Annotated in this window: 53 protein-coding genes (1 of these 53 running past the window's edge); 17 read left to right on the forward strand and 36 right to left on the reverse strand. The window is 73.6% G+C overall.

Annotated features, from left to right (window positions below; genetic code table 11):
- The 11 genes from ACIRG9_RS06675 to ACIRG9_RS06725 form a co-directional block, all read right to left on the reverse strand.
- Positions 1-129 carry the 5' end (the start) of a cupin domain-containing protein gene (locus ACIRG9_RS06675; protein ID WP_402851194.1) on the reverse strand. It extends 1,212 nt beyond the left edge of the window, so 129 of the gene's 1,341 nt are visible here — the first part of the coding sequence; the start codon lies at positions 127-129; its stop codon lies off the left edge, out of view.
- Between the two features lie 9 nt (positions 130-138).
- The gene (locus ACIRG9_RS06680; protein WP_402851196.1) at positions 139-426 is read right to left on the reverse strand and encodes a hypothetical protein; all 288 of its coding nucleotides are present in this window, start codon (positions 424-426) and stop codon (positions 139-141) included.
- Between the two features lie 225 nt (positions 427-651).
- Positions 652-1,080 (reverse strand): DUF2267 domain-containing protein, encoded by a 429-nt coding sequence (locus ACIRG9_RS06685; RefSeq protein ID WP_402851199.1) that lies wholly within the window; start codon positions 1,078-1,080, stop codon positions 652-654.
- Positions 1,081-1,373: 293 nt separating this feature from the next.
- Positions 1,374-2,246: a DUF72 domain-containing protein gene (locus ACIRG9_RS06690; protein ID WP_402851202.1), complete on the reverse strand. Its 873-nt coding sequence runs from the start codon at positions 2,244-2,246 to the stop codon at positions 1,374-1,376.
- A 46-nt stretch (positions 2,247-2,292) separates the two neighbouring features.
- On the reverse strand, positions 2,293-2,691 hold the full coding sequence (locus ACIRG9_RS06695) for a TraR/DksA family transcriptional regulator (RefSeq protein ID WP_402851204.1): 399 nt from the start codon (positions 2,689-2,691) through the stop codon (positions 2,293-2,295).
- Between the two features lie 255 nt (positions 2,692-2,946).
- The gene (locus ACIRG9_RS06700) at positions 2,947-3,576 is read right to left on the reverse strand and encodes a uridine kinase (RefSeq protein ID WP_402851207.1); all 630 of its coding nucleotides are present in this window, start codon (positions 3,574-3,576) and stop codon (positions 2,947-2,949) included.
- A gap of 119 nt (positions 3,577-3,695) precedes the next feature.
- The gene (locus ACIRG9_RS06705; protein WP_402851209.1) at positions 3,696-4,298 is read right to left on the reverse strand and encodes a winged helix-turn-helix domain-containing protein; all 603 of its coding nucleotides are present in this window, start codon (positions 4,296-4,298) and stop codon (positions 3,696-3,698) included.
- 292 nt (positions 4,299-4,590) lie between these two features.
- Entirely contained in the window at positions 4,591-5,148 is a 558-nt protein-coding gene (locus ACIRG9_RS06710; RefSeq protein ID WP_402851892.1) for a winged helix-turn-helix domain-containing protein, read from the reverse strand.
- A 67-nt stretch (positions 5,149-5,215) separates the two neighbouring features.
- Positions 5,216-5,707 (reverse strand): rhodanese-like domain-containing protein, encoded by a 492-nt coding sequence (locus ACIRG9_RS06715; protein ID WP_402851211.1) that lies wholly within the window; start codon positions 5,705-5,707, stop codon positions 5,216-5,218.
- A 50-nt stretch (positions 5,708-5,757) separates the two neighbouring features.
- Positions 5,758-6,210 (reverse strand): cysteine dioxygenase, encoded by a 453-nt coding sequence (locus ACIRG9_RS06720; protein WP_402851213.1) that lies wholly within the window; start codon positions 6,208-6,210, stop codon positions 5,758-5,760.
- 170 nt (positions 6,211-6,380) lie between these two features.
- Positions 6,381-6,758: a signal peptidase I gene (locus ACIRG9_RS06725; RefSeq protein WP_402851216.1), complete on the reverse strand. Its 378-nt coding sequence runs from the start codon at positions 6,756-6,758 to the stop codon at positions 6,381-6,383.
- 107 nt (positions 6,759-6,865) lie between these two features.
- Between ACIRG9_RS06725 and ACIRG9_RS06730 the strand changes: the two genes are divergently transcribed.
- Positions 6,866-7,789 (forward strand): DUF3500 domain-containing protein, encoded by a 924-nt coding sequence (locus ACIRG9_RS06730; protein WP_402851895.1) that lies wholly within the window; start codon positions 6,866-6,868, stop codon positions 7,787-7,789.
- 76 nt (positions 7,790-7,865) lie between these two features.
- Here the strand turns inward: ACIRG9_RS06730 and ACIRG9_RS06735 are convergent, their stop codons facing one another.
- From ACIRG9_RS06735 to ACIRG9_RS06755, 5 genes are all read right to left on the reverse strand, one after another.
- Positions 7,866-8,408, reverse strand: a complete 543-nt coding sequence (locus tag ACIRG9_RS06735) for a DUF2231 domain-containing protein (RefSeq protein ID WP_402851219.1) — start codon at positions 8,406-8,408, stop codon at positions 7,866-7,868.
- Between the two features lie 76 nt (positions 8,409-8,484).
- Positions 8,485-9,225 (reverse strand): GAF and ANTAR domain-containing protein, encoded by a 741-nt coding sequence (locus ACIRG9_RS06740; RefSeq protein WP_402851222.1) that lies wholly within the window; start codon positions 9,223-9,225, stop codon positions 8,485-8,487.
- Between the two features lie 200 nt (positions 9,226-9,425).
- Positions 9,426-11,720, reverse strand: coding sequence for an accessory Sec system translocase SecA2 (gene secA2 / locus ACIRG9_RS06745; protein ID WP_402851225.1), 2,295 nt, complete (start codon positions 11,718-11,720; stop codon positions 9,426-9,428).
- A gap of 139 nt (positions 11,721-11,859) precedes the next feature.
- Entirely contained in the window at positions 11,860-12,948 is a 1,089-nt protein-coding gene (locus ACIRG9_RS06750; RefSeq protein ID WP_402851228.1) for a zinc-binding alcohol dehydrogenase, read from the reverse strand.
- Entirely contained in the window at positions 12,941-13,987 is a 1,047-nt protein-coding gene (locus ACIRG9_RS06755) for a Gfo/Idh/MocA family protein (RefSeq protein ID WP_402851231.1), read from the reverse strand. Before ACIRG9_RS06755 ends, ACIRG9_RS06750 begins: the two co-directional genes overlap by 8 nt.
- Before the next feature lie 228 nt (positions 13,988-14,215).
- Here ACIRG9_RS06755 and ACIRG9_RS06760 point away from each other — a divergent pair, with 228 nt between their 5' ends.
- The 4 genes from ACIRG9_RS06760 to ctaD all read left to right on the forward strand — a co-directional run bounded on the left by ACIRG9_RS06760 (position 14,216) and on the right by ctaD (position 19,248).
- Positions 14,216-15,196 (forward strand): glucosyl-3-phosphoglycerate synthase, encoded by a 981-nt coding sequence (locus tag ACIRG9_RS06760; RefSeq protein WP_402851898.1) that lies wholly within the window; start codon positions 14,216-14,218, stop codon positions 15,194-15,196.
- Between the two features lie 109 nt (positions 15,197-15,305).
- Complete coding sequence (locus ACIRG9_RS06765; protein ID WP_402851234.1) at positions 15,306-16,460, forward strand: glycosyltransferase; 1,155 nt, start codon at positions 15,306-15,308, stop codon at positions 16,458-16,460.
- A gap of 185 nt (positions 16,461-16,645) precedes the next feature.
- On the forward strand, positions 16,646-17,110 hold the full coding sequence (locus ACIRG9_RS06770) for a DUF4383 domain-containing protein (RefSeq protein WP_402851236.1): 465 nt from the start codon (positions 16,646-16,648) through the stop codon (positions 17,108-17,110).
- A 131-nt stretch (positions 17,111-17,241) separates the two neighbouring features.
- Positions 17,242-19,248: a cytochrome c oxidase subunit I gene (ctaD, locus tag ACIRG9_RS06775; protein WP_402851238.1), complete on the forward strand. Its 2,007-nt coding sequence runs from the start codon at positions 17,242-17,244 to the stop codon at positions 19,246-19,248.
- Positions 19,249-19,335: 87 nt separating this feature from the next.
- On the opposite strand, the gene ACIRG9_RS06780 is transcribed toward ctaD, so the two are convergent.
- The 4 genes from ACIRG9_RS06780 to ACIRG9_RS06795 all read right to left on the reverse strand — a co-directional run bounded on the left by ACIRG9_RS06780 (position 19,336) and on the right by ACIRG9_RS06795 (position 25,470).
- Positions 19,336-20,469, reverse strand: a complete 1,134-nt coding sequence (locus tag ACIRG9_RS06780) for a SigB/SigF/SigG family RNA polymerase sigma factor (RefSeq protein WP_402851240.1) — start codon at positions 20,467-20,469, stop codon at positions 19,336-19,338.
- A 278-nt stretch (positions 20,470-20,747) separates the two neighbouring features.
- On the reverse strand, positions 20,748-22,160 hold the full coding sequence (locus tag ACIRG9_RS06785) for a hypothetical protein (protein WP_402851243.1): 1,413 nt from the start codon (positions 22,158-22,160) through the stop codon (positions 20,748-20,750).
- Between the two features lie 426 nt (positions 22,161-22,586).
- The gene (locus ACIRG9_RS06790; RefSeq protein ID WP_402851246.1) at positions 22,587-24,353 is read right to left on the reverse strand and encodes a thiamine pyrophosphate-binding protein; all 1,767 of its coding nucleotides are present in this window, start codon (positions 24,351-24,353) and stop codon (positions 22,587-22,589) included.
- Entirely contained in the window at positions 24,346-25,470 is a 1,125-nt protein-coding gene (locus ACIRG9_RS06795; protein ID WP_402851249.1) for a Vms1/Ankzf1 family peptidyl-tRNA hydrolase, read from the reverse strand. The genes ACIRG9_RS06790 and ACIRG9_RS06795 overlap by 8 nt, the downstream gene beginning before the upstream one ends.
- A 141-nt stretch (positions 25,471-25,611) precedes the next feature.
- Here ACIRG9_RS06795 and ACIRG9_RS06800 point away from each other — a divergent pair, with 141 nt between their 5' ends.
- Complete coding sequence (locus ACIRG9_RS06800) at positions 25,612-26,148, forward strand: hypothetical protein (protein ID WP_402851250.1); 537 nt, start codon at positions 25,612-25,614, stop codon at positions 26,146-26,148.
- Positions 26,149-26,595: 447 nt separating this feature from the next.
- Positions 26,596-28,074: a glutamate--cysteine ligase gene (locus ACIRG9_RS06805; protein WP_402851252.1), complete on the forward strand. Its 1,479-nt coding sequence runs from the start codon at positions 26,596-26,598 to the stop codon at positions 28,072-28,074.
- Positions 28,075-28,116: 42 nt separating this feature from the next.
- On the opposite strand, the gene ACIRG9_RS06810 is transcribed toward ACIRG9_RS06805, so the two are convergent.
- Positions 28,117-29,121 carry a DUF3459 domain-containing protein gene (locus ACIRG9_RS06810; protein ID WP_402851255.1) on the reverse strand — a complete coding sequence of 335 codons (1,005 nt, stop codon included), beginning with the start codon at positions 29,119-29,121 and terminating at the stop codon, positions 28,117-28,119.
- A 298-nt stretch (positions 29,122-29,419) separates the two neighbouring features.
- Between ACIRG9_RS06810 and ACIRG9_RS06815 the strand changes: the two genes are divergently transcribed.
- The 3 genes from ACIRG9_RS06815 to ACIRG9_RS06825 all read left to right on the forward strand — a co-directional run bounded on the left by ACIRG9_RS06815 (position 29,420) and on the right by ACIRG9_RS06825 (position 33,088).
- Positions 29,420-30,076 carry a response regulator transcription factor gene (locus tag ACIRG9_RS06815; protein WP_402851258.1) on the forward strand — a complete coding sequence of 219 codons (657 nt, stop codon included), beginning with the start codon at positions 29,420-29,422 and terminating at the stop codon, positions 30,074-30,076.
- 123 nt (positions 30,077-30,199) lie between these two features.
- Complete coding sequence (locus tag ACIRG9_RS06820; RefSeq protein ID WP_402851261.1) at positions 30,200-32,317, forward strand: M14 family zinc carboxypeptidase; 2,118 nt, start codon at positions 30,200-30,202, stop codon at positions 32,315-32,317.
- Between the two features lie 66 nt (positions 32,318-32,383).
- Positions 32,384-33,088 (forward strand): fasciclin domain-containing protein, encoded by a 705-nt coding sequence (locus tag ACIRG9_RS06825; protein WP_402851264.1) that lies wholly within the window; start codon positions 32,384-32,386, stop codon positions 33,086-33,088.
- Between the two features lie 72 nt (positions 33,089-33,160).
- On the opposite strand, the gene ACIRG9_RS06830 is transcribed toward ACIRG9_RS06825, so the two are convergent.
- The 4 genes from ACIRG9_RS06830 to ACIRG9_RS06845 form a co-directional block, all read right to left on the reverse strand.
- Positions 33,161-34,444 (reverse strand): citrate synthase, encoded by a 1,284-nt coding sequence (locus ACIRG9_RS06830; protein WP_402851266.1) that lies wholly within the window; start codon positions 34,442-34,444, stop codon positions 33,161-33,163.
- Positions 34,445-34,652: 208 nt separating this feature from the next.
- Positions 34,653-36,698 carry a sulfatase-like hydrolase/transferase gene (locus ACIRG9_RS06835; RefSeq protein WP_402851269.1) on the reverse strand — a complete coding sequence of 682 codons (2,046 nt, stop codon included), beginning with the start codon at positions 36,696-36,698 and terminating at the stop codon, positions 34,653-34,655.
- Complete coding sequence (locus ACIRG9_RS06840) at positions 36,691-38,106, reverse strand: class I SAM-dependent methyltransferase (protein WP_402851272.1); 1,416 nt, start codon at positions 38,104-38,106, stop codon at positions 36,691-36,693. Before ACIRG9_RS06840 ends, ACIRG9_RS06835 begins: the two co-directional genes overlap by 8 nt.
- Before the next feature lie 5 nt (positions 38,107-38,111).
- Entirely contained in the window at positions 38,112-38,261 is a 150-nt protein-coding gene (locus ACIRG9_RS06845; protein WP_167666652.1) for a hypothetical protein, read from the reverse strand.
- Positions 38,262-38,441: 180 nt separating this feature from the next.
- Between ACIRG9_RS06845 and ACIRG9_RS06850 the strand changes: the two genes are divergently transcribed.
- A complete protein-coding gene (locus tag ACIRG9_RS06850; RefSeq protein WP_402851276.1) occupies positions 38,442-38,840 on the forward strand; it encodes a VOC family protein in 399 nt (132 codons plus the stop codon).
- Between the two features lie 50 nt (positions 38,841-38,890).
- Here the strand turns inward: ACIRG9_RS06850 and ACIRG9_RS06855 are convergent, their stop codons facing one another.
- From ACIRG9_RS06855 to ACIRG9_RS06880, 6 genes are all read right to left on the reverse strand, one after another.
- Positions 38,891-39,676, reverse strand: coding sequence for a helix-turn-helix domain-containing protein (locus ACIRG9_RS06855; RefSeq protein ID WP_402851279.1), 786 nt, complete (start codon positions 39,674-39,676; stop codon positions 38,891-38,893).
- A 179-nt stretch (positions 39,677-39,855) separates the two neighbouring features.
- On the reverse strand, positions 39,856-41,082 hold the full coding sequence (locus tag ACIRG9_RS06860) for a glycosyltransferase (protein WP_402851282.1): 1,227 nt from the start codon (positions 41,080-41,082) through the stop codon (positions 39,856-39,858).
- A 2-nt stretch (positions 41,083-41,084) separates the two neighbouring features.
- Complete coding sequence (locus ACIRG9_RS06865; protein ID WP_402851285.1) at positions 41,085-43,394, reverse strand: ArnT family glycosyltransferase; 2,310 nt, start codon at positions 43,392-43,394, stop codon at positions 41,085-41,087.
- 45 nt (positions 43,395-43,439) lie between these two features.
- Positions 43,440-44,930, reverse strand: a complete 1,491-nt coding sequence (locus ACIRG9_RS06870) for a sensor histidine kinase (RefSeq protein WP_402851287.1) — start codon at positions 44,928-44,930, stop codon at positions 43,440-43,442.
- Entirely contained in the window at positions 44,908-45,648 is a 741-nt protein-coding gene (locus ACIRG9_RS06875) for a response regulator transcription factor (protein WP_402851900.1), read from the reverse strand. Before ACIRG9_RS06875 ends, ACIRG9_RS06870 begins: the two co-directional genes overlap by 23 nt.
- Before the next feature lie 96 nt (positions 45,649-45,744).
- Entirely contained in the window at positions 45,745-45,966 is a 222-nt protein-coding gene (locus ACIRG9_RS06880; RefSeq protein ID WP_402851290.1) for a hypothetical protein, read from the reverse strand.
- A gap of 188 nt (positions 45,967-46,154) precedes the next feature.
- Here ACIRG9_RS06880 and ACIRG9_RS06885 point away from each other — a divergent pair, with 188 nt between their 5' ends.
- Positions 46,155-47,102, forward strand: coding sequence for a serine/threonine-protein kinase (locus ACIRG9_RS06885; protein ID WP_402851293.1), 948 nt, complete (start codon positions 46,155-46,157; stop codon positions 47,100-47,102).
- A gap of 71 nt (positions 47,103-47,173) precedes the next feature.
- Positions 47,174-47,602 (forward strand): OsmC family protein, encoded by a 429-nt coding sequence (locus ACIRG9_RS06890; protein WP_402851296.1) that lies wholly within the window; start codon positions 47,174-47,176, stop codon positions 47,600-47,602.
- Between the two features lie 3 nt (positions 47,603-47,605).
- Here ACIRG9_RS06890 and ACIRG9_RS06895 read toward each other — a convergent pair whose 3' ends face one another.
- Positions 47,606-48,556 carry an endonuclease/exonuclease/phosphatase family protein gene (locus ACIRG9_RS06895; RefSeq protein ID WP_402851299.1) on the reverse strand — a complete coding sequence of 317 codons (951 nt, stop codon included), beginning with the start codon at positions 48,554-48,556 and terminating at the stop codon, positions 47,606-47,608.
- Positions 48,557-48,889: 333 nt separating this feature from the next.
- Here ACIRG9_RS06895 and ACIRG9_RS06900 point away from each other — a divergent pair, with 333 nt between their 5' ends.
- Positions 48,890-49,747 (forward strand): hypothetical protein, encoded by an 858-nt coding sequence (locus ACIRG9_RS06900; RefSeq protein ID WP_402851302.1) that lies wholly within the window; start codon positions 48,890-48,892, stop codon positions 49,745-49,747.
- Between the two features lie 8 nt (positions 49,748-49,755).
- On the opposite strand, the gene ACIRG9_RS06905 is transcribed toward ACIRG9_RS06900, so the two are convergent.
- The 3 genes from ACIRG9_RS06905 to ACIRG9_RS06915 form a co-directional block, all read right to left on the reverse strand.
- Positions 49,756-50,286, reverse strand: coding sequence for an ATPase (locus ACIRG9_RS06905; RefSeq protein WP_402851305.1), 531 nt, complete (start codon positions 50,284-50,286; stop codon positions 49,756-49,758).
- Between the two features lie 122 nt (positions 50,287-50,408).
- The gene (locus ACIRG9_RS06910; RefSeq protein ID WP_402851308.1) at positions 50,409-50,855 is read right to left on the reverse strand and encodes a response regulator; all 447 of its coding nucleotides are present in this window, start codon (positions 50,853-50,855) and stop codon (positions 50,409-50,411) included.
- Positions 50,856-51,131: 276 nt separating this feature from the next.
- Complete coding sequence (locus ACIRG9_RS06915; RefSeq protein WP_402851311.1) at positions 51,132-51,446, reverse strand: hypothetical protein; 315 nt, start codon at positions 51,444-51,446, stop codon at positions 51,132-51,134.
- Between the two features lie 187 nt (positions 51,447-51,633).
- Here ACIRG9_RS06915 and ACIRG9_RS06920 point away from each other — a divergent pair, with 187 nt between their 5' ends.
- From ACIRG9_RS06920 to ACIRG9_RS06930, 3 genes are all read left to right on the forward strand, one after another.
- Positions 51,634-52,608 carry a DUF2267 domain-containing protein gene (locus tag ACIRG9_RS06920; protein ID WP_402851314.1) on the forward strand — a complete coding sequence of 325 codons (975 nt, stop codon included), beginning with the start codon at positions 51,634-51,636 and terminating at the stop codon, positions 52,606-52,608.
- A 59-nt stretch (positions 52,609-52,667) separates the two neighbouring features.
- Positions 52,668-53,456: a spermidine synthase gene (locus ACIRG9_RS06925; protein ID WP_402851317.1), complete on the forward strand. Its 789-nt coding sequence runs from the start codon at positions 52,668-52,670 to the stop codon at positions 53,454-53,456.
- A 98-nt stretch (positions 53,457-53,554) separates the two neighbouring features.
- On the forward strand, positions 53,555-54,652 hold the full coding sequence (locus ACIRG9_RS06930) for an AI-2E family transporter (RefSeq protein ID WP_402851319.1): 1,098 nt from the start codon (positions 53,555-53,557) through the stop codon (positions 54,650-54,652).
- Here the strand turns inward: ACIRG9_RS06930 and ACIRG9_RS06935 are convergent.
- A complete protein-coding gene (locus ACIRG9_RS06935) occupies positions 54,649-55,953 on the reverse strand; it encodes an NAD(P)/FAD-dependent oxidoreductase (protein WP_402851322.1) in 1,305 nt (434 codons plus the stop codon). The genes ACIRG9_RS06930 and ACIRG9_RS06935 overlap by 4 nt on opposite strands.
- Between the last annotated feature and the right edge of the window lie 111 nt (positions 55,954-56,064).

A 56,064-nucleotide genomic window follows, 5' to 3' on the forward strand; every position in this document is an offset into this window, starting at 1 on the left:
CGTGGGCGCGGCCGGGGTCGTGTTCACGCCCGCGACCGCGGGCGTCGCCATGGTCACGGTCGTGGTCGCGGTTGTGGAAGACGGAACCGCCGGGCGGCCGTCGCCGCCCGGCGGGTCGATGTGTGCCATGGCGGCCGGTCAGCGGGCGCTGCCGTCGGCGCCGCCGTCGTGCTGGCCGGGGGTGGCGCCACCGTCGGCCGGGCCCTCGGCGCCGCCGTCCGCGCCACCGTCCTGCTTGCCCGGGGTGGCGCCACCGTCGGCCGGGCCCTCGGCGCCCCGGTCGGCGCCCCGATCGGCCCCGCGCTCCGCGCCACGGTCGGCGCCGCCGTCCGCGCCACCGTCCCGCTGGCCGGGAGTAGCCCCACCGTCGGCCGGGCCCTCGGGGCCGCCGGCGCTGGTCTGCATGTCGTCGTCGTTGAGTGCCATGGATGCTCCCTCGGGTGTGCCCGCCCCGTCGTCCGCCGGGGTTTCTCGTGCGGCGGGTGGTACCCCACGCGCGATCATCTCTAACCACACGGTAGACGGCAGGGTCGGGCGAAACGGATGATTCGCCGGGCATCGCGGCCGGTCACCCCCGTGGAGCGCGTCGCCGCTCCGGTACGCCGACGGCCCGCCCCACCGGTACGGCGAAGCGGGCCGGGACGGTGCCGGTCACGGAATCATCTGGCCGAGGTCCTGTGGCATGTTCGACTTCACGTCCTGCCACTCGCCCTGGGTGACGTGCCGGCGCAGGGTGTCGAGCACGACCTGCACCACCCGCTGCGGGCCGCCCTCTACGTCGTACGGGAAGCCCTGGCGGACCTCATACAGGAAGTCGTCGCGGTTCAACTTGATCGGCACGTTCTCCGGTTGCCAGCCCTCGAAGTAGATGCCGCGCAGCAGCACCGGCAACTGCTGGGCGAACTCGGTGCTCTCCGGCACCGGCATCCGGTCCCGCAGCAGGTGTAGCACCGTACGCAGCGCCGCGTAGGACTGGTTGCGCTGGTCCTTCTGCCAGCCGTACGCCTGCTCGATCTCCTTGAGGATCACGTTCGTCTTGTCCAGCGAGGACTCGAACGCGGAAATCAGCTGCTCAGCCATCTGCCCACCCCCGTGCGTCGGTTTCCCAGCGTCGGTCGTCGGTGCGTCGCGGCGGCCCGCTGGGCCCCCGCCACAGCCGGGTCGGGCTGAACCGACCGGGCCGTGTGCCTCGCCGGGGCGGCTCGGATCTTCCGACCACGTGCAGCACCCCGCCGCGGCGTCGATCCGCTACGACTCGCACCGTCATGGCCCACCTCCTGTCGGCCGCGCGGTCCTCGACGGACCGCACACACCGTCCAGGCTGGCCGGGAAGCGGGTGAGCCGGCCTCACCCCGGCGGGGTGAATCCGCCCGTCAGTCGGCGCCGAGCAGCGCCTGCAAGCGCTGGCCGTTGCGCTGGGCGTAGTCCCGGTAACAGTTGTTCATGAGCACGTGGGTCTGCCCGGCCGCGCCGGCCAGCTCGCGCAGTTTCGGCGCCCAGTCCCGCAGCTCCCGGTCGGCGTAGTCGTAGCCGAACTTCTCGTGGATGTCCTTGCTGGTCCACCTGTCGCTGTGGCCGTGGAAGCGGACCACGGCCAGCTCGGCGGTGGCCGCCAGCACAGGCGGCACGGACGAGCGGTGCCCCTGCGGCATGTCGACGCAGACGTAGGTCAGCTCGTGCTCGCGCAGGAATCCCAGCGTCTCGTCGGCGTTGTCGCCGGCGAACCAGGAGGCGTGCCGGAACTCGAAGGCCGGGCGCAGCGGGGCACACCGTCGCGCCACCTCGAGCAGGTACTGCTTGTTGTCCCGCCTGAGGGTGAACCAGGGCGGGAACTGGAACAGCAGCGCCCCGAGCCGGCCCGCCTCGACCAGCGGGTCGAGGGCGGACAGGAACCGGGCCCAGACCTCCTCGTACGCCTGCGGCGGCAGGTCGTCCGGGTAGAGGTTCTTCTTCTCCGTCGCCGGGCGCAGGTCCTGGTAGAGCGCGCCGACCCGGGTCGGGTGGCCGGTGAGCAGACTGAACGCCTTGACGTTGAAGGTGAAGCCGGGCGGGGTGCGCGCCACCCACAGCCGGGCCGTCCGCTCGGCGGGCGGCGAGTAGTAGGTGGCGTCCACCTCGACCAGCGGGAACTGCCGGGCGTAGTAGTCCAGCCGTCGCTCCGGATTGTCGGCGGTCGCCGGGTACCAGCCGGAGTCGAGCAGGGTCCGGTCGGTCCACGACGCGGTGCCCACCTTGATCTCACCCATCAGGCGAGCCCACCGGGTACGGGACCGACCGGCGACCGGGAAGCGCTCAGGCCGCCCGCCGCTCCCGGTTCTGCTTACAGGTCACACAGGACGTGGCGGAGGGGAAGATCTCCAACCGCTCCACCGGGATCGGCGCGGAGCAGCCCTCGCAGAAGCCGTAGGTGCCCTCGTCGAGGCGGGTGAGCGCGTGCTCGAACTGGGCGCGCCGATCCAGGATGCTGCGCAGCAGGGACTGGGCGGTGTCCCGCTCGGCGGTCTTGGTGCCGCTGTCGGCCTGGTCGTCGCCGGCGGTGTCACCTATCTCGACCAGCCGGAGCACCTGGCTCTGCAGCACGGCCTGTTCGTACTCCGCGGTCAGCTCGTCGTATCGCGACTGGAGGGACTGCCGGATCTGGTCGACCTCCGCCTGGGAGCGGCCCGTGGCTGTCGTGTCGTGGACGAGCATCGCTGCCTGCCTTTCCTGGCGACTCACGCCGATCCGGGGCGGCGAGCGCCCCGGATGTGCTCCGATTGACGCACGGGCGTTCACCCGTGCGCTGTGAGCCGGGCGAATACCCACCTCCGCCGCGGATCAAACCGGGGACTTCTGGGTTCTTCGCCGGGGTTCGTGTCCGCTTGCGCCGGCCGGAGCGTCCCGGATGTGCCGGCGTCGGGCCGGTCGCCCGTACCCGACCCGGCACGGCGAGTTGTCCGGGTCGGATCAGGCGGCCTCGACCACGGCCGGGTGCCGCGGGTCGTCGGCCCGGACCACCACGTCGGCGAAGGAGGCGGGGACCACCTCGTCGGCGTACCGGGCGAAGGCGGGCAGGGTCCAGCGCAGCCCGGGGTCGGTCCGCCGGTCCAGCGCCGCCGGGCTCAGCTCCACGTGCACGGTGCGGTCGAAGGGCAGCCCGCCGCCGAGCAGCAGCGACCCGCTGACCAGCACCACCCCGCCGGGCGGCAGTTCGACGTGCGCGGCCCGGCTGGCCCGGTCTGCGCCGGCGTCCCAGAGCGAGGGCAGCAACCGCCCCGAACCGTCGGGGCCGGCCGGGTCGAGCACCTCCCGGCGCAGCCCGGCCTCGTCGAGCCACCCCTCGTAGTATGCGTCGGGATTGGTCCGGCCGTGTTCGAGGCGGACCGAGGCGGGCCGGAGGAAGTCGGCGGCCCGTACGTGCAGCACCGGACGCCCCGCGGCGCGCAGCGGATCGACCAGGGCGGCGGCGAGGGCGTCCGGATCGGCGGCCGGCGGACCGTCGACCGCCACCCGCAGCCGGCCGGGTACGGCGGTGTCGGCGAGCCGGTCGGCCAGCTCGCTGACGAGTCGCTCGGGGGAGATCGGACGGACGCGCATCCGACCATGGTGCCCGGCGGCCGCGGTGCTGACCACGCCGATCGGCCGGACGGTCGGACTCCTCCCGGACGGATGTGTCGGGGCGCTCAGACGGATGTGTCGGGGGCGTTCGGACCGGGTCAGCCGGCGCGGTCGATGGTGACGCGGGCGTCGTCGGCGAGCCGGTAGCCGACGCCGTAGACGGTGGTGACCAGGGGCACGTCCACCCCGACCTTGCCGCGCAGCCGGCGCACGTGCACGTCGACGGTGCGCACACCGGCGTGCTCGTAGCCCCAGACGGCGTTGAGCAACTGCAACCGGGTGAACACCCGACGGGGGTGGGCGACCAGGTGCAGCAGCAGGTCGAACTCCAGCCGGGTCAGCGGCAGCGGCTCGCCGTCGCGCAGCACGGACCGGGACGCGGCCAGGATGTGCAGGGCCGGGATGGTCGGGGTGTGGGACCGGGCCGGGGACCGGCCGGCCGGCACCGGATCGGGCCGACGCTCCGCCGGGCCGCCGGTGATCACGGCGTCGCCTCGTTCCAGCAGCTCGCGGGCGGCCTCCAGCAGCTGTTGGGCGGCCGGGGTCAGCGACTCCTCAGCGGACAGCGGGATGTTGAGGGTGACGGTGAGCACCGGCGTCGTGGTGTTGGCCGGGCGACGCTGGCCGCCGGGGGGACGACCGGGAACCGAGGGTTGGGACGTATGCCATCCGGCGCGCGACGAGGCGGGGCTGACCGACATGGTCCTCCTTGGCTGGTCCAGGTTTGTCCCCACGGCCCGGGACGCCGCTTCATCGATGCTTCCCGGCGTCCTCATGAGGGTCAAGGGGCGGCTACGTTGCGTGATTGTGACAATTGACGAACACATCGGAGCCGGATGCTCGCTCTGCGTACGAGGCCTGATGATTACAGCAGAGCGACGAGATGACCCGTTAAGGGGGGTCCCTGCCCGATTCAGTATGGCTGGTGGGGCACCGCAAACGTGAGCGCGGCGCGCCCGTCGGCCGGGCACGCCGCGCGCGGGATTCGTGCGCTCACGGCTCGCGGTCGACCAGGATCCGCGCCTCGTCGGCGAGCCGGTAGCCGACCCCGTAGACGGTGGTCACCAGCGGCGCGTCGGTGCCGAGCTTGGCCCGCAACCGGCGAACGTGGACGTCCACGGTGCGCGCCACCGCGTGTTCGTATCCCCAGACGTTGGTGAGCAGCTGCAACCTGGTGAACACCCGTCGGGGGTGTTCGGCGAGGAAGAGCAGCAGGTCGTACTCGATGCGGGTCAGCGGGATCCGCCGGCCGTCCTGGCGGACCACCCGGGTGCCGGCCAGGATGCGTACCGTGTCGGGCTCCTCCGCCTCGGCCGGCGCGGGCTGCGGCAGGGCCGGCGGGGCCGAGCGCCGCAGTTCGATCACGGCACGGCCGGCGTCGTGCTCCGCCGGCTGCGGTGCCCCCTCCCCGGTCGCGGCGAGTTCGTCGAGCACGGCGACCAGGCGGGCCAGCGCGGGCGTCGACGCGGCGGCGGCCAGGTCGACGGTGATGGTCAGGGTCGGCGCGGTACGGGGGCGGGGCGACCCGGTCCGGTACGGGCGGGCGGACATGGCGACGACGGACATTGATCCTCCTGGGCTTGCGGTCGCGCCCGCCCCGCCGAGTGTGGCGAGGCGGTCAGCGGGGCGCCCGGCCGGCGGTGACCGGGGGCGCGACGGACGAGGGTCGGAGCGACGGGGTGGGACCGAGGGTGGGCAGTCCGGCGATGCACCAGGCGGCGAACCCGCCGACCACGTCGGTGGCCCGGCGCAGGCCGAGGTCCAGCAGCGCGGCGGCGGCCAGCGAGGACGTGTAGCCCTCCTGGCAGAGAATCACCACCGGTACGTCGTAGTCGACGGCCTGGGGCAGCCGGGCCGGACAGCGCGGATCGAAGCGCCACTCCAGGACGTTGCGCTCCACAGCGAGGGCACCCGGGACGGTGCCGTACGCGGCTCGCTGGCCGGCCGGGCGGATGTCGACCAGCAGCGCCCCGCGCCGGTACGCGACGTGCGCCTGCTCGGGGTCGAGGCGGCGCAGCCGGGCGCGGGCGGCGGCGAGGATCTCGTCGATCCCCCGCGAGCCGGGCGGCGGGACCGGACAGCGCTCGGTCGGGGTCGGGGTCTGCGGCATGCTCGGGTCCTTCCGTGCGACGGGGATCAGGGATGCGGATGCGGGGCGGCTCACCAGGCGACGCCGGCCCTGGCCACGTCGGCCACCACGAGCTGCCCGGCGACGAGCCGGTAGCGGGTCATGTGGCGCAGCGCGGGCCGGTAGACGTGCACGCTGACCGCGGGCCGGTCCCCGCGATTGGTGACGACGTGCACGTGGCGGGCCCCGAAGCGCCGGCCGGCACCGGCGTCGAGCCGGTGGGGACGCAGCCGGCCGTCGCGGACCGTCTCCTCGGTGAGGGTGCCGACGACGACCCGGAAGGCGCCCGAGGATCCGCCGTGGTCGTGCAGATCGGTGCCCTGCCCGGGCAGCCAGCTCAGCGCCCACACCTCGGGCCCGTCTCCGGCGGCCAGGCGCGCGTACCACCGCTCGGTCGGGTCGAAGCGGAGCCGGACCGGCCAGCCGGCCGGGTCGGCCCAGCGGGCGGCCACGGCGAGCAGGTCGGAAGGGTCGGTGCGGGTCATCAGATTCCTTCCGTGGATACCCCGGCCTTCAGGCCGGGGAGGAAACGGAACTCCTGCGGAGCAGGGCAGGCGGAAAAACGGAGCGGACGTGCCCCCACTATAGGAGGTAAACCCTATAGGGTTAGTAGGTAATACCGGATGCTGGGACGGCCGTGCGCGTCGTGCCCCGCTCAGCGCCGGACCGGCGGCTCCACCCGGTAGCCGGGCACCGACGGCCAGCGCACGGTGAGCACCACCGAATCCCGCTCGGCGTACCAGGAGTGGTCCACGCCCCGGCCCCACACCACGTAGTCACCCGGGTCGCGCAGCACCACCGTGCGGTCCGGCAGCTCGATCCGGAACGCGCCGCCGACCAGCACCAGCAGGGCGGTACGCCGCTCACCCGTCGCCCATGCCGAACGGGCCTCCCCAGCGGGGTGCACACCCCACTTCACCTCGACCTCCGTGCTGCGCCGGACGTCGCCGGGCGGCTTGAAGTGGCCCAGCAGCCAGCCCGCGTCGGTCACACCGTCCACGGCCGCGTTGCCGACGTACACCCGATCGTCCATCCCCGACCATCCCTTCCGCACCGGCTCGGCAAGCTATCAGGGGCAAACCCGCGGAACGCGCCGGCCTGGCGTATACAGGGGCGGTGGAAGATCCCGTACCCGAGCAGATGCGCACCGCGGCCGGCGCGCTGCTGACGGCGCTCGACGAGCCGGCCCGGCAGCGGGCCCGGCACGACTTCGACGACGATGCGGCCCGCCGGTGGCTGGAGTACCGGCCCCGACCCCGGCCCGGAGTGAGCCTCGCCGACCTGGACGTCACCGCCCGTAAGGCCGCCCACCGGCTGCTCGCGACCGCGCTCAGCCCGGCCGCGTACGCCCAGGCGATGGCGGTCGTCGCGCTGGAGGAGGTGCTCGACCGGGCCGAGGGCTGGCGGCGCGGCCGGCACAGCGGCGACTACTGGGTGGCCGTCTTCGGCGACCCGGCCCGCGACGACCGGTGGGGATGGCGGATCGAGGGGCACCATCTGTCGGTGAACATGACCGTGGTCGACGACCAGGTCTCCCCCGCCCCGCTCTTCCTCGGCGCCAACCCGGCCACCGTCCGGCACGCCGGCCGGCCGGTCTCCCGGCCGCTCGGCCCCGAGGAGGACCTGGCCCGGGAGCTGCTCGACGTGCTCGGCCCGGCCGGTCGGGCCGCCGCGATCATCGCCGAGGAGGCGCCGGACGACATCATCAGCGCCACCCGGCCCGCCGCCCCCGGCCGGCTCGACCCGCTCGGCGTACCCCGGGACCGGCTCACCCCGAGCGGGCGGGCGCTGCTCGACCAGCTCGTCGCGCTCTACCTGGACCGGCTCCCGCCCGAGCTGGCGGCGCACGAGGCTGGCCGGCTGGCCGGCGGGGAGCTGCACTTCGCCTGGGCCGGACCGCCCCACCCCGGGCAGCGGCACTACTACCGGATCCAGGGCGACGACCTGCTGATCGAGTACGACAACACCACCGACGACGGCAACCACGCGCACACCGTGCTGCGCCGCCCCTCCAGCGACTTCGGCACCGACCTCCTGGCCGCCCACCACACCACCCACCACTAACCCACCCACACCCCCGCCCTGGTTGATCAAGGAGTTTGCGTCTGGCTGGAGATCGACTCCGACGCAAACTCCTTGATCAACGCCTACCGGCCCGGGGTGAGGGGGGCAGCGGCGGCGGGCTGGTCACCTCGGCCAGCACCACAGTGGAGACGGGAGGTTCGCCGAGCGTCTCCAGGCCGCTCGACTCGGCGGGCCGGCCGCGATCGAACTGGTGCATCAGCCGGGCGCCGAGCCACACGCCGACCGACCCGGCGGCCAGCGCGAACAGTTCGGCGGCCAACGCGACGCCGGTCGCGCCACGCTGCGGCGCCTGCGCCCGGATCAGGCAGGTGAGCAGGAACAGCGCCGCCATCGCGGCGTTGGCCAGGTGGCAGGCGACCGCGGTACGCAGGGCCCGGTCGGCCCGCGCGTCCCACAGGTCGACCATCCCGGCGACGGTGGCAAGCGCGGCGGCGACCAGGGCGGCGACGGCCGTCCAGTAGCCCACCTCGCCGAGGAACGCGGGGCCGCCGGTGACGTCGGCCAGGTCGAAGACGGCGGCGCTGACGAAGAGTCCGAACGGGAACGTCACCAGCATCGGTTGGATGGGGTGCCCCTGCACCCGCAGTCGGCTCTCCATCGGTCCCTCCCCGGGTCGGTGCTGTCCACCAGTCCAGGGTGCTACCCGAGGACCACCGGGGCGAAACGAGTGTCGCTCAGTTGTCCCGGGGCCGGGAGACGGTGCGGACCAGCCGCTCGGCCACCTCGCGCAGCGGAATGTCCAACGAGGAGGCGGCGGTGCGGAGCACGGCCAGGGCCTCGGGCGCCGGACAGCCGCGCTGCGTCATGATCACACCGACGGCCTGCCCGACGACGCCCTCCTCCAGCAGCGCCGAGTCGAGCTGATCGGCCCGGGCGGCCTGCCGCTCCCGGTCCCGGACGGCGGCGAGGAGCAGCCCGGCGTGCTCGGCGAACAGCATCGCGACGAGCTGGTGCCCAGTGGTGAGCGCACCGGCCGACTCGGCGTACAGGTTGATCGCGCCGATCACCTGCTCGTCCACGTCGACCGGCGCGGAGATCACCCCGCGTACGCCGAGGCCGCGGGCCCGACCGGTCCAGGCCGCCCAGCGTGCCTCCCGGCCGAGATCGGGCGCGATGATCATCTCGCGACGGCGGATCGCGGTCATCGCCGGCGTCTCCGGGCCGTGCCGGAGGTCGTTCAGCTCAGCCCGGCCGGCGTCCGAGGCGGCCACCCCGGCGGGCTCGCCCGCCCGCAGAGTGGTGAACCCGCAGCAGTCGATCCCGGGTACGGCGTCCCGGGCGATGCGGACCAGCCGGGCCAGCGCGTCGTCGAAGTCGGCGACCGCGATGAGGCCGGCGGTCAGCTCGCGCAGCAGCGCGGCGGTCTCCAGCGCCCCGAGTGTGTCGAACATGGGCTCCCGCGTGTCCAGGTTCACCGAGCCGCCCCCGCCACCCCCGCCCGCGCGACGTCCCGGTCCGGCGCCGTTGCCTGTGCCATCCGCTGTCTCTCCCTGACTCGAAGGCCCCGGCCTGCCCCGAAAGCCCCGGCCTACTACCCTCGCAGACGGGGTTCGAAACAGCACAAAGGGGTCCCGCCCGGCGGTGACACCCGCCGGACGGGACCCCTTCGCCGAGGTCAGCGCGACCCGGAGATCAGCCGCCGGCCCACCGAGGCGATCAGCCGGTCCAGCTCCGAACCGAACGGGTTGTCGTGCACCAGGTACGTCCAGGTGGCGCTCGGCCGGACCAGCTTCGCGGCGTCCGGCTCCCAGCCGTCGTCGAACTCCGTCTCCTCGAAGGTGGCGATGGTCCGCGTCTCGATCTCCGGAACGAGCGCGTTGAACGCCGGTACGGCGCTGCGGTGGAACTCGTCCAGCGGGTCGAGCCGGCCCAGCGCCCGCAGGTGCACGCCCTCGCGCACCTCGGAGAGCTCGGCCAGGTGCTCGGCCCAGAGCCGGTCCAGGTGGTAGAGGGCGATCTTGCGGGCCACGTCGGCCAACAGGTCCTCGTCCATCTCGCCGGCCTTCTCCGGCACCCGCTCCAGCAGCATCAGCGCGGCGATGTCGCTGGTCAGCAGCCGCTCCCGGCGCTCGGCGAGGGCCTTGCGCTGCTGCTCGATCACCACGCTGTACCGCCAGGTGTTGCGGTGGATCTCGTGGTTGACGCCCTCGGCGACCCGCTGGGCGTGCTCCACCGCGTAGTCGACCTGCGGGTCGGTGACCAGGCCGTCGGCGTTCATCCTCGGCGACGCCGGGACGGTGTCGCCGGCGTGCCGGACGACCAGGTCGTCCTCCAGGCTGACGAAGAAGACCGACCCGCCCGGGTCGCCCTGCCGGCCGGCCCGGCCGCGGAGCTGGTCGTCGACCCGGCGGCTGTCGTGCCGGCCGCTGCCGATCACGTAGAGGCCATCGAGGTCGGCCACCCGGTCCCGGTCGGACTGGTCGCTGCCGCCGAGGCGGATGTCGACACCCCGGCCAGCCATCTGGGTGGAGACGGTCACCGCGCCGTACGCGCCGGCCTCGGCGATGATCGCCGCCTCCTCGTCGTCGTTCTTGGCGTTGAGGACCACGCACTCCACGCCGGCCGCGCGCAGCCCGACGGCGAGCCCTTCCGACTCCTTCACGTCCAGGGTGCCGACCAGCACCGGACGACCCGCCTCGTGGCAGCGCCTGATCTCGTCGATCAGCGCCTCCTCCTTCTCGGCGCGGGTGGCGTAGATCCGGTCCGGCTCGTCCTCGCGCACGCACGGCGTGTTCGGCGGGATCACCGCCACCTCGAGGCCGAAGAACTCACGGAGCTGGTCGCCGACGAGCACCGCGGTCGCGGTCATCCCGCAGACCTTCGGGTAGAGCGCGACGAACGCCTGCACGGCGACGGTGCCCAGCACCTCGCCCTCGGCGCTGGCGTCCAGGCCCTCCTTCGCCTCGACCGCCGCCTGCAGCCCGTCCGGCCAGCGGCGGCGCTGGGCCACCCGGCCACGCATCTCGTCGATCAGCTCGACCGACTTGTCCCGGACGATGTAGTCGACGTCCCGGTGCAGCAGGGCGTGCGCGTGCAGCGCCACGTTGACCGCGGAGAGCTGCCCGACGTGCTCCTCGTCGTACAGGTCGATGTCGCCGAGCTTGGCCTCGACGGTGGCCAGGCCGGCCGAGGTGAAGGCGACGCTGCGGCCGTCCTCGGCGATCGTGTAGTGCTTGCCCTTGCGCAGGCCACGGACCAGCGCCGCGGCCGCGTGCACCGGGTCCTGCTCGCCCGGGACCGCGCCGGCGAGCACCATCGGCACCCGGGCCTCGTCGATGAGGATCGAGTCGGCCTCGTCGACGATGGCGGTGGCCAGCGCCGGCTGGACCCGGTCGGCGAGGTCGGTGGCGAGCTGGTCGCGGAGGAAGTCGAAGCCGGCCTCGCTGACCGAGACGTAGGTGACGTCGCAGGTGTACGCGGCACGCCGCTCCTCCGGGGTGGAGGCCTCGTTGACCCAGCCGACGGTGAGCCCGAGCAGGGTGTAGACCGGCCCCATCCACTCGGCGTCGCGGCGGGCCAGGTAGTCGTTGACGGTGAGCACGTGGACCGGGCCGTTACCCAGCCGCACGTGCCCGTACGCGGCGATGGTCGCGGTGAGTGTCTTGCCCTCACCGGTGGCCATCTCGGCGACCTTGCCGGAGAGCAGCGCCATCGCGCCGAGCAGCTGGACGTCGTACGGCCGCTGGTCGAGGCCACGGCGGGCCGCCTCACGGCCGATCGCGCAGATCTCCTCGTATCCGTCGGCCTGCCCGGCGGCCTCGGTCAGCTCGGCGTCGGTGAGCTTCTCCAGCTCCGCCTCGCGGGCCTCGACGGCCGGCAGCAGCTTCTCCAGCGGGGCCAGGTCGACCGTCGTCCCCGGGCGCTGGAGGAACCGCCGGAACCTGCTCTTGAACCGTTGCGACACACCCATGAGCGGCAACGGTACGCGAACCGCAGCCGATTGTGACCCCCACCCGGGCGCGGCGTTGCCAGGTGTCCGAGTCCGTGTCCGTTTCCACAGGTCAGGGGCGGTCTGGACGGATGCCTGGTGCGAGGCGGGCCGGCAGAGATCAGCCGGTGAAGACCACCTGGAGCTCCTGCCTGCGGCGTTGCGCCAGGTCGGTCAGGAGCGCCGGCGCCTCCGCCAGCGGCAGCACCGCCGAGACGAGCCGCTTCCGCACCAGGTCACCGTACTGCCGCAGCAGCTCGACGGTCTCCGCGGAGAGCCGCTCGCGGTCCCAGGCGTGGGCGAGCCCGCGCGGCACCCGCCCGATCTGGGCGCAGCGCAGCGACAGCCCGTTGTGGTGGAACTCCTCCCCGAACCGGACCTCGTCCGCCCCGGACTGATAGAAGGCCAGATCGATCACGGTGCCCTGGGGGCGCAGCAGACGCAGCGCGAGCCGCAGCGCCCACGGCTGGCCCCGGCACTGGAAGACCACGTCGGCACCCCGGTCGCTGGCGGCGTGGTGCCACCGGGTCTTCAGCACCACCGCCGGGTCGTCCGCCGCCGGGTCCAGGGTCTCCAGGCCGAGCGCCTCGGCCACCTGGCGCCGGGCCGGGGTGGGGTCGAGCACCACCACCGAGGCGGCGCCGTGCCGCCGGGCGAAGAGCGCGGTGAGCAGGCCGACCACCCCACTGCCGACCACCGCCACCCGCCGGCCGCGCACGCCGTCGCCGAGCGAGCGTACGTCGGCGCCGCACAGGTCGGCGGCGGCGTGCAGCAGCCCGTTGGCGCAGATCGGGCCCAGGTGCGCGACGTGGACGCCGAGCAGCGGGTCGAGGTCGTCCGGGAGCGGGACGAAGCGCTCGGTGAGCGGGTCGGCCACGTGCCCGCTGCGGTGGCCGTAGGTCATCGCGCCCACCGCGCCCACCGCGACCGCCGGGGTACGGCTCTCCACCACCCGGCCGACCTGCATGTAGCCGAGCCGGGTCACCGGGTACGGGGCGCTGGCCGAGCCCGGCTGGAACAGCCCGAGGTCGGCGTTCCAGGTGACGTTGAGGTAGGGATTGGTGCCCTTGACGTAACTCAGCTCGGTGCCGGCGGAGACGCCGCTGAACAGGGTCGCCACCCGGAAGGTGCCCTCGCGCAGTTCGGCCGCCTCCTGCTCGACCAGCTCGACAGTACCCGGCCCGGTGACCACCACCACCCGGTCACGCATCGATGGTCACCCCCGGCAGGGTCACCTCGGCCGGTGCGGCGTCGGCCACCGGCGCGGTGAGTCGCGCCGCCGGCCCGGTGGGCAGCGCCACGGCCCGTCCGGTCCGCGCCGACTCGGCCACCGCGACGGCGAGCCGCTGGGTACGCAGCGCCTCGGCGTACGGGACCCGGACGTCGTCGCCGGCCCCCCGGACCGCGTCGACGAAGGCCCGGTCGACCGCCACCCGGGCGCCGTCCGGGTCGGCGGGCAACCGCCGCTCGCCGTCGGCGTCACGGATCAGCAGCCCGTCCTCGGCCAGCGACAGCGCCAGCCCGTCGGCGAGGACCTCCACGCCGGCCCGGTGCTTCCAGCTGAGCACGCAGGCCGCGGCGAGGGTGCCGACGGCACCGGACGCGAAGCGCAGGGTCGCCGCGGTGACCGAGTCGATGTCGGCGTCCGCCACCGGTGGCGGGCTGCCGTCGCCGTACGCGGTCACCTCCGTCACCTCGCCGGCCAGCAGCCGGATCAGGTCCAGCACGTGCGCGGCCTGCTCGACGACCGGGCCGCCGGAGCGGTCGCACCGGGCCCACCAGGGCACCGGCGGCACCCTGTCCAGCCAGGCCCCGCCGACCATCCGCACCGGGCGGTCGGCCAGCAGCTCCCGGGCCTGCCCGACGGCGTGCAGGTAGCGCCAGTGGTGGCCGACGGCGGTGAGCAGCCCCCGCCGTTCGACCAGCGCGGCGATCCGCTCGGCGGTCTCCAGGTCCGCCGCCACCGGCTTCTCGACGAACATCGGCACCCCGGCCTCGATCACCAGTTCCTCCACCGGCCCGTGCGCGAACGGCGGTACGCACACGTACACCGCGTCCGGTCCGGCGGCGAGCAGGTCCGCCGCGTCGACGAAGGACCGGGCGCCGTACGCCTCGGCCAGCTCCCGGGCCGCGTCCGCGGCGACATCGGTCACCCCGAGCAGTTCCACGTCCTCGAAGCCGGTCAGCACCCGCGCGTGGCGCTGCGCCACCCCGCCGGCTCCCACCAGCCCCACCCGGCACGTGCGCATACCCTCGTCCTCTCGCCGCCGTCACCCGAAGACGCCGTCAGCTCTCCCCGGGTGGGCGCGCAATCAAACGTTCATCGGCCGGGAACCCGTGGGCGTGCGGGTCCTCATCAGGCTGTTAGGCATGATCCGGTTAGCGCGGGTTGATCTGCGGGAAAACCTCGCCCCGCGTTTCCACCATGACCTGGGGGTGTGCCAGTGCGGGATTCAGCAACGATCGTCTCACCGGTGGTGGAGGCATGGGCCACGTACCGCACCACGTCGGCCGAGGACTGGCCGGTACGGCGGCTGCTGCGGGCCAAGGGCGACAGCCGGGTCAGCGTGGTGCTGCCGGCGCGCAACGAGGAGGCCACCGTCGGGGCGATCGTGTCGACGATCCGGGAGCACCTGATGGACCGGGTGCCGCTGGTCGACGAGTTGCTCGTGGTGGACTCCCGCTCGACCGACCGGACCGCCCAGGTGGCCCGGGCGGCCGGCGCAGAGGTGGTCAGCCAGGACGTGATGACCCGCGGGCTGCCCCGGCTGACCGGCAAGGGCGACGCGCTCTGGGCCGGGCTGGCGGCGGCCGAGGGCGACGTCGTCGCCTTCGTCGACGCCGACCTGCGCGAGTTCCGGCCGCACTTCGTCACCGGGTTGCTCGGCCCGCTGCTGACCGACCCGTCGGTCGACTTCGTCAAGGGCTTCTATCACCGGCCGCTGGTGGGGCTGACCAGCGTGGAGCCCGACGGCGGCGGACGGGTGACCGAGTTGACGGCCCGTCCGCTGCTCAACCTCTTCTGGCCGGAGCTGGCCGGCTTCGTGCAGCCCCTCGCCGGTGAGTACGCCGGCCGCCGCGAGGTGCTGGAGCAGGTGCCGTTCGTCTCCGGGTACGGCGTCGAGACGGCCATGCTCATCGACCTGCTGGAGCTGGTCGGGCTGGACGCCCTCGCCCAGGTGGACCTGGGCGAGCGCAAGCACCGCCACCAGGACACCGCCGCCCTGGGCCGGATGTCCGCCCAGATCCTGCTCACCGCCTGGGCCCGGTTGCAGCGGCGGGGCTCGGCGAGCCCGGGCGCGGCACCGGCGGCCCTGCTGACCCAGTTCCGGCGCGGCGGCTCGAACGCGCTGCCCAACCTGGACCGGGAGATCGTGGTCAGCGACGTCTCCGTCGAGGAACGCCCGCCGCTGGCGCAGTTGCGGCACCGGTTGCCCCGGCGCCGGGTCGCGGTGTGACCCGGGCGGTGGGCCGACCGGCGCCACGACGGGGGAACGCCCGCCCCGCCGGGCCGGTCGCTGGGGTGCGGGGGGCCGACGGGGGTGCCGCCGAGGGAAGGAGCCGGCCATGAGCCTCACCGTGCTGATGAACGCGGGTCCCTGGTTGTCCGTGCCGCCACCCGGCTACGGCGGCATCGAGAACGTGGTCGCCACCCTGGTGCCGGAGCTGCGCAGACTCGGCCTACGGGTGGTGCTCGCCTCGGTGGAGGCCAGCACGCTGCCGGTCGACGAGAAGATCTGGGTCTTCCCGGACGGCCAGTTCCACGCCCTGCAACGGCCGTACAACCAGGTCTGCGGGGTGTCCCAGGCGCACCTCAACGGGGTGGTGCGGGCGTTGCGCACCCGCGACGACATCGACCTGGTGCACGACCACGTGGAGGCGGTCGGGCTGGCCACCATGGCCGCGATGGGACCGGACGGCCCGCCGGTGCTGCACACCCTGCACTGGGACCTCGCCAAGCACCCGGAGCTGTACGGCAACCTCGACGGCGGGGACCGGGTACGGGTCAACGGCGTCTCCGCCTCGCAGCTGGCCCGAGCGCCCCGCGCCCTGCGGAAACACTCGGTCGGGCACGTGCACCTGTCCACGCCGCTCGCGGTCGACGCCGACCGCCGGCCCGCGGTGGAGAAGGGCGACCACACGGTCATCCTGGGCCGGATCAACCCGGGCAAGGGGCAGGATCTGGGGGCCCGGCTGGCGCGGCGGGTCGGCTTCCCGCTGGTGCTCGCCGGCCCGGTCGGCCCGTACCACCGGCCGGCGGACCTGGCCGCGGCGGGCGACGAGGCCCGGCAGAATCCGGACGTGCGATTCTTCCACGACCACGTCGCCCCGTACCTCGACGGCGACCTGGTCCGGTGGGTCGGCACCGTCGCCGGCCGGGAACGGGACGACCTGCTGGCCGGGGCGCGTGCCGCCCTCTTCCCGCTGCGCTGGGAGGAGCCGGGCGGCACGGCGGTGGTCGAGGCCCTCGCCCTCGGCACCCCGGTCGTGGCCGTGGCCCGCGGCTGCCTGCCGGAGCTGATCGAGCCGGGCCGCACCGGCCTGCTCACCACCGACGAGGAGGAACTGGGCGACCTGGTGCTGGCCGCCGGCCTGCTCGACCCGGACGAGTGCCGGCGCGAGGCCGCCGCCCGGTTCACCCCGGCCGTGATGGCCGAGAAGTACGTGGGACTGTACGAACAGGTCCGGCGGCTCGCCCGGCGACCGCTGCTGCCGGCCTGAGGCCGCTCCGGTCCGGCTGGCCGTGACCGGGCCGGCCCGCCCTCGATCCGCCCGGCCGAGCCGTGTCCCCCGGCCGAGCCGGACCCACCCGCGGCCGAGCGGTGGTCCGCGTCGCCGGCCGGCTGCACCGTTTGTCGCCGGTGCCGGCGGGTAAGTCGCCCGGTCCCCTGGCTGAGGAGGCCGGTATGACGAACGCGATGGCGCACTCGCGCGGGCGGCGCAATCCGGCCGACGGCCGGGCGCCGGCCCGCCAGGCCTCCGCGTCCGTCGGCGTGCTCTTACTGATCATCGGCGTGCTCGGCTTCATCCCGGGGATCACCAGCAATTTCCACGAGCTCTACTGGGCCGGGCACGAGTCGGGCGCGAAGCTGTTCGGCACGTTCCAGGTCTCCGTGCTGCACAACCTCCTGCACCTCGCCTCCGGCGTCGCCGGCCTGGCGATGTCCCGCACGGTCCCTGGCGCCCGCGCCTTCCTGGTCGGCGGCGGGGCGATCTATGTCCTGCTCTGGCTCTACGGTCTGGTGATCAACCGGGGCACCGCGGCGAACTTCATCCCGGTCAACCTCGCCGACAGCTGGCTGCACTTCGGGCTCGGCGTCGGGATGATCGCGCTCGGGCTGCTCACCGTCCGGGATCCGGTCCGCCGCTGACGGGCGCCGGCAAGATCGTCCGGGCGATACTACCGGCGAAGTGACCGAAATTACCGCTCTCGCCTGGTTTCATGGGCAGAGGGCCGGGTAGGCGTGCCCGTCCCTTTCTGTCATACGACGGGGTGAGAGCTATGCCCAATCCGGTAGTCACGGAGTCGGCGCGAGACCGGGGTCCGGCGGTCCTCGCGCCGGCCGAGTTCGGCGGTTTTCCCGGTCCGGTCCGGCTGGCGATCCCTGGCAACTCCATGTGGCGCCTGCTGCGCACCACGGACCACAAGCTGATCGGCCTGATGTATCTGTCCACGTCCTTCGGCTTTTTCCTGATCGCCGGGATCGAGGCGATGCTGATTCGTGGGGAGCTGGCCCGCCCGGGGCTGCAGTTCCTCTCCCCGGAGCAGTACAACCAACTCTTCACCACCCACGGTTTCGCGATGCTGCTGCTCTTCGCGACGCCCGCGGCGTTGGGGATGGCGAACTTCCTCGTCCCGATCCAGATCGGCGCCCCGGACGTCTCGTTCCCCCGACTGAACGCGTTCGGCTACTGGCTGTTCCTCTTCGGCGGCCTGATGCTGTACGGCAGCTTCCTCACCCCGGGCGGGTCAGCCGACTTCGGATGGTTCGCATACCCGCCGTTGAGCAGCGTCCAACACTCGCCCGGGGTCGGGCCCAACATGGTGGTGGTCGGACTGGTCATCAGCGGTCTGGGCACCATCCTCACCGCGGTCAACCTGGTCACCACCATCGTCACCATGCGCGCGCCCGGGATGACCATGTTCCGGATGCCGATCTTCACCTGGAACATCCTGCTCACCAGCGTCCTGATCCTCCTCGTGTTCCCGCTGCTGGCGGCCGCGCTGCTGGCGCTCGCCGCGGACCGGCTGATCGGTTCCCACGTCTACGACGCGACCACCGGCGGGCCCATGCTCTACCAGCACCTGTTCTGGTTCTTCGGCCATCCCGAGGTCTACATCATCGCGATCCCGTTCTTCGGGATCATCACCGAGATCATTCCGGTCTTCTCCCGCAAACCGATCTTCGGCTACACCGGTCTGGTGCTCGCCACCATCAGCATCACCGTGCTGTCGCTGAGCGTGTGGGCGCACCACATGTTCGGCACCGGGCAGGTGCTGCTGCCGTTCTTCAGCATCCTCAGCTTCCTCATCGCGGTGCCGACCGGGGTGAAGTTCTTCAACTGGATCGGCACCATGTGGAAGGGGCAGATCAGCTTCGAGACGCCGATGCTCTTCGCCGTCGGCTTCCTGGTCACCTTCCTGTTCGGCGGCCTCACCGGCGTACTGCTGGCCAGCCCGCCGGTGGACTTCCACGTGACCGACACCTACTTCGTGGTCGCCCACTTCCACTACGTCCTCTTCGGCACCGTCGTCTTCGCGTTCTTCGGCGGCATCTACTTCTGGTTCCCCAAGATGACGGGGCGGCTGCTCGACGAGCGGCTGGGCAAGATGCACTTCTGGACAATGTTCCTCGGCTTCCACACGACCTTCCTCGTGCAGCACTGGCTGGGCAACGAAGGTATGCCCCGCCGCTACTCCGACTACCTGCCCAGCGACGGCTTCACCACCCTGAACACGATCTCCTCGATCGGTTCGTTCGTGCTCGGCCTCTCCACGCTGTTCTTCATGTACAACGTCTGGAAGTCGTGGCGGTACGGAGCGAAGGTGACGGTGGACGACCCCTGGGGCTTCGGCAACTCGCTGGAGTGGGCGACCACCTGCCCGCCCCCGCTGCGCAACTTCGACCGGATGCCCCGGATCCGCTCCGAGCGGCCGGCGTTCGACGCCAAGTACGGCCCCCTCGTCGCCGACCTCGGCGCCGACCTGCCGCAGCGCACCACCAGGCCGCCCCAGCACTTCGCGGAGGAGTTGCACCACGTGCCACGGGCACCGGAGTCACCGGCCGTCGAGGGCGCGCACGGCGCCCGCGAGGCCGTCGAGTACCAGCCCGCGCCGGCTTCCGGCGCCCGGCCGGTCGTCGTGCCCGAGCCGGAGGAGATCATCCGCCCCAGCTTCGAGGAGACCGACGAGCCCGAGGACACGGTCCTGGGGGCGGAGCGGGCGGAACCGGAACGGGACGACCGGTGGCGGCACCCGCGCGGCCCCGGGGACACCACGGAGAACTGATCGGGAGGACACACGGGGCGGACGGGCCGGCGCCGTGGGAGCGCCGGCCCGTCGGCCACATCGGACGCGGAGAGCGTTGTCAGTCAGTCAGTCGGCGGCCGGCAGGCCGGCCGCGGCGAGCGAACGGCGGACCGCCGGCTGCACCCGGGTCAGCCGCAGCGGCACCCCGGTACGGGCGGCGGCGTCCCGGCCGGCCATCAGCGCGGCGATCCCGCCGGCGTCGAAGCCGCCCGCACCGACCAGATCCACGACCACCTCGCGGGGCTGCCCGGTCACCGCCTCCAGCATCGCCCTGCGGAGCTGGTCGGCGCCGTCCCGGTCGACCTCCCCGCCGACCTCGACGACCACCCGGTCGCCGTTCTGCCGGACCGAGATCTTCGCCTTCACCGGCTCGGCCTCGGCCGCGCCGTTCTGCCAGGGCGGCGCGGCGTCGGCGAGCATCGCCTGCCGTAGCCAGGTCAACGCCCGCGACAGCAGCCGGGAGACGTGCATCTGGGAGATGCCGAACCGGGCCGCGATCTCCGCCTGGGTCTGGTTGCCGTAGAAGCGCATGGCCAGGATCCGCCGCTCCCGCCAGGGCAGCCGGTGCAGCAGGCCGCTGACGGTGACCCGGTCGTCGACCGACTCCAGGGCGTTGTCCGACTCGCCGACCAGGTCACCGAACTCGGCGGAACTCTCCCCGCCGACCGGCGCGTTGAGCGAGGCCGGGCTGTAGCCGGCCGCCGACTCCAGCGCGGCGAGGATCTCCTCCTCCGGCGTCTCCAACCGTTCGGCCAGTTCGGCGACCGAGGGCGCCCGGGACAGCTCGCTGGTCAGCGCCGCGGTCGCCTGCCCCACCTCCAGGATCAGGTCGCGCAGTCGGCGCGGCACGTGCACGCCCCAGGTGCGGTCCCGGAAGTGCCGTTTGATCTCCCCGACGATGGTGATCGCCGCGTACGCGGTGAACGAACCCCGTTCCGGGTCGTACCGGTCGACGGCGTTGACCAGGCCGAGGCGGGCCACCTGCTCCAGGTCCTCCAGCGGCTCCCCGCGGCCCCGGTAGCGGCGGGCGAGCCGGCCGGCGAAGGGCAGCGCGAAGCGGACGAGATCGTCGCGGGCCTCCTGTCGCCGCTCGGGTGGCAGCCCCTCGATCCGTGCCGCGTACGCCAGCGCCGCCGCGTCGAGGTCCTCCAGGCCCCGTTCGGTGGGTGGTGGTGTGGGTGTGGTGGTCTGTCCGAACATCCGCGCCTCCCTCAGAAGGTCCCCCGCCCGGATCGGGAAGACCGGTCGTGCGCGTGGTCGGGCCACGCACTGGGCCGGAAGTGGGTTACGTGACGGAACGCCAGGAACGGCGACAGCCCGCCGCACGGCGTCGTGGGCCGTCTTCGCAGCGAGCGGTGTTCCCGCTCCGTAGGTACTCAATCACGGACCGCAGGATCGCGAGGATGTTTCGCCGGGGTTGGTGGCGGGGCCCGCGGACCGGCCGCAGCGGCGGGTCGACGCGGCCGTGCCCGGTCCGGTCAGGAGACCAGCAGCCCCTGGTGGGCACCCGCGTCCCGGAGCGCCGCGAGGGCCTCGTCCATCCGCAACGGCGGCGGAACGGGCAGGTCGTACGGCTGGTTGCGCAGCACCTCCGTGGCCCGGCGGGTGGGCACCGAGGCGACCGGATAGCCGCGCGCAACCCCCCGGTCCAGCGCCCGGCGGCGCAGCCCGAAGCCGGCCACGGCGAGCCACTGCGGCAGGCCCGCCAGCGCGGGTGACCGGACGCCTGGCGGCTCCGGCAGCACGTCCACCGAGCTGAACGGCTCGCTGCCGGCGAGCCACCACTCCGCCCCCTCCACCCGGCGCCGGGTCGCGTTCTCGCACCAGTACGGCACCAGCCCGGCCCGGACCACCTGCCACGGGTCCAGCAGCCGGCCGCACTCGACCACCAGGCGGTCGCCGGTCTTGCCGGCCCGGCGCAGCCAGTGCCGGTACAGGTCGGCGGTGGCGGCGCTCAGCGCGTCGGGCTGCGGGACGAGCACCCGGTGCAGCGGGTGTCCGTGCCGACCGGTCCAGTACCGGGCGCTGTGTTCGAAACCGGGTTCCACCCCGTTCTCCGCGTTCGCGGCCGGGCAGGAGACGTCCGGTGCCTCCCAGCGCGTCCCGTCGACACCGACGGAGCGGAGCAGCTGGCGCAGCGCGGGCGCGTCGGGGTGGAAGTCGACCGGATCGAGACCGCTGGCCGGGGAGCCGAGCTGGAAGCTGTGCCCCCGTCCCTCGTCCAGCACCGGCCAGGTGCGGGCGTCGTGCAGCAGCAGCACCGGCGCGCCGGGGGCCAGGTGTTCGGCCAGGAACCGGGCGTACGCCCCGGGCAGCGCACACCACCGTACGGCGAGGGCGACCGTGGCGCCGACCGACGCGCCCCGGCTCGCCGGGCAGTGCACCTGCCGGACGTGCACGGCGCGGTTGCCGGCGAGCAGCCGGCCGGCGAGGGCGGCACCGTGGTCGAGGGCGGCCCGGGGGTGGTCGACCGCGCCGCGGGTCCAGTGCACCAGCATCTCGAACGCGGCGGGCAGCCAGGGCACGCCCAGCGCCACGGCCAGGTGCGCCGCCGCGCCATGCGGCGAGCCGACCACCACCCCGGGCCAACGGCGGGCCGGGTACTGGTCGACGATCCAGCCCGCCACCTGTTCGGCGTCCACGTCGGTGATCTGCTCCGGGGTCAATGCAACCCGACCGGCGGCCCGGGCCGCGGCGGCCCGCCGCACCGGCTCGGGGGCGCCGGTGAACCGGGACAGCGGGTTCGTGTGGCCGAGGTCGGCGCAGTCGTCGCCGCGCAGCGCCCGTACCGTCGCCGCCACCAGGACGCGGGCCGCGCTGCCCGTCGCCACCACCCGGTCGCCGGCCAGGCCGGCGCCGTCGGCCGCCCGTCCCACGGACACCTTCCGCACCGGCCCCACCTTGCCTCGTTCGCTCACCACGCGGCCCGACTTCCCGTCCCTATGGGGCCTAAACGGGCATCACCCCACGGGCCGGACCAATCCTCGGGTCTGCGGCGGCAGGGTCCGAGCGACGCACCGCACCCAGGCGCGTCAAGGGCACCTCGGCCCGCCGACCAGGGCGGGAACCGGAGTGCGGGACGGGTTCCGGCCGTACCGGGACGGCAGGCCGCCGGGCAGCGGACGGGTCCGGCCACGGGGCCGAAGCGGGACGAGTCGGCGACGGGCCGGGGTCGTCGGCGCAAGCCGGCATGCGGCACAGGCGGCCGGTCGACCCCGTGGGGGCGACGCGGGACAGGGCAGTCGCGGTGTTCCGGGGGCCGGGTACCCCCACATGCCGCACCTGGCGTGGTCGTGTGGAGCGGGACAGCGGCCCCGCTACCCGAGATCCCCCGCCTCCACCGTGATCCCGGTGTCCAGCATCCGATCCCGGACGCGGCGCGCGGCGCCCCCGTCGGCGACGAGGTCGCGCAGGTCGGCCAGGGCCGGCTCCGGCGGATCGAGCGGCACCGCCGGGTCGACCACGGCCTCCAGCACGCTGGGCCGGTCCGCGGCGAGGACCTCGTCCCAGGCGGGGCCGACCAGCTCGGGGCGGTCCACCCGGACGCCGTGCAGGCCGAGCAGCCGGGCCCAGCCCGCGTACGGCACGTCGGGCCGGCGGTCGCCGAGGGCACCGGAGGGTCCCCGCCCGTCACCGCGCGCACCGGAGTGGTCCCGATTGTTGAGCACCAGCACGACCAGCCGGGGATCCGGCCATCGTCGCCAGTGGTACGCCACGGTGATCAGCTCGGCCAGGCCATTGAACTGCATCGCCCCGTCGCCGAGCAGCGCGAGCACCGGCTCGTCGGGTCGAGCCAGTTTGGCGGCCACCGCGTACGGCAGGGCGCAGCCCATCGAGCCGAGCGTGCCGCAGAGCCGGGCCCGGACCCCCGGAGGCAGCTCCAGGTGCCGGGCGTACCAGTAGATGACCGAGCCGACGTCGACGGCGACGGATCCCCGGTGCGGCACCCGGGCGGACAGCTCCTCGAGCACGAACTGCGGGTTGATCGGCTCGGCCGGTGCGGCGGCCCGCTCTGCGGCGGCCTGCCGCCACCGGTCCACCGCGCTCTCCACGACGCCCCGCCACCGCTGGTTGGGCCGGGCCGGCACCCGGGCCAGCAGCGCCCGCAGGGTCTCGGCGGCGTCGCCGACCAGCGGGACGTCGACCGGGTAGCGGGTGCCGATCCGCCGGCCGTCGATGTCGACCTGGACGGTCCGTACCTGGCCGGGCAGCGGGAACCAGTCGGTCCACGGGTCGTTCGTGCCGACCAGCAGCAGGGTGTCGCAGCCGCCCATCAGCTGGGCGGCGGCGGTGGTGCCGACCTCGCCGAGCACGCCGGTGTGAAACGGCAGCCGCTCGTCGAGCACGGGCTTGCCGAGCAGCGAGGCGGCCACGCCCGCGCCCAGCCGGTCGGCCAGCTCGACGATCTCGCCGGCCGCGTCCTGCGCGCCCTGGCCGACCAGGATCGCCACCCGCCGGCCGGCGGTGAGCAGGGAGGCGGCGGCGTCCAGGTCGGCGTCGCGCGGCAGCACGCGGGCCAGCGGCTCGCCGGGGACGGCCGAGACCACGCCGGCGGCCTGCGGCGGCAGGTCCGCCACGGTGGCCACCTGCAGCGCGTGCGGCAGCACCACACAGGTCGGGCTCCGGGTCGCGGTGGCGGTGCGGAACGCCTGGTCCAACAGGGCCGGCACCTGTCCGGGCAGCCGGCCGTACCGGACGAACTGGTTGCAGACGTCGCCGAAGAGCCGGCTCAGCCCGATCTCCTCGTACGCCCCGCCGAGCGGGCCGGTGACGTCCTCGCCGACGATCGCCACCACCGGCTTGCTGTCCAGCTTGGCGTCGTACAGGCCGTCGAGCAGGTGGACCGCCCCCGGGCCCTGGGTGGCCAGGCAGACCCCGATCTCACCGGTGAACTTGGCGTGGCCGGTGGCCATGAACGCCGCGCTCTCGTCGTGCCGGACCGGGATGAGTTCGGGGTCACCGCCGGCGGCGTCCAGCGCGGCCACCACGGGGGCGATCGCCGCGCCCGGACAGCCGAAGACCCGGGGTACGTGCCAGGCGCGCAGCCGCTCGACGACCAGTTCCGCGACCGTACGGTCAGCCATTGCCCCGCCCGGGGGTGCTCGCGTCGACGTAACGCAGCACCGCACCGACCCCGTCGGTGAGTTCGGGCGCCTCCTCCGGCGCGAGCACGGTGAGTTCCGCGTCGGTGCCGACCAGCGCGCGCAGCAGGGCGGCGTCGGCGCGGACCCGCTGCGGATCGGACACTGACATCGCCTCCAGCTGCCGCGGGTCGGTGGCGATCTCGGTCGGCTCGGGGCCGATCCAGAGCTGGCCGTCGGCGGAGGGGTCGTCCACGATCAGCATCGTGTCCACCTGGTTGCGTTGCAGGGCAGCGACCACCGCGTCCAGGCCCGCCCCGACGTCCTCCTGCATGCCGAACCGGTCCAGCGCGGCTGATATCCGCCGGTCGGCAACCTCGGCGATGGTCTGCACCGTGAGGTCGTCCATGGCGGCGGGGTCGGCGCCGCCGGTACGCGCGCCGGCGTCGGTGCGCACCAGGACGTCCTGCCAGCGCTCCGGCAACTGGGCGGCGACCATGCCGGTGGCCCGGATGTCCCCGGCCACCACCACCACGTCCGCGCCGACCCGGTCGGCCAGCTCGGCGGTGGCCGCGGCGGCGTCGCCGGCGTTGTGGTGCCAGGCCTCCATCGCGGCACGCTGGTAGCGGGACTGCGACCAGCCACCCGGTTTCACCCGGCGCAGCTGCCAGCTCTCCCGCCCCTTGATCTGTGCCCGCCGGGGCACCCCGCCGGCGCTGATCGCCACGGCGTCCGCCCCCGTGCGGTCGGCCAGCACCCGGACCCAGGCGACCTGTTCGCCCCGCTGTGCGACCAGCGGCATGGTGTGCGGCACCAGGGCCCAGGTGGCCAGGTCCCGCAGTGGCGGCGCGGACAGGTACTCGGTGAGCACCACCCGGCCCCGGGTGGCGAATACGGCCACGCCGTAGTCACCGGGCATCGGGTCGTGCCGCCGGACGACCTCCTCGACCGCGTCGACGGTCACCGGGTCGGCGCCCTGCTCCAGCAGTTGCCCCTTCAGGGCCCGCCAGCGCAGGTCGACCGCGGGACGGGAGTCGTGGGTGTCCCGCGAGGCGTCCAGGTACACCGAGCACCACGGCCCCGGACGCTCGTAGAGCGGACGCAGGAAGGACAGCTGCATGCTCGACCCCTTTCCAGCTCGGCCGCACGCATACCCGCGCCACCGGGGATGTCACCTGAGCGGCCGGGCACGTGACCGGAGTTCATTCACGTCTTTCAACCTCTGGGACCGCTACCATCAGTGAACCGAACCGGACCCTGAGTGGTGATCATGGATACTGACCTCCCCATCCGGCGCGTCGTCCACCCGACCGAACGCATCGTCAACGGACGGCTGCTCCGCCTCATGGAGGGCTATCCGCGCGAGGTGCGGGTCGGCCAGCCGGCGCTCGTCGCGGTGCTGACCGCCGCCGGCGTGGTGCGGCTGCTGTCGCGGTTGGTACGCCGCGGCGGCGGGGGCGACGGGCGCAGCTTCAAGGAGCTGAAGAAGGGCCCCGAGTTCCTGGTCACCCCGGTACGTCTGCGGGACAACGCGGACCGGCTGCTGGAGGTGGAGCTGCACGGACATCTGCCGCAGAGCGCGCTGCACCGCGGCGACCACCTGCAGCTCACCCTGTGCCCCCAGCGGGACGCCGACCTGCCGCCACGGATCGAGCGGATCGTCAACCTGACCACCGGTCAACTGCTGAACCCGCGTACCGCCACGGTCTGGTCGCACCTGGGCCCGCCGCTGCTGCTCCAGGCGGCACTCGGCGTGCTGCTGGTGCTCGGCGTCGCTGCCTGCTCGGCGCTCACCTGAGGTTCCGCGCCGACCGGGGTCGACCGCTCGGCCGGGCGGGCGGCCCGACCCGCCGTGCACGGCAGGGACCAGCGTCGCTGTCGGGCCACCGCGAGCAACGAGGATCCCGTACGCTACGAAAGAGCGCGCCGTGGACGGGTCCGAACACGCGCACCGACCTCGTTGCGCGGCGGGCCCTACCTGACCGCGCCACGCCGGCCAGTGGTCCCGCCCACGGGCAGGCCGCCGCCGCCACCCACAGCCGAGCCAATCGCGCGCGTCGGCCACTCCCCCACCGGTCGGCGGCCATGCCAGCCGTCCAGACCGGGCCGGACCACGACACGCGCGCTCGGAACCGGGCGGGGATCAGAGTGCCCGCGGCTGGGTAGGTACCAGGTCCTTCGGGTCTTCCCCGCCCCGCCGTCCCGTGCGAGGTTAGGGGGAGCCAACGGTGACAAGGTGGTGACCATGGGCGAGGACGTCAGCGTACGCACCTTCGGCCGCGAGGACCGCGCCCGCTACCGCGAGAAGGTCCACCGTTGCCTGGACGTCTTCGCCGAGATGCTCCGCGAGTCCCGCTTCGAGGTGGAGCGCCCGATGACCGGGCTGGAGATCGAGCTCAACCTGGTCGACGAGGACTTCCAGCCGGCGATGCGCAACACGGACGTGCTGGAGGCGGTCGCCGACCCCGCCTTCCAGACCGAGCTGGGCCAGTTCAACGTGGAGATCAACGTGCCGCCGCGGCGGCTCGCCGGCACCGGCACCACGCAGTTCGAGGAACACGTGCGGGCCAGCCTCAACGCCGCCGAGGAGAAGGCCCGTACGGTCGGCGCGCACATGGTGATGATCGGCATCCTGCCGACCCTGCGCCCCGAACACCTGACCGCCGCCGCCCTCTCGGCGAGCCCGCGCTACACGCTGCTCAACGAGCAGATCTTCGCCGCCCGCGGCGAGGACCTGCGGATCGCGATCAGCGGGGTGGAGCGGCTGGCCGTCACCGCGGACACCATCACCCCGGAGGCCGCCTGCACCAGCACCCAGTTCCACCTGCAGGTCAGCCCGGCCCAGTTCGCCGACTACTGGAACGCGGCCCAGGCCATCGCCGGCGTACAGGTCGCGCTCGGCGCGAACTCGCCGCTGTTCTTCGGCAGGGAGCTGTGGCGGGAGACCCGGGTGCCGCTGTTCCAGCAGGCCACCGACACCCGCTCCGAGGAGATCAAGGCCCAGGGGGTACGCCCGCGGGTCTGGTTCGGGGAACGCTGGATCACCAACGTGTTCGACCTGTTCGAGGAGAACGTCCGCTACTTCCCGGCGCTGCTCCCGGTCTGTGACCCGGAGGATCCAGCCGAGGCCCTGGCCGGCGGCGGCGTGCCCGAGCTCGCCGAGTTGCGGCTGCACAACGGCACCGTCTACCGCTGGAACCGCCCGGTGTACGACGTGCTGAAGGGCCGCCCGCACCTGCGGGTGGAGAATCGGGTGCTGCCGGCCGGCCCGACCGTGCTGGACACCATCGCCAACGGGGCCTTCTACTTCGGCCTGGTCCGCGCGCTGGCCGAGTCCGAGCGGCCGCTGTGGTCGCAGATGTCCTTCAGCGCCGCCGAGGAGAACTTCACCAGCTGCGCCCGGTACGGCATCGACGCCCAGGTGTTCTGGCCGGGGCTCGGTTATCTGCCGGCGACCGAGCTGGTGCTGCGCCGGCTACTGCCACTGGCCCACCAGGGGCTCGACCGGTGGGGCCTCGACCCGGGCGAGCGGGACCGGCTGCTCGGCATCGTCGAGCAGCGCTGCCTGACCGGGCGCAACGGCGCGACCTGGCAGGTGGCGACGTTGCACCGGCTGGAGTCCACCGACCAACTGGACCGGCCGACGGCGCTGCGCGAGGTGATGCGCCACTACGTGGACCTGATGCACAGCAACCGCCCGGTACACGAGTGGCCGATCCCCTGACCGTCCCGGCCCGGGCCGGCCCGCGGTCGCCCCCACCGGTGGTCAGAGCGCGACGACAGCGGCCGACTCGGGCGGCAGTTCGATCCCGTCGCGCATCACGGTGACGCCGGTCGCGGTGGCCAGCAGCACGGTGCGGACCCGGCCGGGCAGGTTGATCCGCTGCGGCTTCCCGGCCAGGTTCGCCGCCACCAGGCACTCGCCCCGGCGCGTGAGCAGGAACTGGTCGCCGTGCCGTACGTCGATCCGGCTCAGCCGCGGGTCGGACAGGTCGGGTCGGCTCTTGCGCAGAGCGATCAGCCGCCGGTAGAAGTCGTACATCTCGCGGTGCTCGGGCTTGTCCAGCTCGGCCCAGTCCAGCCAGGACCGGGGGAAGGTCTGCCGCTCGGGCACCTCCCCCGCCGGCCAGCCGTACGCGGCGAGCTGGCGCGGCGTGCTGGCCGCCCACTCCTCTCCCATGAACAGCATCGGGGTGAGCAGCGCGGTCATCAGCAGGGTTGCACCGACCCGCAGCAGGCCGGCGGAGAGCGGCTGGGCGGCCCGGTCGCCGGTGCGCAGGGCTGGCACGGCGTGCTGGGCCGGACCGTTCAGGTCGGGCTCGGTGATCAGCGACAGCGGCCGGCCCAGGCGGGCGGAGAGCGGCTCGACCGCCGCGGTCAGCTCGTCGAGGAGCCGGCCGCCCGGCGCGGCGGGTGCGTCGTCCAGCCGCAGCCCGTCCACGTGGTGGTCGCGCAACCACCTGAGCACGCTGTCGACGATGCGGCGGCGCCCGAAACGGTGCTGGGCGACGTCGAGGACCACCCCCAGCCCCTTGTCGTGCGCCGCGTCGACCAGCCGGCGGAGGCCGGGCGTCCCACTGTCGAGGCCGTCGCCCGGCAGCAGGTCGACCAGGTCGACGCCGAGGTCGACGAGGTGGTCGAGGTGGCCTGTCGCCGCGTCGAAGGTGCCCTCCGGGGTGAAGGCTCCGACCTGCAACTCGTACCGGATGCTGCCGGGCAGGCGGAGCCGGACCCGGGCGGATTCGGGCGCCCACACCGTGAACTCGGTCATGCGGCAGCCTCCACGGAATCGGTGGGAGCCAGCAGGCGACGGGACAGGTGCTCCTCAGATCATGAACGAGCAGCTCAGACCCACTGTAGACCCGACCGGTGAAGATGTCCGTGGCCTGATGACCGGAATTCCTCCCGTCCCGCGACCGGCCCCGCGGGCCGACCCGGCCGCAAAGATCACCGGGACGGCCAGCGCAGGTCATCCTGCGGTCACGATCTTGCGTCCGGGCTGTTCACGGCAGGTGTCCATCGGACAGACTCGCGTGGACCTGTCGGAAACGAGGGCCAAGGAGACGCGGGTGCGGGTGCTGATGGTGGAGGACGACCTGCGAGTCGCGTCCGCGTTGGGTGCCGCGCTACGCCGCCGGGGCTACGCGGTCATCCCGGCCACCACCGCGGCGGAGGCGGCCACGGCGGGGCCGGTCGACCTCGTCCTGCTCGACCTCAACCTGCCCGACCGGGACGGCCTGGAGTTGTGCCGGCAGATCCGCCGGCAGAACGAGGACGTCGCCATCATCGCGGTGACCGCCCGCTCCGAGGAGCGGGACCGGGTGGCGGGGCTGCGGGCGGGCGCCGACGACTACGTGGTGAAGCCGTTCTCGATGGCGGAGCTGCAAGCCCGGATCGAGGCGGTGTTGCGCCGGACGGCCCGCGCCGCGCGAGCCGAGACGGCGCTGGAGGTCGGCGACCTGCGGGTCGATCTCAACGCCCGGCGGGTCTGGCTCTCCGACCGGGAGGTGAGCCTGACCCGCAAGGAGTTCGACCTGCTGATGGCGTTGGCCCGGCAGGCGGGCACGGTGGTGTCCCGCGAGCGGTTGCTGATGGACATCTGGCAGACCACCTGGAAGGCCGGGCACACCCTCGACGTCCACGTTGCAGCCCTGCGCGGCAAGCTCGCGGACGCCGGCCTGGTGGAGACCGTACGCGGGGTGGGCTACCGGCTACGGCCGAGCTAGGCGGCGGATGGGATTCCCGTCGATTCTCAGATCATCCTCAAGAAATCTCTGAGGTTTGTTCGTGACCGGGACCACTAGCGTGTGCTGTCCGCACCGAGTCATCCCACCTGTTCTGGAGCTTCCATGAGAGACAGACGGACGACCATCTTCTCCGTCCTGCTCGCCGCCACCCTCGCGGCAGCTGTCGCGCCCGCGCCCGCCTACGCCGAACCAGCCGGTGTCACCGCCCAGGTCGAACCGAACCAGGTGCAGAACCTGACGGCCGTGCAGGGTGACGGCTACGCCACCCTCGCCTGGACACCGGTCGAGGGCAGCACCGACTACCAGATCGAGCGCACCCCGATCGCCGCCGACGGGTCGGCGACCGGCGCCGCCGTGATCACCGGCGTCTGGCGGCCGAACCGCCAGATCAACAACGAGTCACCGACCTTCGCGGACTCGGGCTTCAACCCGGGCGACCGGTTCCAGTGGCGGGTTCGCGCCCGCTTCGGCACCACCGCGCAGCCGTACTCGGAGGCGATCTCCGGCACCACCACCGCCCCCTGGGGCGACCCGAACGTGCCGGGCGAGAACCTGCGAACGCAGTGGGAGACCACCCTGGCGGCGCAGTACACCAGTGACGTCAACGAGTACGCCTACACGGCGGCGGTCGACGAGCTGAGCGACCGCGTCCGGGTGGAGGAGATCGGCCGGACCGTGCTCGGCCGGCCGATCAACATGTTCGTCATCGGCTACCCCACCCCGCCGGCCACGCCGGAGGCGGTGGCCAAGACCTCGCCGCTGCTGATCAACTGCAACGTGCACGGCAACGAGCCCGGTGACCGCGAGGGCTGCCTGATCATGGCGCGGAAGCTGGCCTTCAGCACCGACGCCCGGACGATCGACCTGCTGTCGCACACCACCGTGCTCATCGTGCCGACCATCAACGGTGACGGCCGGGCGGCCAACACCCGGGGCAACTCCACCGGGCAGGACCTGAACCGGGACTACTCGCTCATCCGCCAGCCGGAGAACGCCGCGTTCGTACGGATGCTGCGCGACTACCACCCGGTGGCCAGCTACGACGGTCACGAGTTCGGCAACTCCAACGCCGGTGACCTGCCCATGCTGCCGCCGCGACACCAGAACGTGGCCCAGTCGATCTTCGACGAGTCGCAGCACATGATCGAGGGCCACATGTACAGCCAGGGCGCCAAGGACGGCTGGTGGCCGTGCCCGTACGGGTGCACCGGCGGCGGAAGCGTGGGCCTGAGCGAGGAGACGATCCTTCGCAACACGGCCGGGCTCAAGAACGTGGTCAACTCGCTGCTCGAGCTGCGCAGCTCCGGCGGCCCCACCCGCCCGGACGAGGGCAACACGGCGAACAACCGGCGGCGTAAGACCTTCTCCGCGATGTGGACGTTCAACCAGTTCCTCGACTACCACCGGGCAAACCTGACCGCAATCACCACGGCTCGGGCCGAGGCGATCAAGTTCCAGGTGTCGAACACCGGCCGGATCGTCTTCCGCGGGTCCCGCCCGATCGAGGCGTACCCGGCCCCGCACCCGGGCGACGCTCCGCCGCCGGTCGACGCGCCGCAGAGCAACCTGATCCTGGACAACGCACCGTGTGCGTACAAGCTCACCGAGGAGCAGTACAACGGGGCGCGCACCGACGGTCCGGCCGGCCTGCGTACCACGGTGGCCGAGCGCATCGCCGCGCACGGCTGGCAGGTCGTCAAGACCGCCGACGGGTACGTCGTCCCGCTGAACCAGCCGGAGCGGGGCCTGATCCCGCTGCTGCTCGACGGGCTGGGTGTCGAGAACCTGGTGGCCGGCGAGCGGGTGTACCCGACCGCGACCGGCAAGCACAACGGCCAGCTGGTCGTCTCCGGCTTCACCTGCCTGAAGGACGCGACGGTGAACGGTCCGGTCCGGGTCCAGCCGGGCGCCACGCTGATCGCGACCGGCTCGTCGTTCACCGGCCCGGTCGAGGCCAACGGCGCCGCCGGGGTCTTCCTGACCGACAGCAAGGTCACCGGCCCGGTCCGGATCACCGGCGCCAGCGGCCCGGTGGTGGTCGCCGATGCCACGGTCACCGGCCCGGTCGAGGTGTCCAACAACCGGGGCGGCGCGCCGCTGCTGGCCGGCAACACGGTCACCGGCCCGCTGTCCTGCGGCGGCAACACCGCGGCTCCGGTGAACCTGGAGCTGGCCAACTCGGTCACCGGCCCGAAGAGCGGCCAGTGCGCTCGCCTGTGACCCGTTGATCGTCGTACCGGCCGGCCCGTCCGCAGGGCCGGCCGGTACGACCCGACCCGATCTGGAGTGAACGCCGTGGACCAGCTCGCCACCGCACCGTCCCGCCCCCGCCGGGCGGCCCGCCGTCGTCACCCACGGCGCCGGCTGGCCGCGCTCGCCGCGGTGGGTCTCTCCCTGGTACTCGCCGGCACGGGCTGCTCCGGCGCCGCCGGCCGGCCGACGGTCGGCGCGGTCGCCGCGACCGGTGGCGCGCCCATCCTCCGTGGGTCGCTGTGTGACCTGCTGCCGTCGGGCACCGAGCCGGGCAACCCGGCGTCGCTGGCCGGTGAGCCGCCGGAGACGGCCCTGCAGTGGATTCCCGTGGTCACCAGGTTCGAGGCGGCGGTCCGGGCCGCCGACCTGGCGGGCGAGCTGCACGGCAAGCAGGGCGTGACCGTCCTCGCCCCCACTGACGACGCGTTCGAGGCGCAGTTCTCCGAGGACAACCTGGACCAGCTCTTCCTCGCCGACAAGGACAAGCTCCGCGACCTGCTCCGCGAACACCTCGTCGCCGGATCGCTGTCCCTGTCCGACCTGGTGGCCGCCGGCGAGGTGACCACGCTCGCCGGCACGAAGATCAAGGTCACCGGCGGCGGGACGACGGCTCGCCTGGGCGACAAGGCCGACACCGTCTGCGCCGACTACCGGGCGACCGGCGCGCGGATCCACATCATCAACCGGGTGCTCGGCAACCTGCCCGTCACCGCCGGCACCGGCGACGGGAGCCACTGAGCGGCGCACCCGCGTACGCGAGAAGGCCGCCGACCCCGTACGGGGTCGGCGGCCTTCGTCGTCAGCCGGAGGTCAGCGCTCGCCGGCCGGGACGTAGTCCCGCGCGGCGGAGCCGGTGTAGATCTGCCGCGGGCGGCCGATCTTGGTCTCCGGGTCGTTGATCATCTCGCGCCACTGGGCGATCCAGCCGGGGAGCCGGCCCAGCGCGAACAGCACCGTGAACATCTTGGTCGGGAAACCCATGGCCTTGTAGATCAGGCCGGTGTAGAAGTCCACGTTCGGGTAGAGCCGCCGGGAGACGAAGAAGTCGTCGGCGAGGGCGATCTCCTCCAGCTGCACCGCGAGGTCCAGCAGCGGGTCCGGCTTGGCCATCCGGCCCAGCACGTCCTGGGCGGCCTGCTTCACGATCGCGGCACGTGGGTCGTAGTTCTTGTAGACCCGGTGGCCGAAGCCCATCAGCTTCACGCCGGCCTGCTTGTCCTTCACCTTCTGCACGAAGGAGCGGACGTCGCCGCCGTCGGCCTGGATCTGCTGGAGCATCTCCAGCACGGCCTGGTTGGCACCGCCGTGCAGCGGGCCGAAGAGCGCGTTCACGCCGGCCGACACCGAGGCGAAGAGGTTGGCGTTGCTGGAACCGACCAGGCGCACGGTCGAGGTGGAGCAGTTCTGCTCGTGGTCGGCGTGCAGCACGAACAGCATGTCCAGCACGCGTGCCACCACCGGGTCGACCTCGTACGGCTCGGCCGGCACACCGAAGGTCATCCGCAGGAAGTTCTCGACGTAGCCCAGCGAGTTGTCCGGGTACAGCAGCGGCTGCCCGATCGACTTCTTGTACGCGTACGAGGCGATGGTCGGGACCTTCGCCATCAGCCGCACCGTGGACATCTCCACGTGCTCGGAGTCGAACGGGTCCAGGCTGTCCTGGTAGAACGTCGAGATCGCGCTGACCGCCGACGAGAGCACGGCCATCGGGTGCGCGTCGCGCGGGAAGCCGTCGAAGAAGCGGCGCATCTCCTCGTGCAGCAGCGAGTGCCGCCGGATCCGCTCGCTGAACTCGGTCAGCTGCTGCTGGGAAGGCAGCTCGCCGTAGATCAGCAGGTACGAGACCTCCAGGAAGGAGGACTTCCCGGCCAGCTGCTCGATCGGGTAGCCCCGATACCGGAGGATGCCCGCGTCACCGTCGATGTACGTGATCGCGGACGAGCAGGACGCAGTGTTCACGAAACCGGGGTCGTAGGTGGTCAGCCCGGTCTCCTTGAGCAGGGCGCCCACCTTGATTCCACCGGGGCCCTCGACCGCGGATTGCACCGGCATCGACAGCTGGCCACCGGGGTGGTCGAGCTTGACTTCCGTCATCTGTTCCTCGCTTCGCCGGCAAGATCTTCGTTGAGTTGCCTTCGCTTTTACCGTACTTACGGTCCAGAGGACACCGCTCGTCATGGTTCAGTGGTGAGGTATGCGTCACCCGATTCCCGACCGGCCGGCTCGGAAACCCCGTAGAACGCGGCCACCCCGGCGGGAGCCGGGGTGGCCGGGCAGGCTGGCGAAGGGCGTTCGAACGGGTTCAGGACAGCTTGAGTCGGCGCAGGCTACCGTCGGTGCCCACCCGGTAGATGTCCAGGCGGTTGGCCCCGGCGGCGAAGAGCCGGTCGTCCGGGAGGAAGGCCGCGAACCGCCGGCCGCCCTTGTCGGGCGAGACGACCGGGACGACCGCGCCGACGGTGCCGTTGACCGCCACCGCGAGCTTCGTCCCGTCGGGCACCGAGGCGGGCACCGTGCCCCAGACCAGGGCCGGCAGCTGCCCCGCCGCGGGGTCGACGGAGCGGAACGCGGCGAGGTTCGCCACGGTGGCCGTACCGCCGGCGGGCTTGTCGCCGACCCGGGTGCCGACCAACGGGTCCGGGGCGGGCGTGGCGGGCGGGGACGGCACCCCGCCGGAGATCCGCACCGGCTCGCCGGGTTGGTCGTAGAACAGCTTGTCGGCCTGCTCGCGCGGGGCCTGCTTCGCCGAGCGGCCGTCCACGTGCCAGGGGACGCTGATGTGGGTCGCGTCGGCGATGGTGGGCAGCAGGTCGACGTGCTGCCAGTTCCGGTCGTCGATCCGGCCCGCCTGCTGGCCGGGCTCCTTGACGAACATCGGCACCCAGGCGACCTGGTCGGCGGCGTGCTTGATGGCGTCCATCCCCCGGCCCTGCCAGTCCCGCAGGAAACTCACCCCGTGGTCGGCGGTGACCAGGACGAGGGCCTTGTCGTAGAGGCCGGAGGCCCGCAGCGTCCGCAGCGTCTCGCCGATGAGCCGGTCGGTGTAGCCGAGCTGGGCCAGGTGCCGCTGGCGGGCCAGGTCGACCCAGCCGGCACCGTCGTTGGGCAGGTCCTCCGGCGCGGCGTACTGCGCCCCCGACGGCAGGTACGCCCAGGGCGCGTGCGGCATCAGCAGGTGCAGGAAGTGCAGGGTGGGCCGCGACGACGGCTGCAGCCCGGCGAGGAAGCTGGTGAACCGGGCCGGCTGGTTGGCGTTCAGGGCGTCCCAGCGGAACTTCGGGTCCGCCGGGACCGGCTCGGCGGCGTCCAGCCCCGCCTCGGCCCGGGTCAGCTCGCGGTACGAGTTCTCCGGGTCGAGCCGGCTGTCCACCGGCGCGGTGACCTGGCGCAGCAGCTGGCCGCTCTCCCGGACCAGGACGCCGAGCCCCTGCTCCGGGCTGGCCGGCTGCTCGCACCGGCTGGGCGGGCAGAGCCGGGTGATGCTCTCCTCGGCCTTGATCTCGTACAGCCCGCCGAGGGCGGTGAAGAGGTTGTCCGGGTACTGCGAGTAGTGGGGGGCCACCGACTCGGCCGGGTAGCGGCCGGTCAGCATGGCCGGCAGCGCGTAGGGCGTCCAGCCGCTCACGCCGGTGGCGTTGCGGTACCAGGTCGACCCGGCGGCGAGTTCGGCGAAGTGCGGGTACTGGGTGGCGTCGATCCGCCCGTCCGGACCGAGCAGCGAGACCAGCGGCAGCTCGTCCAGGACGATCATGACCACCGGCGGGTGGGCGCCGGCGCCGGCCACCCCGGCGGACCCGGCGTGGCCCCTGGGCAGCACCACCGCCGAGGCCGGTGAGGCGAAGACGAAGAGGCCGACGAAGACCACCGGCCCGGCCGCGGCCAGCCGCAGCACCCGCCCCGGGGCCCGCCACCGCCGGTGCGCGGCCGCCGCGGCGATGCCGGCCACGCCCGCCGCCACCAGCAGCGGTACGCCACGCAGCGGCGTCGTGTGCCGCCCCACCTGGACGGCGAGGGCGGCCAGCAGCAGCGCCACCACGAGCGTGTGCACCACCGCCCGGCCGATCCGGCCGGCCAGCAGGCCGACCGCGCCGAGCAGGGCGAACGGCACGGTCGGCGCGATGGCGATCAGGGCCACCAGGAGCAGCACGTCGGCCGGGGAGGCGCGGTGGAACAGGAAGAAGTCCGGGCTGTGGCCGAGCACGTCCAGCAGCGGCTGGGTGACCACCAGCCCGACCAGCGCCACCACCTCCAGCAGCCGGCCCACCTCGTTACGCCAGTCCCCGCGGCGGCCGGACGGCGCCGGTGCGACCTCGCGTACCTCGGGGGGCGCGAGGGTCCGCTCAGCCACCTGTCACCACCTGGTAGAGCGTCCGGGTGCCGGACGGCAGCTCGACCCGGCGGAGGATCCGGCCGCGCGCCGCGAGCAGCGTCTCGAACACCTTGCGCCGGTAGTCCGGGAAGAGCCCGTCCGGCTTGTTGGCCAGCAGCCGCCGGGCCATCGGGTCCTCGGGGTGGACGAACTCCACCACCAGCGTGCCGCCGGGCGCGGTCAGCCCGGCGAACAGGTCCAGCACCTCCGCCAGCGGCACGTTCCGGCCGATCGCCAGATGGTGCACCAGCGCCAACGCGAGGACCAGGTCGGCCCGCGCCCGGCCGGCGAAGCCGGCCCGCTCGACGCCCCGCCAGCCCCCGCCCGGCGACGGGTCGGCGAGATCCATCACCAGCGGCAGGATCCGCCGCTCCCGCTCGTCCCGCAGCGCGCGGTAGAACCCGTCGACCACCGTCGGATCCTGCTCGACCGCGACGACGTGGTCGGCGTGCCGGGCGGCGATCCGGGCGTACCGGCCGTCGTTGGCGCCCAGGTCGAGCGCCAGCCCCGGCACGGTCACGGCCGCCGCCCGGTCGACGAACCTCTCCTTCGCCCGCCGGTCCGGCACCGAGTACGCGCAGGTGCGCTGGTAGTCCGACCAGTGGCTCTCCCCCGGCCGGACGTCCAGCCGGCGGACCAGCTTCTCGAGGCCGCGTACGGTCGCCAGGACCAGGTCCCGGGAGTAGCCGGCGGCCCGCAGCTGGGCACGGACGTCGCTGGTGCTGGCGTGCCCGTGGCGGGCCTGCATCGCGCCGTGCAGGTGGACGTGGGTGAGCACGCCGGGGCGCAGCCGACGCGTGCCGGAGAAGAGGCGGCGCATCTGATCCGGCTCGATGCCGTCGATCCGGGACCGCAGCCAGGGCTGGAAGTCCAGCCCGAGATGGGCCTGGAGCAGCAGCGGATAGAGCAGGGTCTGACAGAACTGCCGGTAGCCGGCCCAGGGTTCCCCGTCGCGGGCCGGTTCGAACGAGCCGACGTCGATGAAGACCGGCGTGGCGCCCCGCCACTGGAGGTTGTACGCCGAGCCGTCCTTGGTGGTGAAGCCGGCGGCCACGGCCGACCGCAACACCTCCAGGTGCAGCAGCGCGGCGTCGCGCAGCATCCCGTACGACCACTCGTACGGGTGCGAGACGAACGGGATGCGCTCGTGTCGCAGCACCGTGGCCCAGGGCAGGTCGACCGGTGCCGGCAGCAGTTCCTCCGTGCCACACACCTTGCCGGCGGCGAGCAGCTCCCGGAAGAAGTCACTGGCGGCGAGGGCCCGCCAGTCGCGGGCGGACCGCTCGTCGAGGCCGCGCAGCACCTCCCCCCGTCGGTGGAAGACCCGGTTGCCCGGGTCGCGGAAGGAGCCGGGCTCCAGGCGGGCGTGGGCGTCGGAGACGGCCACGCCGGTCAGCTCCGGTCGGTGGGCTGCCGGCGGAACCGAGCGACCAGCCGTCGCCAGTAGAGCTTCGCGGCCACCGCCGCGCCAGCCACCCCGCCGACCACCGCCTGCACGATCAGGCTGCCGGAGCCCGCATCCAGGTAGGCCAGGTGCGTCACGGCTGCCCCCTTCCCTCACCGTTGATGGAGGCCGACCCGATATAGGGGCTTTCGGCCTTTTAGCCGGACTTGTCCTTTACCGTACGCCGCCGAACCGGCCCGTGTCGGGCACACCCGACACTCCGCCCACGTCCGTTCCGTTCAAGACGCCCCGACCTCGCCGCCCCTACCGTGGCGGCCATGACACCGCATTTCGACCTGATCGGCATGGCCGTCACCGACATGGGCCGCACCCTGGACTTCTACCGCCGGCTGGGGCTGGCGATCCCGTCCGGCGCGGAGCGCGAAACACACGTGGAGATCGTCTTGGCGAACGGCGTCCGGCTGGCGTGGGACACGGTCGACCTGATCCGCACCTTCGACCCCGGCCGCACCCCGGCCGCCGGAAGCCCCCGGGTGAACCTTGCCTTCCGCTGCGCCGACCCGGCCGAGGTCGACCGCTGGTACGCCGAGATGACCGCCGCCGGCCACCACGGCCACCTGCCGCCCTGGGACGCCGTCTGGGGCCAGCGCTACGCCGTCCTCCACGACCCGGACGGCAACGGCGTCGACCTGTTCGCCCCGCTGCAAGCCAGTTGATCAAGGAGTTTGCGGCCAAGCTGATCTCCAACCCGACGCGAACTCCTTGATCAACGCCGCTGGGTGAGGTGGGTCGGGGGGACGCCGGTCAGGTGTTTGACCTCGCGGGTCAGGTGGGCCTGGTCGGCGTACCCGGCCAGCGCGGCGACCTCGGCCAACGGGGTGCCGGCGTGGGCCAGGTCGAGGGCCCGGCGCATCCGCAGGATGCGGGCGAGGGTCTTCGGGCCGTACCCGAAGAGGGCCTGACTGCGCCGGTGCAGCGCCCGCGCGCCGAGGCCCACCTCGGCGGCCGTGGCGGCCACGGTGGCGCCGGCCGCCAGCCGGGCGGCGACCCGCGCGCCGAGCGGGTCGGGCCCGCCGGCGTCGCGCAGCCGCGCCACCGCGACCGCCTCCAGCACCGCGGCCACCGCCTCCGCGCGGCCCGGCCAGTCCGGCGCCACCACGCGCCGCGCCACCGGTGCCGCCCACCCGCTCGCCTCCTCGGTGCCCGGCGCGAGCGAGCCGGTGCCGGAGCGGTCAACCCGGTCGGCCAGCTCGGCGGCCGCGCGGCCCCACAGGTCGGCGAGCGGGACACGTAGGTCCCGCAACTCGTCGGCGGGGACGCCGAAGACGGCGGGACCCGTGCCTGGCGGCAGCCGCAGCCCGACCCACCGCTCGCCGAGGCAGCTGACGGAGAGCTGGGCGGTCCGATCAGGACCGGCGACCAGCAGCCCGGCCTGGCTGGACCAGAGCAGGTCGAGGCACCCGTCCGGCAGCACCCGGGTCGCCGCCCCATCGCCGACGCTCTCCCACACCACCGCCCCCCGAACCCCCGCCGCCGCCCGTTCCCGATACATCACCCCACCCTGCCACCCCCCACCCCCACCCACCCACCCCACCCCCCACCCCCCACCGACCCCGCTGATCATGAGGTTGCCGGCCGGCCGCCCGGCGTGTCGCGACGACAACCTCATGATCGTCGGGGCAAAGCGGGGCAGGTGGAGAGGGAGGGAGGGAGGGAACCGGGGGGAACAGGTTAGGGGCGGTGGTGGTGCATGGCCAGGCGGAGCAGGAGGAAGCGCAGGGCGGTGGCGGCGAGGTTCGCGGCGATGAGGACGGCCAGTTCCAGCGCCCGGGGCGGGGCGGGCGCGGTGCCGTGCAGGAGCGCCAGGGAGCCGCTGGTCAGGGCCAGGCCGAGGGCGAAGGCGAGCAGCCCCTGGAGGTGGTGCCGGCCGGCGTGGCGGCGGCCCGTGACGCCGAAGGTCAGCCGCCGGTTGGCGGCCGTGTTGGCCACCGCCGTGACCAGCAGCGCCAACAGGTTCGCCGGCTGCGCCCCGAGCGGACCCCGGGCCAGCACGAACAGCACCAGGTACGCGAGGGTGCTGGCCACCCCGACCGCGGCGAACCGGGCGACCTGCCGGGGCAGCCCGACCGGCACCTGCGCCAGCGGCGGGTGCAGCGGCGCCCGCCCGAGCTGTTCGCGCAGCTCCGCCAGGGGCAGCGCGCCGGTGATCAGCGCCCGACCGAGCCGCCCGATGCCGCGCAGGTCGGCCAGGGCGGTGGCCACGATGTCCACCCGGCTGTCCGGGTCGTCCACCCAGTCCACCGGCACCTCGTGGATGCGCAGGCCGGCGCGCTGCGCCAGGACCAGCAGCTCGGTGTCGAAGAACCAGCCGGTGTCCTGGACCAGCGGCAGCAGCCGGGTGGCCACGTCGGCGCGGATGGCCTTGAACCCGCACTGCGCGTCGGAGAAGCGGACCGCGAGGGTGCCGCGCAGCAGCAGGTTGTAGCCACGCGAGATCACCTCCCGCTTGGTGCCCCGGACCACCCGGCTGGTCCGCGCCAGCCGGGTGCCGATGGCCAGGTCCGAGTGGCCGGAGATGAGTGGCGCCACCAGCGGCAGCACCGCCGCGAGGTCGGTGGAGAGGTCCACGTCCATGTACGCCAGCACCGGCGCCGGAGAGGCGGACCAGGCGGCCCGCAGCGCCCGGCCCCGTCCCTTGGCGTCGAGGTGCAGCACGTTCACCTCGGGCAGCTCTCCGGCGAGCGCCTCGGCCGCCGCGAGGGTGCCGTCGACGCTGGCGTTGTCGGCCACGGTGATCCTGAACGGGTACGGGAAGTGCGCGGTGAGGTGGGCGTGCAGCCGCCGGACGCACGGCCCGAGGTCGGTCTCCTCGTTGTAGACCGGGACCACCACATCCAGCACGGCGGTCGCCGTCGCCGGGGCCTGCGCCCCGGCCCGGGGTTCGCTCGTCCAGGTCACGGTCAGCCCTGCTTCCCGCTGCTCAGGTCGTACACGGTTACGCCGTCGACGGTCCGGGCGGTGAAGTTGTCGGCGACCCAGGTGGCGATCTCCTGGGCGGCGTTGCTGCCGCCGTTGGCGCGGAATCCGCCGCCGCCGATGAAGTAGTGGATCCGCCCGTCGGCGACATACCGCTGGAACTGGGCCAGGGTCGGGGACGGATCGCTGCCGTTGAAGCCGCCCACCGGCATCACCGGCCGTTCGGTGGCGAGCTGGTAGCCGGAGGCGTTGTTCGAGCCGACGGTCGCGGCGGCCCAGGTGTACCGGTCGGCGTCGGCCGTCAGCAGCGCCTTCAGCTCCGCGCTCGGTTCGCGAGCGTCGAGCAGCCCGCCCATGCCGCCACCGCGCGCCGACCGGCCGCCACCGGCGAACTGGCCCTGGCCACCGGGAAAGCCGGGGAACTGACCGTTCCGGCCGGTGCCGCCGTTCTGCCCGATGCCGCCGTCCTGCCCGACGCCGCCGTCCTGCCCGACGCCGCCGTCCTGCCCGGTGCCGTCCTGGCCGCCGGGAGAGCCCGGGAACTGACCGTTCGGACCGCCACCTCCCGGGAATCCCGGGAACTGCCCCGACTGGCCCGTGCCACCGCTCTGGCCGGGAAGACCGGGGAGCTGTCCGGCCGGACCTTCGCCGCCGGGCGCGCCGCCGCCCCGGAAGCCGGGGAACTGGCCGCCGCCGGGAAAACCGCCGCGGCCCGGGCCAAAGTCGCGCGCCACGAACGGTCCGGCGCTGGGGATCGCTCCGGTGTGCGGGGTCGACGCGGTCTGGAGCGAGTACGCGACCGGGCCGGCGAGGGCCGCCGCCGCGCCGAGCACCAGCAGCAGCGGCGCCACCCGGCGGGGCAGCCGGTCGACGACCACCAGCAGCACGGCGGCGGCCAGGCCGACCAGCAGCACGACGGTACGCAGCCACGGGTACCAGTCGGCGCTGCGGCCGAGCAGCCGCCAGGACCACCAGGCGGTCACGGTCAGGGTGACGGCGAGCGTCACGGTGGCCGCCAACGCCCGACGCCGATCCGGGGCGGTGCGCGCCCGCCACAGCAGGGTCGCGCCGATGCCGACCAGCGCGCCGACCGCCGGGGCCAGGGCCACGGTGTAGTACGGGTGGAAGATCCCGGACATGAAGCTGAAGATCAGCCCGGTGACCAGCAGCCAACCACCCCAGAGCAGCAGCCCCGCCCTCGTCCGGTCGGTACGCGCCGCCCGCCCGGCCAGCACCAACCCGGCGACCAGCAGGAGCACCGCTGCCGGCAGCAGCCAGGAGATCTGACCGCCGACCTCGCTGTCGAACATCCGCAGCAGTCCGGTCTGTCCCGAGAACGGGCCACCGCCACCGCCACCGCCACCCATCCGGCCGGGGCCGACGCTGCCCTCCTCGTTGCCGGTGATCCGGCCCAGGCCGTTGTAGCCGAGCGTGAGCTCCAGGATGCTGTTGTGCTGTGATCCGCCGATGTAGGGGCGGGCGCCGGCCGGGACCAGTTCCACGATCGCCACCCACCAGCCGGCGGAGACCAGCACCGCCAGTCCGGACAGCAGCAGTTGCCGGATCCGCCGCCAGAGACCGGTCGGCGCGGCCAGCAGGTAGACCGCGGCGAAGACCGGGATCAGCAGGAACGCCTGGAGCATCTTGGTGAGGAAGCCGAGGCCGACCAGCGTGCCGGTCAGCACGATCCACCGGGTGCTCGCCGTCTCCACCGCGCGTGTCGTCGCGTACGCGGCGGCGATCAGCAGGAACACCAGCAGCGCGTCGGGATTGTTGAACCGGAACATCAGGGCGGCCACCGGGGTGACCGCGAGCACCACGCCCGCCACCAGTCCGGCGCCCGGGCCGTACCAGCGGCGGACGGCGGCGTACAGGACGCCGACCGAGGCCACCCCGAGCAGCGCCTGCGGCACCAGGACCGCCCAGCTGTTCAGCCCGAAGATCCGGACGGAGAGCGCCATCAGCCACAGCGCGGCGGGGGTCTTGTCGACCGTGATGGAGTTGGCCGCGTCGGAGGAGCCGTAGAAGAACGCCTTCCAGCTCTCCGAGCCGGCCTGCACCGCCGCCGAGTAGAACGCGTTGCCCCAGCCCGAGGCACCCAGGCCCCACAGGTAGAGCAGGGCGGTGGCCAGCAACAGTCCGGCCAGGGCCGGTCGCACCCAGCGGGGGTCGCGGCGGGGCGGCTCGGACGGCGTACCCGCCGCCGCCGTCGGCAGCGGTTCCGGGGCGGGGTCCGGGTCGGTCGTCGTCGCCTCCGGCGTGGGCACGCCCGGCAGGCTCTCTGTTCTGTCCATGCCGGCCAGCCTCTTTCGGGCCGCTGGCCAGGGCCAGTGAACGACCTATGCGTCGGCTGTGGAATCCGGCAGCAGCACCGTGAAGACGGTACGGCCGGGACGGCTGGACACCTCGACCCGTCCGTGGTGGGCCTCCACCACGGCGGCCACGATGGCCAGGCCGAGGCCGGTGCTGCCGTGGGCACGGGACCGGGAGCTGTCGCCACGGGCGAACCGCTCGAAGACCTCCGGCTGGAGTGCGGCCGGGACGCCGGGGCCGTCGTCGGTGACGCTCAGCACGACACCACCGGCCACCGACGCGAGCCGGGTGGTGACCGTGGTGCCCGGTGGGGTGTGCACCCGGGCGTTGGCGAGCAGGTTGGCCACCACCTGGTGCAGCCGGTGGCCGTCGCCGCTGACGCCGACCGGCTCGTCAGGCAGATCGAGCTCCCAGCGGTGGTCGGGGCCGGCCACGTGCGCGTCGCTGACCGCGTTCACGACGAGGACGGTGAGGTCGACCGGGTCGGCCGCGAGGGGCCGACCGGAGTCGAGCCGGGCCAGCAGCAGCAGGTCGTCGACGAGGCTGGTCATCCGGGTGCTCTCCGACTCCACCCGGCGCAGCGCGTGTGCCACGTCCGGCGGGACCTCGTCCCGGCCCCGCCGGGCCACCTCGGCGTACCCCCGGATGGCCGCCAGGGGGGTGCGCAGCTCGTGGGACGCGTCGGCGACGAACTGGCGTACCCGGGTCTCGCTGGCCTGCCGGGCGGCGAGCGCGGCGGCGACGTGGCCGAGCATCCGGTTGAGGGCGCCGCCGACCTGCCCCACCTCGGTACGCGGGTCGGTGTCGGCCGCCGGCACCCGGATCGACAGCGCCACCTCGCCGCGGTCCAGCGGCAGCTCGGCGACGCGGCCGGCGGTGGCGGCGACCCGGTTCAGCGGTCGCAGGGTGACCCGGACGATCAGCGCGCCGAGGCTGCCGGCGATGACCAACCCGGCGGTGACCACGCCCGCCTGGGCGACCACCATCCACATGACCGTCTGCTCCACGGTGGCCAGCGGGATGGCGAAGATCAGTACGTCACCGTCGGACGCCCCGCGGGCCACCGCGCGGTAGGCGCCGAGGTCGTCGACCTGGACGCTGTGCGGCTTGCCGTCGACGGGCAGGCGGGCCAGCGCGGTCACGTCGGCGGCCGGCACCATGACCGGGTCCTGGGCGCCCTGCCTCGACGCCGTGACCTGGCCACCGACGATCCGCACCGCGATGGAGTCCGGGGGAAAGCCGGGCGGGAGCGAGGGTGGATGGCTCTCGTCGCGCCGCTGTGGCAGGTCGAACGGGGATCGCCGGTCCTGCTGCCAGCGGGGCAGGTCGCCGCTGAGCTGGCTGTCGATCCGGGCGACCAGGAAGTGCCGCAGCGCCACCGTCGTGAGGCCGCCGATGCCGACGCTGACCAGGGCGAGCAGCGCCACCACGGAGAGCACCAGGCGGCGGCGCAGCGACCAGCCAGCCAGCCAGCGGCGCAGCCGCCCGGCCCGGTCACTCCGCGGGCTTGAGGACATACCCGGCGCCCCGCAAAGTGTGGATCATCGGCTCGCGGCCCGCGTCGATCTTCTTGCGCAGGTACGAGATGTACAGCTCGACCACGTTGGCCTGGCCGCCGAAGTCGTAGTTCCAGACCCGGTCGAGGATCTGCGCCTTGCTCAGCACCCGGCGCGGGTTGCGCATCAGGTAGCGCAGCAGCTCGAACTCGGTGGCGGTGAGGGTGATCAGGTCGTCGCCGCGGCGTACCTCGTGGCTGTCCTCGTCGAGGCTGAGGTCGCCGACGGTGAGCACGGCCTCCTCGCGGGTGGCGACGGCGAACCCGGAGCGGCGCAGCAGGGCGCGCAGCCGGGCGATCACCTCCTCCAGACTGAACGGCTTGGTGACGTAGTCGTCGCCGCCGACGGTGAGCCCGGCGATCCGTTCCTCCACCGCGTCCCGGGCGGTCAGGAAGAGCACCGGCACGGTCGGAGTCTCCTCGCGCAGCCGCCGCAGCACCTGGAACCCGTCGAGGTCGGGAAGCATGACGTCGAGCACCACCGCGTCCGGCTTGAACTGCCGGGCTGAGCTGATCGCGGCCATCCCGTTGGCGGCGGTGGCCACCTGCCAGCCCTCGTAGCGCAGGGCCATCGAGAGCAGGTCGGTCAGCGTCGGCTCGTCGTCCACCACCAGCACGCGCACCGGTTCGCCGTCCGGTCGCCGCAGCTCGACCCGGCCCTGCGCGGCCTGCCCGTCCATGACCATGTCCCCAATCGTGGGCGTGTCCGCTGTGCCGAGCCTGTCCCGATCCTGTGTACCAGCTGTGCGGGCAGGAGGGTGATCCGGCCGGCCGGCTCACTCGGTGGCGCCGAACGGTTCGGTGCGCACGTACCGCATGGTCCAGATGCCGCAGCCGTCGCGGCGGTCCCGTTCGTAGAGGTGGTCGGTCTCGCCGCCGCCGGGGGCGGGGCGGCCCGGGTGGCGCATGATCCACCGCGGCGGCGGCGCCCCGGTCGGGTCGGCCGGCAGGTCCCGGACCAGGTCGTCGGCGGGCCCCCCGACGAACCGTACGCGCACCAGAGCCACCCCGGTCCTCCGCTTCCCCGCCGACCCGCGACGGCACGACGCCCCTGCGGGGAAGCTACCCCGCGCAGACCGCCCCCGGCCGGGAAACCATCGGCGGTTTGCGCTGGTCGGGACGGGGGTACCGCGATCTCGCGGGGCCGGGCGAACGGTCCACGGGCGGGGCGGACGAGGAGAGATCGATGCGGACGCTGGCCGGGCGGTACGACCTCGAACGGCGCGTCGGCGTCGGCGGGATGTCGGAGGTGTGGCAGGCGCACGACCTCGTGCTGGACCGGACCGTCGCGGTGAAGTTGATCTCACCGGGGCTGGCCGGGGCGGACACCTCGCCGGAGCGGATCCGGGCGGAGGCCCGCTCCGCCGCCCAGCTCGTGCACCCGAACGTGGCCAGTGTGCACGACTTCGGCACCGCGACGGCGGAGGACGGCCGGGAGCTGCCGTACATCGTGATGGAGCTGGCCGAGGGTGAGACGCTCGCCGAGCACCTGCGCGACGGTCCGCTGGACTGGCGGATCGCCGCGCGGGTCTGCGCCGAGGTGAGCGCCGCGCTCTCCGCCGCACACGCGCACGGCATCGTGCATCGCGACGTGAAGCCGGCGAACGTGATCCTCGCCCCGTCCGGGGTGAAGGTGCTCGACTTCGGCATCGCCACCCCGGCCGGCGTCCCCGACCACACCCCGGCGGGCATCGTGGTGGGCACTCCGGCGTACCTCGCGCCGGAGCAGCTCGACCGGCAGCCGGCCACCCCCGCCGCCGACATGTACGCCCTCGGCGTGCTGCTCTACTACTGCCTGAGCGGCCGGCTTCCGTACGCCGCCGGCAGCACCACCCAGTTGCTCGGCGTGCGCCGCCGTCGGCCGCCGGAGCCGCTGCCCGAGATCGCCGGCCTGCCGGCCGAGATCGCCGACCTGTGCCGGCGCTGCCTGGCCGAGCAGCCGGCCACCCGGCCGACCAGCCTGATGGCCGCGCTGCTGCTCGCCGAGGTGGTGGACGCCCGGGTGTACGTGCCGCTGCTGGTGGCGGGGTCGCGGCGGCGCCCGGCGCCGGTGTCCTCCTGGACCGACCGGGCGGCCGGTGAGGCGACCGAGGCGATGGCCGCCGACGCGGGGCCGACCGGCGCGGCCCGCTGACTCCGGAGGATCGGCCTGTTTCGCGGTGCGGGGGCCGGGTAGCCGGGCGGGTGAGTGACGGGAGGAACGCGATGCCGAATCCGAGTTCCTGGCTGCCTGAGAGGGCCACGGCGACCGCTGCGGGGGGTCACGTAAGCACCGAGGACGGCGGGCTCTCCACGGCCCTGGCGTCCCCGCTGGCGCCACACTGCACCGGCCTGACGCCGGAGCAGTTGCTGGCCGCGGCGTTCGCGTCCTGCCTGCACCACGCGGCGGTGGAGGCGGCTGCCGAGATCACCGACGAGGCGCACACCGTCGAGGTGACCGCGGAGGCGAAGCTCGGCCGTGACGGCGACGGCCGGTACCGGGCCGACGTGCACGCCGAGATCTCCTCCGCCGGGCTGACCCGCGAGCAGCTGGCCGACCTGGCCGCCTGCGCCGATCGGCTCTGGCCGTTCTCCAGCGGCGACGCCAGCCGGCACCGGCTCACCGTCACCCCCGCCGAGAACGGGCGGCGCTGACCGTCACCAGCGGAAGCCGGCGGTCACCGCCCGGTGGTCGCTGTCCGGGGTGTGCAGCACCCCCGCCGCGGTGGGGGTGAGCCCCCGGTAGAGCACGTGGTCGGGGCGGGCCACCGGCAGCTCCGCCGGCCAGGTGAAGCCGAATCCCTGCCCGGCGTCGGCCTGCGCGTCGTGCAGCAGTCGGGTGAGCGGTACGAACACCCGGTCGGTGGTGGCAGTGTTCAGGTCGCCGAGCACCACCAGCCGGGAGGCGTCGTCGGCCCGCACGGTGGCGGCCAGCGCGGCGAGGGTCTCGTCCCGGGTGGCCGTGTGCCCGGCGCGGGCGGAGCCCAGGTGGACCACGTACACCACCAGGTCGCCCTGCGGGGCCGCGACCACCGCGCGCAGCGCGCGGTCCCAGCCCAGTCCGGTGTCCACGCCGACGGAGTCGCGGATCGGCCACCGGCTCCACAGCGCGACCGTCGTCACCGCGGCGCGGTGCGGGTACCGCTGGCGCAGCGCGGCGTCGATCCGGTCGTCGTCGTCGACCTCCTGCAGCCCGATCAGGTCCGGGTCCGCGGCGGCGAGCGCGCCGACCGTTGCGGCCGGATCGGGGTTCCCCGAGCGCAGGTTCTGGCTGGCCACCCGGAGCGAGGCCGGCCCGGCGGCGGCCGCCGGCGGCAGCCAGGTGCGGCCGTAGAGCGCGAGCCAGACGAGCGCCGGGACGAGCACCGCCAGCAGCGCGCGCCGGGAGCGGCGCAGCAGCGCCGCGAGCCCGAGCAGGGGTACGCCCAGCCCGAGCAGCGGGGTGGCGCTGTCGAGCAGGCTGCCCACGCCGTGCACGTTGGGCACCGCCCGGTGGCCGACGAACAGCACGGCCAGCAGGGCGGCGGCGACGATGACCACCAGCCCCCGCCGGTCCCGGCGACCGGCCGGGTCGCCGGCGGCCCGCTCATCGACCCTCTGCTCCGTCACCGTCCGCATCGTATCGAGCCGGAATGCCCGCGGTGGCCGGGATCCCGGCACATTCGGGGACGCCGGCGTACCGGCCGCTCAGCCGAGGAGGCGCGCGCCGGATGGCGAGGGTGCCGCTCCGCCGAACGGAGGATACCGAGTCGAGTCGCCAGGAAGCGGATCATGTGACCGCATCTATCCATTCTTTCCCACTATTACCGACAAACCCGAAAAGCGTAAGACGCGGCGTTCATGATTCACTGAGCGTAATACAGGGGTGGATCATGGCAAATTGTGGCGCATGCCACTAATCACCCCGATGGCTAGCGCAGGAAAGCTCTCTAGCCTCAGCGGGTGCACCCCCACCACCTCTCGCAGCAGCAACTGACCGTAACCTGCGTCTGTGGCCAGCCGGTCGACCACGCATCGGCCAAACGGAGGAGCGGGCGACATCGGACCCCGCCGCCTCGCCGCGGTCCGCTCACGTCGACGCCCGCCCGGATCGCTCTCACGGCCGGTGTGATCTGCGGTCTCGGCCTGATCGGCGGCGCCGGCGCCGGCGCCTGGGACACCGGGCAGCGCCACGAGCCGGTCCGCGAAGCGCTCGCCGACCGCGCCACCACCGAGCAGCGCGCCTCCCGCGATTTCGCCCGCACCACGCCACCGGCGGTGGCCGTACCGGCCACCCCGCCCCCGACGGCCACCCCGAGCCCGAAGCCCACCCCGAGCCCGAAGCCCACCAAGAAGGCGCCGAAGAAACCCAGCCGACCGACGCGCCCCAGCCCGGTCGCCGGACTGGACCAGCTCCAGATGGACAACGCCAAGGTGATCGTCGACACCGGACGCGCCATGCAGATGCCGCGCCGGGCGCTCGTCGTGGCCGTCGCCACGGCCATGCAGGAGAGCAACCTGTACAACCTGGCCAGCGACGTGCTGCCGGAGTCCTACAACTATCCGAACCAGGGCAGCGGCTCCGACCACGACTCGGTCGGGCTGTTCCAGCAGCGGCCGAGCAGCGGCTGGGGCACGGTCGCCCAACTGATGCAGCCGGCGTACGCGGCCCGCGCCTTCTTCTCGGCGCTCGCCGAGGTGCCGGGCTGGGTGAACCTCAGCCTCACCGAGGCGGCCCAGGCCGTACAGGTCTCCGCCTTCCCCGACGCGTACGCCCAGCACGAGCAGCGCGCCACCACGGTCGTCGCCGCGCTGGTCTGAGCCGAGGCTCAGGCAGCGCTCCACTCGGTCGGCCCGGTCGCGGGGTCACCGGGAGCCCCGGCGGCCGCCCGGGTCGCCGGCACCCCCGCCGCCGCCGTCGGGGTGTCCGCCGGCACCGTGTCGGTGCGTGCCCCGGAGAGCATCTCCTCCACCCGGGCCTCCCGCCGCCGGCGGGCCAGCAGCGCCGCCTCGACGTCGCGGCGCGCCCGCAGCGCCTCCGCGTACGCCTGCTCGCGGACCTGGCGGGCCTCCTCGCGGGCCGCCTCCAGTTCGCCGCGCGCCCGGGCCAGCAGCTCGGCGGCCTCCCGCTCGACCAGGGCCGCACCGGCCCGCACCACCGCGTCGTCCCCCGGCGCGGTACGCCGGCGCAGGAAGTCGCAGAGATACGTCGCCTCCTGCCGGATCCCGTCCCACTCGCGGTCGACGCCGCCGACGCTCTCCGCGCGCGCCGCGAGCCGGACCAACCGGATCCCCAGCTCATCCAGGCAGGAGTCCACCTGCCGCTGGTCGTAACCGGTGTCAACGACGGAGAACCTCATACTGTCGCCCCCCAGGCAGCTGGTGTCACTTCCCCCACCTGACGATGTTCCTGGGTGGCGGCCCCGGCCGCGGCGGTTCGCCAAAAATGTTCAGCATCCGAGCAGGGGACCCGATCGGCGGCTCAGGGCCGCTTCGGCAGCACCGCCACCCGGCCGAAGAACTGGTCGATGCGGTGCACCACGTCGTTGAAGTCGTCCAGGTCCATCGGCTTCGTCACGTACGCGTTGGCCTGCAGCGTGTAGCTGCCGAGGATGTCGGTGTCGGCGTTGGAGGTGGTCAGCACCACGATCGGGATGGCCCGCAGGTCGTCGTCCCGCTTGACCGCGCCGAGCACCTGCCGGCCGTCCATCCGGGGCATGTTCAGGTCGAGCAGGATGACGTCGGGGCGCCGGGCCTCGCGGTGCCGCCCCTCGCGCCGGAGGAACTCCATCGCCTCCTCGCCGTCGTTGACCACGTCGACGACCTTCTCGACATCGGAGTCGACCAGCGCCTCCTCGATCATCAGGACGTCTCCCGGGTCGTCGTCCACCACGAGGATGCGCACGGGGCTCAGGGTACGTGGACCCATGGGACACCTGCTTCCGTCTTGACGCCGGGAACCGGACGGTCACCCGCTGGCGGGGAAATCTAGCCGATCACGGGCCGGTTCGGCCCATCGCGTTCTCCTCGTGACCGAGGATCCCGGCCAGTCCGGCCATCTGGAGCACCCGGGCGACCCGACCGGTCGCCCCACCGGAACCTCGACGTCAGCGGCCCGGCCGGTCGACCCGGCCACGGTGATCCGGAGCTGGCAAGGGGATGGCCCCCGACCCTGGGACCAGGGGTCGGGGGCCGGGAGGATGGCTCAGCGGGCCGGAACAGGTTGCCGGCGCGGCCCCGACTCGCGCAGCTCCGTCACGGTGAGTGACTCGGCGTCGTCGGGCGCGCCGGAATCGGGCGTCTGGAAGAGATAGCGGACGAAGTCGCCGCCGGCCTCGTTGTCGTCCGCTCCGGGCCACTGCCCGACACAGTCGACGCCGACCACCTCGCGGCCGGTGCCGTCGGCCTCCTCAAGCAGCGCCCACAACGTCACCGGGTAACAGCGGGTGGCCTCCGGCGTGACCTGCCACCGCGCGTACCAGCCGGGGCGGGCGGGGACGATCTCAATGATCCTCTTCATGACGACCTTCCCTTCCGCGTGCATCGGAAGTCTTCCGGTCCACCCCGATCATGGAGCACCGCCGGGTGAGCGCTCCTCACCCCGGGCGAGTGAAGCTCGCCGGCCGCCGACGGCATCCGTTTCCTTCCCGGCTGCACCGGGAACACGGGCCGCGAAAGGCGGAACCGACGAGGAACGAGGTGCGACGATGCGCAAGCAGATGGAGGGCGACAACCAGCGCCGCCGGGCCCTGGCCCGGGACGCCCGGGAACGCGGTCGGCGGCCGAGCCAGACCGGCGCCAGCCTGAGCGCGTCCAAGCAGGTCACCTCGCTGGACCAGCGGGAACGGGCCGGCCCGCCGCCGGCCGGGCGACACAAGCCCAACACCACGCGCGGTGGTCCCGCGCCCCCGCCGGCCGGTGTCCCGGAACGCCCCCGGCCCCGTCCCGACTCGGCCCCGGGTTCGCGGGTGGCCACCCTGGGCTACCGGGATCTCGTCGACGACGTCAGCCGGCGCGCCGGGGTGGACTTCTCCACGGCCAAGGTGGCGGCCGAGGCGACGGTGCTCGCCCTCGCCTGCGCGCTCGGCGAGGCCGAACGCGAACGGCTGCTCGAGGCGGTGCCGCTGAAGCTGCACGACGTGGTGCCGGTCGAGGGCGTCGGACGGCACCAGGACCTGCCCGGCTTCCTGGCCGAGGTGGGCCGCCGCAGCCGCCTCACCCCGGAACAGGCGCGCTACCAGGCCGCGGCGACCCTGGCCGCGTTGGCCGACGCCGACGGCGACCTGGTCGAGTCGCTGAGCGTGCCGGACGAGTTGCGCGACCTGCTGGCGCCGGCGTCGCCCGGCGGGGGTCTGGTGGGCCCGGCGTCCGCCACCGCGCCCCTGAACGAACAGGAGTTGCGCGACGCGCTCGCCGGGCTGCGGTACTGGTCCAGCGACCGGCAGTCACTGGTGCGCACCATCGAACTGCCGGCGGGGAACCTGGACCGGGTGCTCGACCGCCTCGACCAGCTCCGGGGCGAGACCGGGCGCGGGCCGCAGATCGGCCGCCCCGACGCGGACAGCGCCGTGTTGACCGTACAGACCCAACAGGTCGACGGGGTGACCGCGCTGGACGTGGACCTGGCCCGGCGCATCGACGACGCCATCGAGGAGGCCGGCGCGGGCATGGCCGCCGGGTGAGCCGGCACCGGGCCGGCGGGCGGCGCGCCCGCCGGCCCGGACCGGTACCGTTGCCCGCCGTGGGAAGCACCGAGCATCTGGAAATCGTCGTGGACCGGGCCCGGCGCACCGGGCGGACGCTCCTCGCGGACGGGGTGGAACAGTCGTACGTGGACGTCGCCGACCCGCGCCACCTGCACTTCGAGTACGTCCGCCGGATGGCCACGGTGATCGACCTGGTCGCCCCGCCGGGCCGGCCGCTGGCCGCCCTGCACCTGGGCGGCGGGGCGCTCACCCTGCCGCGTTGGCTGGCCGCCACCCGACCCGGCTCCCCGCAACGGGTGATCGAGCGGGACCCGGCGGTGGTCGAGCTGGTCCGCCGCCACCTGCCGCCGACGCCGGCCGCGGTGACCGTGGAGGTCGGCGACGCCCGGGACGCCATCGCCGCCGCGCCGTCCGAGGCGTACGAGGTGGTGCTCGCCGACGTCTACCGCGCGGCCCGGATGCCCCCGCAGGTGGCCAGCGTCGAGTTCGCCGCCGAGGCGGCCCGGGTGCTGCGCCCGGACGGTGTCTACCTGGTCAACGTCACCGACCTGCCGCCGCTGGTCTTCTCCCGTACCCAGGTGGCCGCGCTGCGCGCCGTCTTCGCCGACGTCTGCCTGGTCGCGGACCGGCGCATGCTGCGCGGCCGGCGCTACGGCAACCTGGTGCTCGCCGCCGCCCACCGCCCCGACCGGCTGCCGGTACGCCGACTCGCCGCCCGCGTCGCGAAGGACCCGGTGCCCGGCGACGTGCTGCACGGGGCGGACCTGGACACCTTCGTCGCCGGCACCCGCCCGGCCACCGACGCCGATCTCGCCGTCGGCTGACCGCCTCACCCACGCGGGCCGCCTCCGGGGACACCGAAAGCGCCGGCCCGCGCGAAACGGCGTGGTTTCGCCGTGGCCGGCACGGGTAGCCGCGCCGGATGAGCAACGCCGACGATCGGTCCACCGCCCGGCGTACACTGATCGTCATTGGGCTGGTGCTCGCCACCCTGGCCACCCTGGCGCTGATCCGGGCGACCCAACAGGTGCTGATCTGGATCCTCGTCGCGGCGTTCTTCGCGGTCGCCCTGAAGCCCCTGGTCGACCGGCTGCAACGCCGATTCGTCCGGCACCGGGCCCTGGCCACCCTGCTGGTCTTCGTGGCCACCTTCGTGCTGCTCGCCGCGCTGGCCGCGGTGATCCTGGTGCCGTTGGTCAACGAGGTGACCCGGTTCGCCGAACGGGCGCCCGAGCTGCTCCGGGAGACCCGCGCCGGCCAGGGACCGGCCGGCCGGCTGCTGGAGCGGTTCCACCTCCGCCAGTACGTCGTCTCCCACTCCGCCCAGCTCGAGCAGTTCGGCTCCCGGCTCGGTCAGCCGGCCGTCGGGGTGCTGCGCGGGCTGGTCCAGACCGTCGCGGGGATCGTCACCATCGTGGTGCTCGCGTACCTGATGGTGCTGGAGGCGCCGCGGATCATCGCCACCACGCTGACCCTGGCCGGCGACCGCCGGGCGGAGCGGCTGCGCCGGATCGGCCGCGAGTCCGCCCGCGCCATCACGGGCTACCTCACCGGGAACCTGCTGATCAGCGTGCTGCTCGGCGGGATGACCTTCCTGGTGCTCCTGCTCACCGGCGTGCCGTTCGCCGCGGTGATCGCCCTGCTGGTCGCTCTCGCGGACCTGATCCCGCTGGTCGGGTCGACGCTGGGCGCCGTCGTCGCCGCCGCCGCGGGCTTCGCGCACTCCCCCAACACCGGCCTGATCGTGCTGGGTTTCTTCATCGTCTACGTGCAGGCGGAGAACCACCTGCTGTCGCCGGTCATCATGTCCCGGGCGGTCCGGCTCAACCCACTCACCGTGCTGATCGCCGTGCTGCTCGGGGCCGAACTGGCCGGCCTGGTCGGCGCCCTCCTGGCCATCCCGGCCGCCGCCATCGTCCAGATCCTGCTCCGCGAGCTGACCCCCGCCGGCCGCGCCCTCCCCCCGCCAGCCACCGGGCCCCGCCTTCGTCGGCGCCTCCGCCGGCCACGGCGGGGCTAGCGGGTGCCGCGTACCACCACCTCGGGGGACGCGCTCTCCAGCGGAACCGCGTTCGCGGGAACCAGCCCGAGTTGCACCGCCGGGCGGGGCAGGGTCGCGTCGAGGAGCCAGTCGGCGCCCACCCGGGCCCGGTTCCCGGGCATGGCGAACAGGTGGTAGCCACGGGTGACGGCCTTGGCCGGCAGGCCGGACATCGACACCTTCAACGGGTTGGCCGCCGCCTCCTTGCCGCCCAGGTCGACCACCCAGCCCAGGTCGTAATGCTTGTACGGCTTCCGCGTGCCCTGCCCGTACGAGGCGGCGATGTTGTGCGCCGCGAGCTTGCCCTGGCGCTGCGCGTGCTGCGCGGTCATCGCGCAGATCTGCCCGGGGCGGCTCAGGTCGGGCACGGCCGCCGCGTCGCCGCAGGCGTACACCTCGGGGCAGCCCGGGACGTTGAGGTACTCGTCGACCACCAGCCGCCCCTTCTCGGTGCGCAGTCCCAGCTCGGCGACGAACGGGTCGGGGCGTACCCCGACGCACCAGACCAGGCTGCACGTCGGGACGTACTCGCCGTCGGTGAGCATGACGCCGTCCGGGGTGGCCTCGGAGACCGAGGTACCCATCCGCACGTCCACCCCGCGGCGGCGCAGCACCCGGTCGGCGGTGACCGACATCCGCTGGTCCAGCTCGGGCAGCACCCGGGGCGCCACGTCGAGCAGCATCCAGCGCGGGCGGACCTTGAGGTGGGGACGCTGGGCGATGAGCCGGTCGGTGAAGAGCTGGCCGTGCGCGGCGACCTCGGTGCCGGTGTAGCCGGCGCCCACCACCACGAAGGTGGTCCGGGCCCGCTGCTCGGCCGGGTCCTCGGTCAGCTCGGCCAGTTCGATCTGACGGACCACGTGGTCGTGCAGGTAGAGCGCCTCGGGCAGACCGCGGAACCCGTGCGCGTACTCGGTCACCCCGGGGATGGGCAGCAGCTTGTTGACGCTGCCGACCGAGAGCACCAGGCGGTCGTACGCGAGCCGGCCGTGGTCGCCCTCCGGGGAGCGGTAGCCGACCCAGCGGTTCTGCAGATCCACCCGGTCGGCCTCGCCGATCACCACCCGGACCCCGTCGAGAGTGCCGGCGAGCGGCACGGCGATCCGGGTCGGCTCGACCACCCCGGCGGCGACCTCGGGCAACAACGGCAGGTAGAGGAAATAGTCGGTCGTGTTCAGCAGGACGATCTCGGCCCGCTCGGCGGCCAGCCGGCTCAACGTCTTCGCCGCGTGGTATCCGGCGAATCCGGCCCCCACGATCACCACACGAGGTTTCGTCATGCCCGCTCCCGTTCCCCCCGATGGGAACGGCAAACGTGCCACCGCCGACCGTGGCACGACCGGCGGCCTCGCGACGGCCAGCCATCCCCACAAAGAGTCACCGAAAGCGGT

It is taken from the genome of Micromonospora sp. NPDC093277 (genome assembly GCF_044765245.1).
GTDB lineage: Bacteria > Actinomycetota > Actinomycetes > Mycobacteriales > Micromonosporaceae > Micromonospora.

Bases quoted from the DNA above. Each gene is read 5' to 3' on its own strand.
- ACIRG9_RS06780 (WP_402851240.1), bottom strand. From the start codon at position 20,469: ATGTTCGGACAGACCACCACACCCACACCACCACCCACCGAACGGGGC.
- ACIRG9_RS06855 (WP_402851279.1), bottom strand. From the start codon at position 39,676: ATGTATCGGGAACGGGCGGCGGCGGGGGTTCGGGGGGCGGTGGTGTGG.
- ACIRG9_RS06870 (WP_402851287.1), bottom strand. From the start codon at position 44,930: ATGTCCTCAAGCCCGCGGAGTGACCGGGCCGGGCGGCTGCGCCGCTGG.
- ACIRG9_RS06765 (WP_402851234.1), top strand. From the start codon at position 15,306: ATGAGCCTCACCGTGCTGATGAACGCGGGTCCCTGGTTGTCCGTGCCG.
- ACIRG9_RS06705 (WP_402851209.1), bottom strand. From the start codon at position 4,298: ATGTCGGTCAGCCCCGCCTCGTCGCGCGCCGGATGGCATACGTCCCAA.
- ACIRG9_RS06725 (WP_402851216.1), bottom strand. From the start codon at position 6,758: ATGGACGATCGGGTGTACGTCGGCAACGCGGCCGTGGACGGTGTGACC.
- ACIRG9_RS06935 (WP_402851322.1), bottom strand. From the start codon at position 55,953: ATGACGAAACCTCGTGTGGTGATCGTGGGGGCCGGATTCGCCGGATAC.
- ACIRG9_RS06890 (WP_402851296.1), top strand. From the start codon at position 47,174: ATGCCGAATCCGAGTTCCTGGCTGCCTGAGAGGGCCACGGCGACCGCT.
- ACIRG9_RS06805 (WP_402851252.1), top strand. From the start codon at position 26,596: ATGGGCGAGGACGTCAGCGTACGCACCTTCGGCCGCGAGGACCGCGCC.
- ACIRG9_RS06730 (WP_402851895.1), top strand. From the start codon at position 6,866: ATGCGCACCGCGGCCGGCGCGCTGCTGACGGCGCTCGACGAGCCGGCC.
- ACIRG9_RS06795 (WP_402851249.1), bottom strand. From the start codon at position 25,470: ATGCAGCTGTCCTTCCTGCGTCCGCTCTACGAGCGTCCGGGGCCGTGG.
- ACIRG9_RS06680 (WP_402851196.1), bottom strand. From the start codon at position 426: ATGGCACTCAACGACGACGACATGCAGACCAGCGCCGGCGGCCCCGAG.
- ACIRG9_RS06750 (WP_402851228.1), bottom strand. From the start codon at position 12,948: ATGCGTGACCGGGTGGTGGTGGTCACCGGGCCGGGTACTGTCGAGCTG.
- ACIRG9_RS06695 (WP_402851204.1), bottom strand. From the start codon at position 2,691: ATGCTCGTCCACGACACGACAGCCACGGGCCGCTCCCAGGCGGAGGTC.
- secA2 (WP_402851225.1), bottom strand. From the start codon at position 11,720: ATGGGTGTGTCGCAACGGTTCAAGAGCAGGTTCCGGCGGTTCCTCCAG.
- ACIRG9_RS06685 (WP_402851199.1), bottom strand. From the start codon at position 1,080: ATGGCTGAGCAGCTGATTTCCGCGTTCGAGTCCTCGCTGGACAAGACG.
- ACIRG9_RS06755 (WP_402851231.1), bottom strand. From the start codon at position 13,987: ATGCGCACGTGCCGGGTGGGGCTGGTGGGAGCCGGCGGGGTGGCGCAG.
- ACIRG9_RS06885 (WP_402851293.1), top strand. From the start codon at position 46,155: ATGCGGACGCTGGCCGGGCGGTACGACCTCGAACGGCGCGTCGGCGTC.
- ACIRG9_RS06910 (WP_402851308.1), bottom strand. From the start codon at position 50,855: ATGGGTCCACGTACCCTGAGCCCCGTGCGCATCCTCGTGGTGGACGAC.
- ACIRG9_RS06790 (WP_402851246.1), bottom strand. From the start codon at position 24,353: ATGGCTGACCGTACGGTCGCGGAACTGGTCGTCGAGCGGCTGCGCGCC.
- ACIRG9_RS06930 (WP_402851319.1), top strand. From the start codon at position 53,555: ATGAGCAACGCCGACGATCGGTCCACCGCCCGGCGTACACTGATCGTC.
- ACIRG9_RS06720 (WP_402851213.1), bottom strand. From the start codon at position 6,210: ATGACCCGCACCGACCCTTCCGACCTGCTCGCCGTGGCCGCCCGCTGG.
- ACIRG9_RS06920 (WP_402851314.1), top strand. From the start codon at position 51,634: ATGCGCAAGCAGATGGAGGGCGACAACCAGCGCCGCCGGGCCCTGGCC.
- ACIRG9_RS06690 (WP_402851202.1), bottom strand. From the start codon at position 2,246: ATGGGTGAGATCAAGGTGGGCACCGCGTCGTGGACCGACCGGACCCTG.
- ACIRG9_RS06700 (WP_402851207.1), bottom strand. From the start codon at position 3,576: ATGCGCGTCCGTCCGATCTCCCCCGAGCGACTCGTCAGCGAGCTGGCC.
- ACIRG9_RS06710 (WP_402851892.1), bottom strand. From the start codon at position 5,148: ATGTCCGCCCGCCCGTACCGGACCGGGTCGCCCCGCCCCCGTACCGCG.
- ACIRG9_RS06905 (WP_402851305.1), bottom strand. From the start codon at position 50,286: ATGAGGTTCTCCGTCGTTGACACCGGTTACGACCAGCGGCAGGTGGAC.
- ACIRG9_RS06810 (WP_402851255.1), bottom strand. From the start codon at position 29,121: ATGACCGAGTTCACGGTGTGGGCGCCCGAATCCGCCCGGGTCCGGCTC.
- ACIRG9_RS06850 (WP_402851276.1), top strand. From the start codon at position 38,442: ATGACACCGCATTTCGACCTGATCGGCATGGCCGTCACCGACATGGGC.
- ctaD (WP_402851238.1), top strand. From the start codon at position 17,242: ATGCCCAATCCGGTAGTCACGGAGTCGGCGCGAGACCGGGGTCCGGCG.
- ACIRG9_RS06875 (WP_402851900.1), bottom strand. From the start codon at position 45,648: ATGGACGGGCAGGCCGCGCAGGGCCGGGTCGAGCTGCGGCGACCGGAC.
- ACIRG9_RS06830 (WP_402851266.1), bottom strand. From the start codon at position 34,444: ATGACGGAAGTCAAGCTCGACCACCCCGGTGGCCAGCTGTCGATGCCG.
- ACIRG9_RS06915 (WP_402851311.1), bottom strand. From the start codon at position 51,446: ATGAAGAGGATCATTGAGATCGTCCCCGCCCGCCCCGGCTGGTACGCG.
- ACIRG9_RS06820 (WP_402851261.1), top strand. From the start codon at position 30,200: ATGAGAGACAGACGGACGACCATCTTCTCCGTCCTGCTCGCCGCCACC.
- ACIRG9_RS06715 (WP_402851211.1), bottom strand. From the start codon at position 5,707: ATGCCGCAGACCCCGACCCCGACCGAGCGCTGTCCGGTCCCGCCGCCC.
- ACIRG9_RS06865 (WP_402851285.1), bottom strand. From the start codon at position 43,394: ATGGACAGAACAGAGAGCCTGCCGGGCGTGCCCACGCCGGAGGCGACG.
- ACIRG9_RS06735 (WP_402851219.1), bottom strand. From the start codon at position 8,408: ATGGAGAGCCGACTGCGGGTGCAGGGGCACCCCATCCAACCGATGCTG.
- ACIRG9_RS06770 (WP_402851236.1), top strand. From the start codon at position 16,646: ATGACGAACGCGATGGCGCACTCGCGCGGGCGGCGCAATCCGGCCGAC.